The sequence below is a fragment of the Thermanaerothrix sp. genome, from assembly GCF_056331585.1.
In genome coordinates this window covers 1-57671 of record NZ_JBWGPQ010000014.1, presented here as the reverse complement: position 1 = coordinate 57671, position 57671 = coordinate 1, and the positions used below count along the sequence as shown (strand labels likewise).

The following is a 57671-nucleotide window of genomic DNA, read 5'->3' as shown; positions in this document are numbered from 1 at the left end:
GAATTAAACCCATTGATCATGTAATTCTTTATTTAGCCGAGGTAGTTCGAGACACAGAAGGGAACGAACGAGTGGTCTCGATGGATCGGCTAAATTCACCACGTGCTTATACGGACACAAATGGCTATTTTGAGTTTTTCAATGTCCCCCCGAGTAAGTATGGATTGGTGCTAGATACGATTACAAATTCTTATTTACTTGGTCATCCTGTTACTGGGGAAGACATGCTTTTTGAAGTCAAGGCGGGAGAAGTGTTAGATATAGGGGTGTTGGTTTATGACCTGTTGCCTATTAGCAGATGAGTCTCCCCTCACTTCCCCGCGAGTAGGCCGAAGGCGTGGGGGGCGGGGGTGAGGCGTTGGAAGCCGGCCTGGCGCAGGCGCTGGCGGACCCGTGCCGTCACCGCCGCACCGCTCTTGCTCGCCGGGTCGCCAATGTAGTGAAACATCCGCCCACGTGGACGCAAGACGCGATACACCTCCATATAAAATTCCACCCGGTATAACTCACCCGCCAGGGCAAACGTGGGTGGGTCGTGAATTACGCACGAGAACACCCCGCTCGCCAACGCCGGCAGGATCTCACCGCTGTCTCCGATCAAAATTTGGATGTGGGGGTGCTCAAACAACGGTTGCGACCAGGGGTTCTGGCGCGCAATCGCCACCACCGCGGGATCCAGTTCAATGGTGAGCACCCATTCTGCCGTGCGCGCCGCGGCGATGGCCGTGTAACCCAGCCCCATGCAGGTATCCAGCACCCATCCGCGCGGGTTGGCCACCCGCACTTTGCTCAGCGTATCTTGCCAGGGGTCGGTGCCTTTGATGCGGTGCATCGGGATGCCCGAAATGAGCAGGGTCGGTGCGGCCGGGGTGGGGTAGAGGCTGTATGCGCGCCCGCTGCGAGCCGAAAAGGTCTGGATGCGCACCACCTCATCTCCGTCCAGGCGGTAGCATCCGCTGGGGTCTTCGGCCACGCGTTGCACCGCCGACCAGGGCAGTATCCTGCCATCGGGCAAGCGCACCCCCTCGGTTTCCAGGCGTACCTCGGCCTCACTGCGCCCCAAGTCCAGCGAGGTGCGCAGCGTCGTCGCTTGCCCCCGCGCAGCCAGCCAGCCGGCCACCTGGTAGTGCGAAAGGACGATCATGCTCACGGCTCCAGTGTGATCAGCCATGAGTTCAGCGCAACCGTGCCGGGGATGCGCGAATCGCTTTCCTGGCGCAGGGTCAGGCGTACTTCCGTTGGCCCGCTTACTGTATAAGGTACATACGCCTCAAACGGCACGTGGCTCAGATCACCATAGGGCATGCCCGGGGTCACTTCCGCCGAACCGACCACACTCCCATCCGGCGCAATCAGTTCGATCAGGATCGGGCGGCTGGTCAGCGGACGCACCACCCCGCGCACGACCAACACCCCGCCGCGCACCGTTTCCCCTTCACGCGGCGAACGTACCAGGAAGGGCTCCAAATCCACCCAAGGCGCTTCGAGCACGTTGCGCCCCAATTGCTGCAGCACGACATCGGTGCTGCAGAGGTAGATGGTGCGCCCAAAGCGGTCGCGGGTGGAGAGCACCAGCCGTGCGAGTTCTGCCGGCTTCTCGATTTCAAAGGGGATTTCAGGGGCAATGTAGAAACGCCGCTCGCGATAGACGCGAAAATCCAGCGCCTGTCGAACGAGGTAGCGCCCATCCGCGCCGATCAGGTCCACATACACAAAGCCGTCCTCGCCGGGACTGATCAAGGCTTCCACCTGGATGGGTGAGATCAATTTGGAATACGGCCCAGGCCGGTTGATACGCATGAAGGGCGGGGGCGGGGTTGGAGTGCGGGTGACGGTAGGCGTGCGGGTGAGGTAACGCCAGCGCGTAGGCGAAGGCTGCCATCCCGGCGGATACGTGGGGCTGGGCGTCAAACTGGGGGTGGATGTCTCGGTCGGGGGGAGGGGGGTCAAGGTGGCGCTGGGCGTCGGGCTGGGCAGCGCGGCAAAGGGCAGGGTCGCTTCCCCGTTCGCCGCGGCGATGGGGTTGGCCGGCGGTGGCGGAGGGGTTTCGGTCAGGAGGGGAGTGGCAATCGTCGGCCCAGGCAACCCGCTCTGGCAGGCCGCCAACCCGAGCAAGGTTCCCGCGACCAGTAATCCCCAGATCAAGGCAAGGCGTTTCATGCGCTGTCCTTCCCGGCAGCACGAGGGGCAAAAGCAGGTAAGATGTCGGTAGCGAAGCGGCGCAGGGCGCGTTCCCGCTCGGCTTGGGTCTCAGCCTGAAAGGTGATCACCACCCCGGTTGCGCCGGCCGCTTGCAGGGCGCGCAGTTGGTCAATGATGATGGCCGCATCCCCGCCCAGATAACCCTCGGCCGGCGGGGGCTGGTCGAACGTCAGTCGGGTACGCACGATGACGTCAAACGGCCGTCCGCCCAACAGTGGGCGCACGCGCTCCAGAGCCGCTGCCAGCGCCTGGGGGGCCAGCGCATTCGGGTGCCAGCCATCGCCCAACAACACCGCCCGCCGTAATGCCCGCGGGGAATCGCCCGCGACCCACAAGCGCGGCCCGCCGCTTTGCACCGGTGGCGGCGAAAACACCACCCGCTCAAAGCGGTAAAACGGCCCCTGATACGAGATCACCCGCCCGCCGCGCCACAGCGTACGTAAGACCTTGATCGCGTCGTCCATACGGGCGCCGCGATTGTGAAAGTCATAGCCCAGGTTAGCATACTCCCCCGCCGACCAGCCCACCGCCACGGCCAGGGTCACCCGTCCGCCCGAGAGCACATCCAGGGTCGCGATTTGTTTAGCCACCTCGAGCGGGTTGCGTTGGGGAAGCACCAACGCTGAAACCCCCAGCCCAATGCGGCGGGTACAGCCAGCAACATAGGCCAGGGTCGTAATGGCCTCAAAGATATGGCCAAAGCGCTCGGCATCCGCTTGGGGCAGTGCCAGGTGATCGGGCACCCAAACGTGATCAAATCCCAGGCTCTCGGCAGCCAGAGCGGTATCCAAGATGTTCAACCGTGTGGCTTGCGGGCCGTAAGAGGGGAGAGCCACCCCAAATTCCACGCCTTATCTCCTGTTGCCAAGGGTGTATCTGGCACGATTATAGCACGCTCCCGCATGATCCTTGAGCCACCCCTCACAATCTTGGGCAGCGGGATGATCATAAACGTCATAATGATATATAATCAAATCAACTCCACACCAACACACCCGAGCCCCGGTCGGTGATGGTGTGGCGAATTTAGGGTTGCGCTTCTTTGCCGACATAGAACTGAGGCTTCAGAGATTGCACCTGTGATCTCGTGGTATTTCTCTCCCCCTTCTATCTTGCTCCTATTGGCCGCAAGTGTGGCGCTGGTTTTGGGGGGACTGGCCTGGCAACGACATCCGGGGCGCGGGGCAGCGCCGTTGAGTTTCCTCTTTTTCGGCTTAGCCATCTGGTTCGGTCTATATGGTTTAGAATTGGCCAGCCAGCAGGAAGCGCTGGCCGTTGTGTTTTACCGCCTGGGCTACCTGGGCGTAACCCTGGTGCCGGCGGGATGGCTGCTTTTTGCCTTCACCTTCACCGAGCGCCTGCCGCGGCGCGTGGGACTGCTCCTGGCGGGACTGGCGCTAGAACCGCTTCTGGTTCAAGCGGCGCTGTGGACCAATTCATCCCATCGCTTGTTCTTCACCGCCCTTGAGCGCATCTCGTGGGGTGGGCTGGCGGTCCTGCATCCCACCTATGGGCCCTTGTTTTGGTTGCACGCGGTCTATTCCTATGCCCTGCTCCTGGCCGGCACGCTTTTGCTCTTGCTTACTCTGTGGCGGCATTCGGCGTACTACCGGGCTCAGATGCATTTGATCCTCGGGGCAATTGCCCTGCCTTGGCTGGTCAACTTGGTGCGTCTTTTAGGTCTGTTGCCATCCTTGCCGCTGGATCTCACCCCTTTGGGTCTGCTTCTTTCCGGTATCATCTTGCTCTTTGGGCTGTACCGCATCCAACCCGGAGCGCTGACGCCGCTGGCACGCACCAAAGTGGTCGAAGTGACCGATGAGGGCTTGCTGGTGCTGGATGTCACAGGGCGCATTCTGGATATTAACCCCGCCGCCTGCCGTATGCTCCAGGTGCAGGCCGAAGCGGTGGTGGGGCGCCCGGCGCAGGTTGCCCTGGCTGTTTGGCCGCAGTGGGTCGAATGGCTACAATCTCCGGATGCGGAATTGACCGGCCTGGAAATACAGCCCAGCCCCGGCTGTTGGGCCGAACTGCATTACACCCCTATCCACACCCCCGAAGGGCAACCGGTGGGCGCTTTACTCCGTTTGCATGATCTCACCCCCCGCAAACGCATTGAGCAAGCGTTGCGCGAGAGCGAAGCACGCTATCGCCGCCTGATTGAAGCCTCGCCGGAAGCCATTTTCTTGCTTGATGCCGAAGGGCGCTTCACCCTGGTCAATCCTCAAGCGGTACGCCTGTTCAAGGTGGAGAATGAAACTGCCTTGCTTGGGCGTTCCTGGTACGAATTTGCCACCTCGGAAGATGCGCCCCGCTTAACCGCGACCCTGCGGGCTGTCATTCAGGAAGAGGGTATGCTGACTCTGGACTATGTGGGTCAAACGGCCGCTGGCGAGCGCTTTTTTGCCCAGGCCACGTTGCTCGCCCTGCGCTTTCCGCAGGATCACAAAGAACATCTGGAGATCATGGGTCTGGTACGTGACATCACGGCCTTCAAGACCGCGCAGGAAGAACTGCACTATGTGGCGCAGGAAGAGCGCCGGCAGCGCGAGCTAGCACAAGCCCTGCGCCAGGCTGCACTCACCGTTACTGCCAGCCTGGATTTCAACCAGGTGCTGGAGCAATTGCTGGAGCAAGTGGCACAGGTGGTGCCGTACGATTCAGGAAGCGTGATCCTTTTCCGCGAGGATGGCAGGGCTTATGTTGCCCAAATGCGCGGTTATGAGCAATTTGGTCCGCATGTGGTCGAAGCCGTGCGCAACTTTGTTTTCAATCTGGAATGGGGGCAAAACTTCGTCTGGATGGCGGCCCACAAACAGCCCCTGATCATCGCCGATGTACCCCAAGACCCCAATTGGATTGTCCTAGACGAGACCAGTTACATCCGTTCCTGGGTTGGGGCGCCGATTGTAGCCCACGGTGAGACCATTGGTTTCTTTTCACTCGAAAGCACCCAACCCGACTTCTACCGCCCGGAACACGCCGAGATGCTGATGATCTTCGCCAGCCATGCCGGCATTGCGCTGGAAAACGCACGCCTGTTTGCCGAAGCCCAGCGCCGTGCGGTGGAAGCCGAGACGTTGCGCGAGGCCGCGGCTGCCGTGACCTCGGCGCTGAACCTGGAGCAAGTGCTGGATTTGATCATTGCCAACCTGCGCCGTGTGGTGCCGTATGATAGTTGCTCGGTGTTCCTATTGGAGAAGGGGTATGTGCGCCTGGTGCGCGGCGCCGGCTTTGAGTATCTGGAGGATATTCTCGGCCATCGCTTCCCTTCTGGTAACCCACTGGTGGAAGAAGCCTTTCGCACCGGACGCCCAGTGGTGCTCTACGATGCCCAGCAAGACCCGCGCTTTCAACGCTGGGGCGGCGCTGAACATATCCACGGCTGGATTGGGTTACCGCTGATTGCCCGCGGCCAACCGATTGGCTACCTGACCATTGATAGCCGCACCCCGGGTGCCTATACCGAGGAACATGCCCGCCTGGCCCAAGCCTTTGCCAATCAGGCGGCGATTGCGTTAGAGAACGCGCGTCTCTTTGAACAAGTACAGCAAGCGGCGATCACCGATGCGCTCACCGGTTTGGCCAACCGTCGCCATTTCTTCGATCTGGCACGGCGCGAGTTTGCCCGTGCCCGCCGCTACGGCTCGGCGCTCTCGCTCTTTATCTTGGACGTGGATAACCTCAAGATCGTGAACGACCAGGGCGGTCACCTACTGGGGGACCGTTTGTTGCAAACTGTGGGGCACGCGATCCAGCGTCAGTTACGTCAACCGGATATTGCGGCCCGCTACGGTGGGGATGAATTCATCGTCCTACTGCCCGAGACCACCCTGGAAAAAGCTGCCCACGTGGCCGAACGTATTCGTCGTCACCTGAATCGCGAAGTGCTTAAGGCGGATGAGAAGGCCTTCCCCATCTCGATCAGCGTCGGAGTGGCTGAGTTGGAGGCCACCTGCCTGGTCCTGGACGATTTAATTGAACGTGCCGACCGTGCGCTTTACTGGGCCAAAGCGCAGGGCAAGGGACGCGTGGGGCTGTGGTATAACGGCGCCCCTGCTCCCCCGCCTGCTGCGCTCAAACGTCAGGATGTTAATCCAGCGGAATCTCCGCCACCGAGTTGAAGACTTGGTGGGGACGGTAGGGAAATTTCTCAATATCCTCGCGCCGGGTGACACCACTCAGTACCAGGATGGTTTGTAATCCGGATTGGGTGCCGGCCAGGATGTCGGTATCCATGCGGTCACCTACCATAACCGTATCCTCAGAATGCACGCCGAGGTAATTCAATGCCGAACGCATCATGAAGGGATTGGGTTTACCGATAAAGAAGGGGGCGCGTCCGGTGGCCCGTTCAATGAGCGCGGCCATGGCACCGCAGGCGGGCACGATCCCGCCCTCGCCCGGCCCAGTGGGATCGGGATTGGTGGCAATGAAGCGCGCGCCCGCCAGAACCAGCCGCACCGCCTTGGTGATATGCTCCAGATGATAGGAAAACGTCTCTCCCAGGATGACGTAATCAGGATCAATATCGGTCTGGATATACCCCACTTCATGGAGTGCCACCTGCAGCCCGGACTCGCCGATCACAAAAGCCTTGCCTTGTGGCTTTTGGGTGTGCACGAAGCGCGCTGTGGCTAACGCTGAGGTAAAGATCTGTTCTTTGGAGATCTCTAGGCCCAGATGCTGCAAGCGGTGTGCCAGATCGGCAGGGGTGTACATCGAGTTGTTGGTCAAAACCAGAAACGGGATCCCCTTACGGCGCAAACGCGCGATAAATGCATCGGCTCCCGGGATAATGGTTTGACCGCTGATCAGGACCCCGTCCATATCAATTAAGAACGCCTTGGTTGTGGGCATACTTCCCTCCCATCCTGGATGATGTAGGCAGAAAATTATATTTCGATTATAGCCGAAGATGATGGCTTCTCAAGTTGGGTGGGCTTAGTTCTACAAGGCGAAAACTGAAAGCCAGGTGTAAACTCAGCAGTGGGAAAAACCGTCTATACTCCAATCAGCTGTGAAGGATTGGAGGGCCGATGCCAAGGCTGCGCCGCCGATCGTGGTCGCAGGAAAGATTCTGGTTTGCCCTGCTTGCGGTGCTGATGGCGCTGGGCCTGGCTGCGCTGTGGTTCTTCCCGCCCTGGCGGTTTGAGCCACAAGTGCGCGTGATTCCTCTGGCCCTCGACCCGGTCCGGCAGGCAGATTACCGCGCCGAGCCCCGCCTGGCGGCCATCCCGGCGGTCTCACTCGACCTGATTCGCCAAGCCCTCCAGGAACGCCAGCCTCAGGCCCAAGCCGAGGCCGTATTGCGCCAGCTGGGGACCCCTATCCCGACCGCTACGGCCAACCGTCCGTTGGTTTTGCCGGCCACGCCGACGGCATCGTCTTTGCCGGGGATAACCATGATGCCGGTAACGCTTACTCTAACCTCGATGCCCACGGTGACCCAGACGATGGCGATCCCAACCCCCACCCTCAGCCCTACGGCAGAGGTTAGCCCGACGGCCGACCCACGCCCAACACGTACCCCTCAACCGATCCAAACGCTACCGCCTATAGCGACGCCACTTCCCACTTCGACCCCACTGCCGCCGAGCCCCACGCCGCGTCCGCCTACTGCGACCGCTCCGGCCTACCCACCTCCGGCGACGCCTTTACCCCCGACGCCCCCTGCGCCTACTTTGGGGCCGTATCCCCCGCCATAAAAACGTTCGTTCATCCCTTGCGGCATAGCAATAGCCCACGATCCAACGGCAGCACCAGGGCATCCACCCGCGGGTCGGCCAAGGCGCGATCCACCAGGGATTGCAAGACCTTGCGGTGGCTGATCACATTATCGGCAATCAGCCAACCGCCTGGGCATAAGCGTGGTACCACCAGGTCGTAGCACGGCGCGTAGAGGTCTTTCTCAGCGTCCAAAAAACAGAAGGCAATCTGCTCCAACGCCGGCAGATGCGCCAATGCATCCCCTTCGATCAATATGACCACATCTTCCACCTGAGCACGGTGAAAGGTCTCGCGCGCCAGGTGGACTTTTTGAGGGTCAATCTCAAACGTGACCACCTTTCGCCCCTGGGAACGCGCGCCCAGGGCGATCCATAGGGTGGAGTAGCCACCGCTGGTGCCGATCTCGACGTAAGTTCCTGCCGGAGCGGTAGCGGCCATCAGTGCCAGGAAGCGCCCGGTATCCGGGGCTACTTGTCGTAAGCGCTGAGCGGTAGGTAGGCCCAAAGCGCGTTCCCGGGCATCGCGCGCTTCCAATTCCTGCATGCGGGCCTGCATGGCGGGTGGAATGGAATAAAACATGGTGTCCTCACCAAAAGAATTTAGGTCTATTTTATCCTTTTGTTCGAAAAGGTGAGGTCGGAGAACGAAAAGCATCCATGATCATCGTCCCAACGGGGTATAATCGGGGTGGTCATTGCGGCAAGGAACAATGGAGTTCAGACGGAAATTCTTTCCCTCACAGCGCATGGTATATCGAGGGTTTGTGTTTGGGCTCCTCAGCCTGGCTCTGCTGGTGGCGTGCCAGAACCCAGCCGGAGCTGGCCTGGCCAGAGTACCTCAAAACCCTCCCCCCACCGTAACCCCGTTCCAGCCACTGCCGACGACCTCTCCCGTTCCCACGACGACCTCACACCTGGTCCTGACGCTCTGGCTTGATCCGGCCTTGCCGCCCGACTTGCGTTCCCAGGTCAGGGTGCCACCGGGCTGGGATCTTGCCCCCACCGCCGAGACGGCGACCCTGCGTTTGGCCCTGAGCGCTCCCCAGGATGCCCAAGGTTATTGGGTCTATGGGTTGGTCGGGCGCTTTGCTACCCTGGAGGACGAGGTGAGCGCAGAATGGTTGCGCCAGGTCTGGCAGGGGGCACGGCCGATGTCCTTGTGGATGGATGAAGCGACCTTGGCGGCCTTGAGTGCGGCTTGGGGAGCACCGGCGCCCGGCGTCGTGCAAACAGTAGCCACCGATGAGTTGGTTGAGACTCTGTGGGCGCATCCGGAGGCGCTGGGCATTGTGCCTTTTGAACGCCTGGAGCCGCGGCTCAAGGTGGTTGCTGTGGAGGGTCAGTCACCCCTCCATAAGGATTTTGACCCGGCGCGCTACCCGCTGGCATTGCCCTTTGCCCTCCAGGGTGATGCGGCGGCGTTAGCGGCGTTTCAGTCGGCGGCGCAGGCAGCCGGGGTGACCGCTTTTCTCCCGACCGGTAACCGTAATCCCGCCAAATTGACCGTAGTAGCGGTGACCGGGGTAACCGCCATCGTGCGCGCAACCGCCTGGACGCTGGACGTGCGCGGCATAGATTACGCCATTCAAGAGATTGCACCGTGGTTGCGCGAGGCCGACATTACCCACATCAATAACGAGGTAGCCTTCCGTGAGAACTGCCCCCATGCCAACGATGGCCTCAACGCCCAGGGGGTGATCGTTTTCCCCTGCAGCGATAGCCGCTACCTGGCGGTGCTGGAAGCACTGGGCACCGACGTGGTCGAGATGACCGGCGATCACTTCATTGATGCGCGCCCCGAGGATGTGCTCTACACCTTAGACCAGTATCATCAACGGGGGTGGCAGACCTACGGGGGTGGGGCAACCCTAGATGAAGGCTATCGGCCGGCCTTATTTGAACGTAACGGCAACCGCATTGCCTTCATCGGCTGTAACGCTAAAGGGCCGGGTTATGCGCAGGCCTCGGCCACTCAGCCCGGCGCCGCCTTATGCGATTTTGACCGCCTGACGACGGCCATCGCCGATTTGCGTACCCAGGGCTATTTGCCCATTGTCACGTTCTCGCACATTGAATACGAGACCTTTGCCGCTAATCCCCTGGCGGTGCGCGATTTTGAGCGCGTGGCTCAGGCCGGTGCGGTGATCGTCTCGGGCAGTCAAGGGCACCTCCCCCAAGCCATGGAATTCCACGCCGGGGCGTTCCTCCATTATGGCCTGGGTAACCTCCTCTTTGATCAGTGGAGCCTAGGCGCGCCGTTTGATCAGGCTTTCATTGATCGCCATGTTTTCTATGCAGGCCGACATCTCAGCACCGAACTGCTTACGCTACGTTTTGAGGATTTTGCCCGTTCACGCCCGATGACCCCTGAAGAGCGCCGCGCTCTGCTCGAGACCGTCTTCAGCGCCAGCGGGTGGTGACTCATCCTTCACCCAGGTCTTTCTTAAGAATATCGGCGGTCAACGTCATGAGACGAACGACTTCACGCAGAAGAGCCTCCTTTTGAGCCACCTGGGCGCGCAAGGCGTTGGCCTCAGGTTCCAGATTGTGCAAACGCCGGGCCTGTTCACGGCTCTGCCGCCAATAGGTGAGGCTGACGTCTCGCAGTAGAGCGATTTCGTCCATCGCCGTGGGTAAGGCATCGAGGTTAAGCCGCCAGCCTTCGCGATGGCCCAATTCGGTTAAGGTGAGCCGAAGGTCTTCCCAATTGGCAGGCGCCACGAAACGAGCCTGGGGAAAATTTGCCGCTAGTCGTTCGACCAAATCGTCCATACTGGCATCTCGCCAGCCGCTATAGCGCGCCATCAGGCGGTACAAAAAGAGAAAAGTGCCCGTCACACCCAGCAAAGCCGTCTTCAGCATGGCTGAGGAGGTGAGGCTGAGATAAACGCGAGGCAAAGAGATACCCCCTGGATGTTGCATCTGGGCCCATAAGAGGAGGGCTTCCCAGGGACGGTCGGCGGCAGGAAAGTTGTTGCCCGCCCGCGTGACCCGGGGGTTGACCCAGGCCGGATGGTTTTTGATTGCCAGGCGCACCGGACTGAAGAGTGCGGTTACCCTATCATCGAGCCAGGCATCTATTTCTGGCGGTAGCACCTCAAGGAGAGGAAAATACTGCCGAAAATACAGCGCCTCAGCCTGTAACGGTTCAATATGTTCTAAATCAAACAGGTGTTCAAAACGGGTACGTAGGGTCGGATCGGCACGGCAGATGGATAAAAAGTCGGCTAAATTTATGGCGCGCAGGGGGCACCACGGTGTTTCGGCAAACAGTGTGGGCATGAGCAGCCAGATTTCACGGATCGCCTCGAAGGTGAAGCCTTGGGCCAGAACAGCCCCATCGTGCTTCTGGGCCAGCCAGTCGGCAAAGTGACGCTGCGGGCTATACGTAAGCAATCCCTCGTCGGTCAGAATGACCGGCACACCCGCTGCATGGCTCCGCGCCATCAACGCGTTGAAATAAGGAAAACCCCACGTGAAGGTATGCAGTGCAACAGCGCGCTGCAGTAAATCCGTAAAGAGGGTCTCATAGGCTGCAAGTGGTGCGTTGGGTTCAATCAGGAACACGTCATCCCAAATGCCCAGAGTACGTGCCCGCTCCAGGTAGGGCAGGGTGCGGTTTGTCGCATAGAGCAAAAGAATTTTGTGGCTTTCGGCATAGGTGGTTGTGGCCAGGATAAAGGCCATCAGCACATGGTATTCGGTGCCACACGCGAAGAGAACAGTGGACATCGGTATCTCCCGTTAATGAGGTCACTTAACTTTACCCCAAAGGTTGGGACTCGGCAACGCTTTCTGGCCGCAAGCGACCTCTGATAGAAGGAACTATTTGCAACCTGTTCCGCCTTGTTCTACAATTAGGGCAAATGCGATCTTATGCAGGTCACAATACAAGGCTTGTTTCTCCTCAACCCTGGCTGAGACTCCGCGAGTGGCTTGGTGGTGTCGGCCTTGGGTTAGGCCTGCATTTCGCTTGGGTGTTGTGGGGGCGAGATAGTACCTGGGAACGGCTTTGGTTGGGGTATTTGACCCTTGCGATTCCCCTCGTGATGGTACTCTGGCTGACCTGGCAAGCCGCCGACAAAGGGTGCGGCGCCTGGCGCTGGTTGGCGTTGGGCTTCACCGTGCGCGCGGGTGGGGATGGGTTACGATGGCTCATGACAACCCTACCCGTCGAGTCGGCCTCTTTTCTTGCTATACTCGGCCTGATCTACGGACTGGCAGCGCTGTTAACCGCATGGGGCTTGGGGCAATACGGACACCCTCTTCGCACTCCCGCCTCACGCATGCGGCTGATGATGGATACCATCCTTACGTCAACGACTTCGCTGGCCCTGCTCGGATTGCTGGTGTTCCGCCCGGTTTTGAATAGCACTATGGCTCGAGAGGGGGTGCTTATATGGTTAGGGCTGCAGATGGCTTGGTTACCGGTATTAGTAACACTCAACCGCTTTCTGCTGGCGGATGTTAGATCCTTTCCCTCTGCGTTGGGGTTGTGGGGATTGGGTTGGCTGATCCTCGCCCTCGGTGATCAGGCTTATTGGGGGCTTTGGTTGCGCGACGCCTATGTCGTGGGTACCCCACTTGACACCGGAAGTACCCTGGGGATGATGGTGTTAGGTACAGGGGCATTATTGGCTGTTCCTGTGGCTCCCACATCACCGGGCTCAACCCGCTGGCAGCGCGGTTGGCGCTATGCGGGTCTTCGCCTTCAGAACCTGTTTCCTCTGCTTCTCACCCTAATTCTGGGATGGACGGTGCTGATTCGATATCAATTGCAAGGGCGGGTGGATTTGCTCGGTTTATGGATAACGCTATGGCTTACCTTAGGATTGATCGCTCGCCAGGGCTTGATCATCGGTGAGACAGAATTTCGCCAGTATGCTGGCTTGGTTTATAGCATTGCCGAACCAGCGTTTATCTGTGACCGCCGTGGGGTATTGCGTCTGGTCAACCCTGCGTTCTGCCGCGCGGTTGGGGTGGACCAAGACCAACCTGTGCTGGGAACGCCCTTGCTTGAATGGTTTGTGCCTTCCGATCGTCTGGCGGATTGGATTCACCTAACCCTTGAAGGCGAAAGTGAGGGTGACATTGCCTGGTCCGGGGAGACCGAATTGCTCACTCGGGATGGACGGCGCATCCCGGTTTTTCTTTCCTTGCGTCGCATTGTTTCGGTTGAACGTGAGCGCCTGGCACTGGCCGGCACGGCGCATGATCTGAGCCAGCAAAAAGCGCAACAAGCAGCCCTTCAGGCGGCGTTAGAACAAATTGAGGCCGATCGAGCTCAGTTAGAGCGCCTCAATGCCGATCTGGAACGACTGGTGGCAGAAAAGACAGCTGACCTCAGCGCTGCTTATGCGCGCTTGGAAGCCCAAAACCGCGCCTTGCGCGAGTTGGATCGCCTCAAATCAGATTTTGTCTCATTGGTATCCCACGAATTGCGGGCGCCCTTGACCAATATCAAAGGGGGGCTGGAATTGGTGCTCAGCAAAGCGGCGCGCCTTCCATCTGCCACCCGGGAACATTTAATCTTGGTGCAAGCCGAAATCGAGCGCTTAAGTCGTTTTGTTGAAACTATTTTGGATCTTTCTGCGCTTGAGGCTGGGCGCTTGCCGCTTTATCCGGCACCGTTAGACTTAGAGAGTGCGGTACAACGTCTGCAACGGCAATTTGCGCATCATCCCCAAATGGCACGCCTAGTTTGGGATATTTCTTCCGCCCTCCCCCCAGTGCTCGCCGATGAACAAGCGTTGAGCAGTATCCTTTTTCACTTGATTGATAACGCTTTGAAATATGCACCTCAGGGTGACGTGCGCGTCACCGCCCAGGTGCAGGCCAACTATCTGCTGTTACAAGTGCTGGATGAAGGTCCCGGCTTGCCCGAGGAGGCGCTTCCGTTGCTCTTTCAACCTTTTTACCGCGTTGCCGCCAGCGATGCCCAGGAAACTTACGGACATGGTCTGGGGCTTTACATCGTGCGCCGCCTGGCCGAGGCCATGGGAGGTCAGGTGTGGGCGGAGAATCGCCCTCAAGGTGGTGCTTGTTTCAGTTGCAGGCTACCCTTGACCGATATTGAATCTCTCGGGGGCGAACCCGGGGTGCTTGCGGCGGAGGGTGACCATGAAGCTTAAATTGCTGGTCGTGGATGATGATTCCACGCTATTGCGCTTCTTACGCGATTACCTGCAAGATGAGGGATATATTGTCCTCACCGCAACGGGGGGTGCGGAGGCGTTGCGTCTGGCTTATCGTGAGCATCCTCATTTGGTGCTCTTGGATGTGATGATGCCCGGCATGGATGGATGGCAGGTGACAACACGCCTGCGCGAAATGTCAGACGTGCCTATTATCTTACTCACAGCTAAAAATACCGAAGCCGATAAACTGCGCGGTTTTCGTCTGGGCGTGGATGACTACATCACCAAGCCGTTTAGTTTTGCCGAACTCAAGGCACGTATCCAAGCTGTGCTTAACCGTGCCCGGCGCGCTCAGGATGACAAGACCCATTCTCTGCACCTGGGTGATTTGGAGATTGATTTTGATCGTCGCGAGGTGCGTCGTCAGCGGCAGGTTATTCCCCTTACCCCCACCGAATTTCGCCTCTTAGAGGTATTGGCGCAGGCCCAAGGGCGCGTCGTTGCCGAGGAAGATTTGTTACGGATTGTTTGGGGTACCAACCGGACCGAAGATACGGCATTGATCCGACGTTATATCTGGTTGTTGCGCAAGAAGATCGAACCCAACCCGGAAAACCCCCGTTACATCCTCACTGTGCGTGGTTATGGTTACCGTCTGAACGAGGGAGAAACACCCTGAGCAGCTATGCTGACCTATTACTGTCCCCACTGCTGGCATACGCTGGAGGGTAAGGCCACGCTTTGCCCTTATTGTGGTTACGACTTGTCTGAGTTTGAGAGTTTGTCCTATCCTCAGAAACTGATTCAAGCCCTACACCACCCCATTCCCGAGCGGCGGGTTATTGCCGCCCAGGTGCTGGGGGAGTTGGGTGCGACGGAGGCTTTACCAGCCTTTGAGGCTCTGCTGGATGAATTACACGATGAGCAGTATGATTACTACCTGCTGCGGGCGGTGTTAGAAGCGGTTGCGCGTATCCCTGATCCGCGCCGGGTGGTCCTGCTCCGCCGGGCCACCCACCATCCTGCCGACCTGATTGCCCGCTTAGCGCAAGACTTGCTGGTGCGGGTGGAAGGCTCAGAAGGGTTCGATGCGCCGCACCAGCCGTTCGGGGGTGTAGCCGGTGAAGAAGACCAAAACGCGTAACCAGGCCACGCGTTCCTCTTCGGTCAGGGCTTCCTCGCGGTAAGCCCAGTTCTGCTTGCGGATGTATTCCCGCATGTGGGATGAGAGGCTTTCTAACCGTTGCACAGTTTCCGTGCGTAAAAAGCGGGCCGCTGCAGGGTAACGTTCGGTATGCTGCGCTAATGCCTGGCGCAGGTGTGGCAGGCAAAGCCCATCCGCCTGGCGGTAGAGCGTCTGCGCATGCTCGTCATGCACGGTTAGATCTTCCATGAGGGTAACCAAGGCATTGGCTTGCACCTCTTCCACCACGCGGCACAACGGGCAGGCCGGGCGCACGAGTTGAGGGATGGAAGGCCCAGAACGCCGCCAGAAGCGCGCCAGCCAGCCCCCTATACCTTTCCGGGGTGATTGCAGGGTGCCCCCTTTTTGCAGATCGCGTAGGGCCTGGCGCGCCAGCGACTCGTAGATCAAGTTAACGCCGAGTAGTACGCCGCTGGTTTCCATTTCGGTAGCCACCAGCAGGCGCGTATGCTCGGGGCAGAAGCCATATGCCTCTTGCAGTGGGCGGCGCGATTCGGGGTCGTTGACGTTTTCCCATAGGAAGCCGTCCACACTACGGCGCGCAGCCTCGTCTCCCAGACGGCAGATGGGACAACCGGGTTTTTGTAGCGCTTCTTCCAGGTGAACCAGGGTCAGGGCAAACGCCATTGCAGCCTCACTTTCTGCTGTTTTCCATCTGTGTGCGCAGTGCGTCAACGTCGCGGCGCAAGGCTTCATTCTCGGCCTTCAGTTTCTCCACGTACTCGCTCAGGATGGCGTTCTGGGTACGGATAGCGCCGCTGGTGAGATGCCAATGCTTGTTTTCGGTTTCTACTTCAAAGAGGCGAAAACGCGCGTTAACCAGTTTGCCCTCCACCAGGGTCAGGCGCTCCAGCAACTGACGTACCGCCTCCGGTTCGCTGAGTTGCCCTGCCTCGACCTGGCGTAGTAGATCTTGCCCCTGGGCATAGCCTAGACCGGCACCGAGCAGCAGACGATATCCTTCGGCGGGCTGCCAGCTTTCAGCGCGCAACGTGGCTTCAATCTCAGCTGCCGTCTGGGCATCTATCTCGATCGTCAGTTGCACCTTGTCATCCGCGGTTAACGTCATTCCCTCAAGCATGGGTGCCTCCCTCTGAGTCTATTGTCGCACGTCCATTATCGCCGGAGATGGTCGGCGCCGGGCTATCTGCGCCAAAGAGGCGGCTCAGCTGCAGGGCCAGATTCGCCAGGTGCTCAAAGGCCGCGCCGAAGGTTTCAACCAGGTGAGGATCAACCTCGCCGTAGCCCTTAAGCCGCTGGGGATGGGTATCTACTAATTCCGTCCAACACTGGCTGAAGCGCGCGGCTAACAAGCGATTGACGCTCTCCTCGTGGGGGGATAATCCCAGGCGTGCGCTCAGGGCGGCGATTTCAGCGCAAGCGGTGCGGAGCATCTGGCGCACCTCCGCCTCGCGCTCGGGCGTCAGGTACAGGTGATACCGATAAAGCGCACCCGTCTCGGTGCGGTGTGCCAGCCAGTGCTCGGCCTGAGCCAGGGTTTCTTCAAACGATTGCAGGCTGGCGTAAATGAAATTACGCTGGGAAGAATTGATCCGGCTCATACGTACACCTCTTATAACACAAAAGCCCCTGTCTGAAGAACCGACAGAGGCTATCAGCCCAATGGGCGGTTGAGGATGCGCGGCGAGCCTCACCGCCGCGAGGAAAGCCCTCCGGTAGATGGGGAAGGTCTTTTCCACTCTGATTATACCTGGTTTTAAGGTTGTTTGTGGGTTGCGCTATAATTGAATACATTCTGATCTTTTTACCATCCAATGGGGGCTGGCATGGCAGAGGTTATCGGTTATCTGCGCAACGAGGCGACTTATGGTGAGCAGGAAACGCTCAGGTATTTGCGCAGCCACTTGCCTAAGGAATTCGTAATTTATATTGAGCCACCCCTGCGCAAGAAGCGCGATATTCGCTATCCTGACTTTGTGGTGCTCACCAATTATGGCTATGTGGTGTTGGAAGTCAAGGATTGGGTGAACATCGTAAGTGCCACCCCTCATGAGGCGGTGATCCGTGGGGGCGATGGCAAAGAGCGCCATGAGCCAAACCCGGTGACCAAGACCCGGGAGTATGCTTTGATCCTGGATCAGATGATTCGCGCTGATTATAGGGAAGGCGAAGTGTCGTCTGTTCCCTTTTCCTATGCCGTCGTCCTCATCCATCAACCCCCGGCAGTCATCTCGCAACTGCGCCGGGCGTGGGGAGAGGAGTTTGTGTGGGGGCGCGATGACCTGAGGAACCCCGATTTACTTTTGAGCCGCTTGCGCCATCTCTTCCCGGCTGAACGCTTGCGTCCCCTCACCTGCGAAGAGATTGACCGCGTGCGGCGAGTGATCAACCCGGTGGTGGAATTTGAGACCCCTGACCATACCATTGTGGTGTTGGATCACGAGCAAGAGCGCATTGTCACTGAGGCGCCGCGCGAGCCTGAAGCCCCGCCTGAGCCGACTGAAACGGCGGTGCAGGGGGTGCTCTTTGAGCCGCAAGCCGCGGCAGATGACCTCCCGCCTGAGGGTCGCCGCCTCAGCCAGAGTTTTGCCATCCGCTTGGTGCGCGGCTTTGCGGGTAGCGGTAAGACGTTGGTGCTGATCCAACGGGCGCGTTACCTGCGCGCTGCCCACCCGGAGTGGATGATGGCAGTGCTGACTTACAATAAGCCCCTGCAAGAGCGATTGCAAGTCGAACTGCGCGGACTTAATATTGACGTGTACACCTTTCACGGCCTGTGTTTTCGTCTCTGCGGCTACCCCGCCGAGGACACCCTGCAGAGTGATTCCTTGGATGAGTGGCTCAAAGCGCGGGCGGCGGAAGGATGGGCGTCTGCGGAATTAACGCCTACGTTTCTCAAGACCGAAATTAACTGGCTGCGCGATATGGGTATCACGCGGCTGGAGGATTACCTAAAGATCGAACGGCGCGGTATAGGCGCCGTGCAACGTTTGAACCAAGACCAGCGCTGCCGCTTATTCGCCCTTTATGAGGATTACCGCCGCTTTCTACGTGATAAAGGATGGCTGGATTATGAAGAAATGGCGCTCCGAGTGCTGGAACAGTTGGAATATGGGCAACTGCCCACTGCGCCGCGCTTTGATGCCATACTGGTGGATGAAGCCCAGGATTGGGCGCCGGTATGGATCCGGGTGATCACTTATCTGCTCAAGCCGGAGGGGATGCTCTTCCTGACCGATGACCCTTCGCAGAGCATCTACCGCTATTTCTCGTGGAAGGAAAAGGGCATCCATGTCGTGGGGCGCTCGCGTTGGCTGCGGGTGCCTTACCGCAACACGTGGGAGATTTATCAGGCGGCGTATCAGATCATCGCCGATACACCGGAAATTCAACACCAGTTGTCGGAGCAGGGCGAACCGGTGCATCCGGAACTTTCGGAGGCACAGATGCGCCATGGCCCGCGCCCGCTGTTGCGCCGTTTTTCCACCTTCCAGGCCGAAGTGGATTTTCTGCGTGAGCAGATCGAGGTGCTGCGTCGTGAGGGCCTGCGCGATGAGCAGATTGCGGTGCTGGTGCGCAACCGCACGGATGTCAAGACGTTCAGCGAGGCCCTGCGCGGCTTCGGCGGCTTGGTGGATACGCTGCACCGGCTCAAAGGATTAGAAATGGAAGCCGTCTTCATCCCCAGCCTGCAGAAAACCTTTGCCAAAGGGGAAAATGACCCCGATGAACGCCGTCTGATCTACATGGGTATGACCCGGGCGCGATCAAGGTTGTATTTGAGTTGCAGTGGGCGTTTGCCGCGCTTTTATGAGCACCTGATTCAGGCCGGTTGGCTGGATGCTTTCTAACCCCATCCCTAGCCTTGGGGTGATGAGTAGCGCCGGGCACGCGCGGCCTCGCGCACGGCATTGAGGTTGAGGATTTCGGCCACTTCGTAGCGCGGCGGGACGGTGTTGAGCGGGCGGAGGCGGATAATGGGCGGGAAGTACCCCATCCGCCCGTGCAGTTCGGCCAGCAGCAGAGCGGTGATGAAATTGAGAGAAGGCGGATTGACCAGGATCGAGGCGGTTTGCCAGGTTTCCGCATCCAGTGGGATCTGGGCCATGAGGGCTTCTAGTTGCGGCAAAAACGGTGCGGCGTTATCGAAATGCACGGCCAGGTTGAGAATCTGTTCTATGGTCTCGCCGGTCAGGGTTTCGATTTGACTGCGTTGTTCGGCGGTGAGGGGATGGGCGAAATTCAGGATGATCATACGTCAATGATACCTCCATCGTTAAGATTGACCTAGTAAACGGGAAAATTCGTTCACCACCTGGTTCAGGTCTGCAGCGGGCACAAGGGCAATATCATCCAGGCGGGCACGGCGGCGGATGCCCGGACGTGGTTCGGTATCGCGGTAGATAAGGGCTTTGCGGGCGTAGATGCCGGCCACTTCGCGCCGTGAGAGCGCGCTGAGTTCGTAGAGGTGGGTAGAGAGGATTTTGCCGGTTTTACACGAACCCACGGCCAGCAGACCGTTGTAGGTGACCACAATGTCTAATTCGTTGTCAATATAGTGCCCGTTGCTCCCGTGCTTGCGGATATAGACGTTGCGTTGGACATCGTCAAAGCGCCCGCTTTGCACCAAGGCTTGATGAACGTCCTCCTCCAAGGTGTGGCCTGGGGTAGGGGGCGGCGTTTTGATGTTGTGCCAGGCGCCGATGGGTTTGCCCAGGCTCACCTCCAGCCCATGCGCGCGCAGGTAGGTCTCCACGCTTACCTGTACGCGGATTGGCTCGCGTTTCACCTCCTCGCCTGCGGGCGTGTAGTGGATGATCTGACCGATCTCGGTGCTGACGTAGAGCCAGGGTACGCCGAGGATGTGTGCGGCCTGCTGGGCGGCCAGGCTCATGATCTTGGTGCCACCGGTAGGGTTGAGATACAGCGGGGACGTTGCTTGCTCGAGGGCCCGGACGAGTGCTGTGCGTGCCTGGGCTAGGTTGTAGGCTTCGACCACCAGCGGCGAAGAGACCTGTACCTGGCGCAGTGCGGGATCATGGGCAATAGCGGCTTTGAGCACCTCCACCTGGGGCAGGGTGCGCAAGGTGACCACGAACGTGACCTGGGTATAGGCTTGCGGCGCCTGCCACAACGGGATCAGGTTAGGGATGGGTTGTTCGCCGAGGAGGGTGAAGAGGTGCATGGTGGAGATCTTAGAATATGTGGATTTCAAATAGGCAATTCTTGCAATAATTGCACAAATTTTTGAATATTTTTAATCAAACTCTCGGCATCAGCCGGGTTTTTGCGAAAACCAGCATGATCAATATCGTTGCGTGCATCAATAATGCTCATCCACAACTTAAGGGCGGAGCGAACTTCAGGCACACGGTTCAGAAATACAGGTTGATAGTCGCGTTGCTCGCGGGCGTTTTTGGCTTCAATGTTTATGACGTGCTCAACACTCTCGCGGTGATTCTTGGAGGTAAAATCATGAAAGCCTAAATGGAACATAAACCAATTAACCATCCATTCACGTGCCAGGGTAATGGCTTGCACCCATTGCTCGCGTTGGATGTAGAAGTCAATTAGCCGTCGTTGCTGGTGAAGAAATTCGCAAGGTTTCTCGTTGGGTGCTTCAAGGCCCAGAGGGGCATAATTTTCAACAATTTGATCTAATAGCATCGACAACGGCGAAACATTCACTGCCCATTGTAACGCGGGATTTGCATTTTTAATATCAATCCGCAAGCGTGCAATTTGTTCCGCGACATCTTGCGGACGGATTAATTGCAGGCTATGAGAAATGCTGGTCAAGGCTCCGGCCAAGTTACCCAAGCCCCCGACTTCGTCAAGCGGGAGGTTCGAATCTTTAGCCATTTGGGCCAGGCGGGGGCGAAATTCCTTGACAATTGAGGCTAAATAACGGCTGTCTCCGGTGCGGTTAAAGCGATCGGCAGCCACTGCCCATTCTAATAAGGTAAGCATCGGGGTGAGATCAAACATGGGGGTGCGATTTGTCGCTTTGTCCCGTACATCATATCCCCCATAGAGGACCGCTCTGACTTTAACATTGAATCCACTACGCAGGAAGGCTGTAACAAGCAACCCGATGAGGGGAAATGTCCGCAATCCGTGGGTGATATCGAAAGCCACTTCCTCTTTGGGGCTGACTTTACTGGCGACAACATTAAAGATATCCCATAATTGTTTCTCATCTTGCCCGGTTGGAATATCGCAGTCGCGGACTTTGACAGGCATCCCGGCTAGTTGTTCGATGAGTTTGGGTAAGGTGGTTCCCTTGGCATCTGAGGTGACAAAGATGATCAACTTATGGGGTTGCAAGAAGTGGCATGAGGCAACTGGTGCATAGTCTGTGGTGTATTCCTTGCCATCCCAGACGTAGGTGGTAGATTGATAGTTGCCGGTTCCTAGGAAGGTCAGGAGTTTCATGGCTGTCCTCCGAATTTATCACACGACCTCGCACCACACTTTAAAATAAGAAGTTCTTTCCTGGATGACTTTGACCACTTTTAGCTTCAAGGGCTTCGACTTGTGCCAAAACGAAGGAAGGGTTTCCTGGGCGACTACGGCATAAGCCTGGGTATCCACATCTAACCCGGGAATTTCAAAGAGGGCTTCTCCATTATCTATGTCTAGATAAGTACCCAGAAAAATGTCTCCAACCTTGGGGGTCTCAGAGAAGTGTTGAATAACTTTTTCTTCTTTGGTTTTGGGACGGGGTGTTGGTGTAGGAGCCTGTTCATGGATTGGCTTGATGGAAGCAGAGGGTGTCGTTTGCTTGGCATTCGACTCAACCCCCCTCAATGGCGGTAAATATTTCACCCTTTCATCATCGACAGCCGGCAAACTTGGTTTTTTATCAGAGAAACGTTTTTGTTGCTGCTCAAACCATTCTTGGGCTTTTGCGTCGAATTCTATCTCGACCTTGACCCACCCCAAAGGTTGGAGGGTGTTGTCCTGGGTCACGACGACCTTTCTTGATTTTGGGGAGTCCAGCGGGCCAAGCCATTTTGCGTCGGGATTCCGGCCTGGTTTACCCAGTCCTTGTGTGTTTCTAAAGGATTCAACGACTAATTTGAAGGTTTGCTCAGAGAGCAGATCGGTAATCGTTTTGGCGTCGTAGCCGCCTCCCCAGCCCAGAGGTAGAATAACTGCATGTGAGTCATTGGCCATTTCATTAATCCGAGCCTTATACCAATTTGCGAGATCGGTTTGACCATACCGACTATAAAATGCTTGTTCTTGCACCAATAGGTTTAAAGAGGCGATGCGTAAGTAGTCCGTCCAATAAGCAAAAAGTGCTTCAATGTTGCTATTTCGTAATTCGCTGGCAGTTTCACTCAATAGGTAGGCCTGCCAGGTCGCAGCCAGTTCTACCGTTAAATTCTTCCTAAGCGCCTCCACATAGAGGGTGGTGGGATTGTTTCCGTAATTGTCGTTTTTCCCTTTCCAACCCAAACGGTATTCCCGAATAGAGAGCAACTGAACCTTGTGTAACTCGAGGCTACGACTTATGTCCAGAGGATCTGAATCTCGGATCTGAAGCAGACGGTTAAGATCATAATTGGGCCGTTTATTCGACTTAATTCCATCTCTGACAAAAACCATTCCCTCGATTTCTTTACTTTTAGTTTCCGGTTCTTTTCTTCGACCCTCGGGGTTCTTTATTGGAGATCGAAAGTGTTCAATTTCTTGGGATAGCGTGGAATCTATTCTCCGCTGAAGAGAGATGTCCTCATGTACTTTTCCGCGTAGTAGCGCACTGCGTATGGCGCCTTTGAGCGAAGAGCCAGGGAGAATTGGGTGTGAGGTTAACGTCTTGATGAAACTAAAGATCTCTAGAGGATGATAACCATTAGATTTGATTTGATAGGCCGCTATTGTGGCCAGGTCTATCTGATAGTTAATTTGTCGCAAGAATTCTGCAATCCCGCCTTTTTTAGGATCGGCAAGCGCGGTGGTGAGAATGCTTACTAGGCGCTCATGATCTGGACGAGCACTGATCCATTGCAATAATTTGTCCAGGCTAATAACTACCAACGAGTCGCCATGCACTATATAGTCTACTCCGCTAATCAACCGATCACCGCTGCCGATGTGGACGGGGCTAAGTGTCGTAATTTTTAAGGTCAGAGGCATAAGAACCATGTTCTATTTCCTCCCTTTCTAAAGCCCAACCATAATAGCGGCGCCGCTTTGATAAACAGGAGGATGATCCAAGGGGGTGACCCGTGCCCAGCGTCCATAAATGGTCTTAGAAACCCCATCCGGTTGTGAGAAAACCGATCCTGGCTCAAAAACCCGTATCGGCTCTTTGTAAATTGCTGGACTCTGACCAGGGGTTGGACGCGGGACTCGCTGTTCGCGCTTGGGACGCAGCGATTTGAGAGTGTAAGCCACGGGTTGGCAAATGATGTTATCTTCATCTAGCGCTGGTAAATAACGTGAAAGTGTCATTAGAAATCTGGGCGAGGCAGCTTCTGGGAGTTCGGTGAATGGCTCAATGGTTATCTCAAAGAACCCTTTGCCCGTGCTCCGATTTGCCCCTAGCCCTGTATCTTGTAATAACCTCAAGGCGGGGGCAATAAGGTTTTCTATGTCTGAGGCTTCTGCTCGAAGCAATGCCCACAGTCCGCCGCCTTTGATGAAAAACCACTCCTCCTGATAGAAGAGCGCTCCTTCGATTGTCGCTCCGGCTACGCGGTCAATTTGATTATGTTGTATCAGTTCAAGATCCATCAATTTATTGGGTAATTGTTGCGCTTCTTCTTTGAGACAAAAAGCCCCTGCCTTAATGGTGAGAGGTTGTTGCGGATCGCTATTTTTTCTGAGCAAGTCGCCCGTTTGCAGCACTCCTGAGGTAATAGCACGTAATACCCCTTCAGTGACGTAAGACACTTTTTTTAGTTCTTTAGCGACCTTTGCCAGAGCAAGGCTCAAGGCTTTTTTGGGGGCATGTATTGCATTCGCTTTGATGGCTGCGTAGTCTTGTACGGTGGGTTGGAAGTGGGCGGGACGAGGGTAAAATCGAATGGGTTTCGTAGGGCCAAAGTAAACTGGGAAAGCCTGACTGAAGGCAAAACGGGGCTGGTCTCGTTGCGTTTCTAACCAGTGGCTCAAGGCATCATCATCCATGAGCCCCAAAAGGCGAATTCCCCAGCACACGGCACCGGCTAAGGTATCCGAGCCTAGTGGCCAGGAAGCAAGAGGGGTCAGAGGCTTAAAGTAGACGGCATACGTGTTCATGGCTTAACACTTGGCCACCGAATTTGATCAAAATTCTTGAGAATCTCATCCACCGATTTTGCAGGTAATTCTACTGGCGTAGGCGCTTGACCATTGTAATAATCCTTTGCTGAACGCCAGGAGATTTCTAGTGCCTCAAATTTTATCTCACCACTGCCACGAGAACCGCTACCACCCAGGGAACTTTGTTCCAACAAAGCCATGGACGTGAACAATGTCTTGAACAGTTCGAGATCCTGTGGGTCGTAGATATCGAGGATCATGGTGAGGTTAAATTCACTCCCGGCAGGAACACGTTCAACTGGACGAGGATTAGCCTCAGACGTGATACGATCTAACGCATTCTCGGTTTTAACTTCTGTGAACACCCCCTCGCCCAAAACTTGTTGAAGTAGTCTCTTTGAGTCCTCGGTTAGAAATGCATCTCGGATGGTAAGACGGCTAGGGCCAGTTACTTCCCTTACCTTTTTGTCGTCGTTGGCGGCTCCAAATAACCGACCAACGATGAAGGCGGACTGCCACTTTGTTCTTTGTTCAAGGGGGAGTCTGGCGGGATCGGAAGCCAATTCGCTGCAATCATAGGCTTGGTATGAGTTATGTTTAGGGTGCTTTTTGATTAATCCATAGTACCATTCGGCCAATGAGCGTAATTTGCCTTTCAGGGAAGAACCGGGGATATAAGGCTGGTCAGTTAAAGGATCTTTGATGACTGGATTATCTACCCCGCCGATTTCCATCCCAATGCTTGAACCACCAATATGTAGCCCTGTGACGCAGGTGATATTACACGAGAGGATGAATTTACCTAATAGATGACTGTAGTTAATCATCTTAACCTCCTTATGGCTTAGTCTTTCGGGTGATGATATTTATGGTAAGCCATGATGGCTTCAAGAAAGTTAGCAGCACTTTCAAAATCTTTGGCAGTCTGGCATCTTTCCCGTCCGAAACAGAGGGTTAGTAATTTATAAAACTCTTCTTTTATGTGACCTCGTCCTTTGGCATATGCAAACATCGGCATCAACATGGAAATGCTCGCACGCTTGAACTTGTCTGGATCGCGTTGATACTTCAATTTTAGATCTTTGACATAATGAAATATGCGCCGTAATTGTGTGGCTTTAATGCCGGCTTCCTTTGCAACGATGTCTGCCCATCCGTCCTCGACGGCGTATTCTTCAGGGTTTAGATCTTTCATCGAGCGAAGAGCGCTTATCCCTTGGATGACCTCTTCAATGTGTTTTACACTCATGGGTTACCTCCTTTCACGGATCTTTAAACTTGTGATGGATACTGGAACAAGCGTTTTACCACTTGCCATAACCTTAAGCAAATTATTCTGGTGTGTTTGCAGTGCTTGTTGACTAAGCCGACGCGCCAGTATGTAATATAGACGTGGCGTCCATAACGGCTTCAGTTTACCGTCCCTATCAACATGCTGGCGGAATAAGCCCCCCAGGTCATAAATCAAGCCGCGGTTAATCTCCTTGGCTGCGATAGCTTTAATCCAGTCCTCCGCCTGATGCCATAACCACTCAAAACTCACTTTATCCTCGGCTTGAATGTCTTGGTCGGTCCATGGCAGACTCTGGCCAAATAGGTGAATGCGATTGCGACCGTCGCGTTTGGCTTGACCCTCGGCTTCTCTGACCAGCATGGCAAAGCGATGCACCGGATAACGCGGTTTGACCTGAACATAGCCGGCAGAGAGCGTGAGATCCGGATTATTCCCGCAAAACTTTCGAAACTTTTCACGAATCTCTTTGGCTAATATCAGGGTCTGATCCCACGGGCCAATGATGAACAGATCATCACCTCCCGAGTATGTAATGTAAAAAAGCCCATCTGAGCTAGGATCATTATTGACCTCTTGTTCCCATTCTTCAGCAATCTCTTTGCACAAGGTGTTGAGGTAACCTGTGAAGAAAAGATCGAGGGTGCGACTAAGTGTCGCAACGCGAGAAAGTGTGGGACGTAGCAGTTGATCTGGAGGTTTAACAGGATTAATTTCGCGCAAACCTTCGCTCATAAGGACGCCTAGGTTGTCCACATCGGCCATTAGAATTCCAATACGGTCAGCTCCCTGGCTGAGATCGGCAATAGCTTCAAATGGCAGAACATCCCCCTGTGCAACCTCAAGATCTGAGATGGAAAGTGGACGGCGTGCTAACGGTGCCTCATTGGCTAGAAAGCGAAAGGTGCATGGCACTCCTGTAAACACAAAGTTTTGCGTTTGATTAATAGCACTTATCAGAACCTCTTTTGTTCTTGAAAGTAACTGTTGCACGTCTTTTTCATCACGAACGAAAGCAACTTGAACCTTAGGAAAATTGAAATCAATCACGTTTTGTTCGGATAATGTGATGTTTGGGTCATAAACATACACCAAATATTTGGTGTAAGGCAAATGCTTGCCGATTCTCTCGTGGTTTTCGCACAAATCGCAAATCTGACCACTATCCGGCATTGGAGTGAGTTGACATGCTGAACACACATGCCAGGTCTTTTTACTTTGTGGATTATGTTTTTCAGGCTCATAAAAGGATGGGTTGGAGAGGAAGCGTTTCCACTTTCGTTGCTTAATGGACTCAATATCTTCATTGAGTCGTTGCGAGATGTGACTAGTGTCTCTCAGATCTTCTCGACAGGCTTTTTCAACCGCTATCCAGATTCCAATCTCACCCATGAAGGCTTCAAGCAACCAGGTCTCCAATTTCTCTTTCAACTCTTCAAGCGCTTTCTCGGCGCTTAGTGGCAGGATTAAATCAAACCTTCCTCCGCCGACAAAGATGCTACATGTAAATGGCAAACCTAACTCCCGCAGGATCCAATCGACAATCAATTCTGTCTGAAGTTGTAAGTAAAACGAGCGCCCACGCAGGCGTTTAGCAATATGCTCAGTGGTGGCTTCAGGGCGTGATATGCGGTAAATAAAGTCTTGAATCCCAGATACATCCCCTCTTACGAGTAGTAATATGGCCTCATTCGGTTGGGGAAAAGAACTGCGATCATCATAAGCCAAGCATGCGGCAATGGCTGAGACAATACGAGCATGGTCATAAAGTGAAACGTCGGGATAAGCCCTTCGATATTGTTCGGATTTTCCTTTTTGCCAAGGAGTGGCTGAGGGCACACACCATGTATATTTGTAGAGCAGTGCAGTCAAAGTCGTATAGAAGGCCTCAAGACTTTGACGATTCCATTGAGGTTCCTTTTTCCACTGGTCTAATTCTTGGGTAAAGGCTTCCCATAATTCTCGGTAACTATCTGTATCTTCTCCTCTAAGGACGGGAAATATTGTTTCTTCATCCCGTGGATCTAATGGTTTCAAGCGATACCGATAATCGGATGGGGTGAACGTGTCCTTTAATGTTACAGTCGTCAGAATCGAGATTAGCCGGGCTTTCTCCGGATCTTCTATCTCCTCACTTCCTACACGCCTTTCAGCTGCGGCTAAGTGATCGGCAATTTGGATAATTTTTACATCCGGATCCTCTATATCCGAGCGATGATGGAGCAAAACGCCGCTCAGCGCAGAGAGTAAACTAGAGGGCACGTATTTTCGGGCAAAATCATAGCTCAAAAGAGCATGATACCCATGTTCTCCAACATCTTCCTTTGTAAAAGTTTGATCCTCAGGAGCTACTCCTGCTCGTTGAGCGAATTTCCCCACATCGTGGAGTAGGCCGGCCAGGGCCAGTTTCAGGGCACGCTCACGGCGATCCTCACTCATGCAACCTCCTTTCCTCATCCCAAAATGGTGAAAGGCCCGCCGGTAAGTCCTGCACCCCGTGTCGCTTTCCCCCTCGCAGCGACTCCCGTACGGGCGCTTTTAATGTAGCAAATCCTAACGGCTTTGTCATGCGGGTTTTCCCGTATTTTCGTCATGGCGATACTGATAATACAAACCCAGTAGGGCAACCAGTTGCGCGCGGTTCACATCGTCCAGCCCCCAGTGCGTGGTGGCTTTCTGGTAAGCCGAGCATAGATGCTGTTCTACTGTCCGTTCGGAAAGATGCAGGCGCTGGGCCAGTTCGCGGTCGCTCAACCCCTCGCGCACCAGCAGCTCCACCACCCGCCGCTCGGCCTTACTGAGTTGTCTTTCCACGAACGTCTGCGCCTCGCGCACCCGCTTTTCCAAATCCAGCCGCTGCAGGCGCTCCAGCGCCCTATAAGGATCGCTGATCGTGCGCAGGTGGGTGAGAGCCGGTGAGAGGGCGTCACGCAGCGGCACCGGGATGGGGATCAGGTGTACCTCGTCCCCCGGCTGGGGATGCAGACGGCGACTGGCAAGGAATTCTCCTGCCGAATAAAGATGCCACAGCGCGTCTTCCTTATCAAAGAGCAATTGCGCGGTGACCAGGGCAAACACACTGAGCGTTTTACGCCCACCGGCCAGCAATAGATGCAAACGCTCGCCGTTTTGCTTTGCCCGCCATACGCTATGATAAAGCACCCGAAACGCCCATTGAATGGCGCTGGGGGTCTCAACATCGCTTAAGATGCGTCCGTGTCCATCCTGAATGGGCGTCAGGTCCAGCGTAATACGATCACGATAGGGCGGCATGGCAAACGCCGTGCGTAAGGTTTGCACCGCCTGCTCAATGGTGGCGTTTCCGCCGGTATGAATGACCTCCACCCGGCTTACCGGCTCTTGACGATCTAACAACAGATCCAGTCCTGCGGTAATGACCTGTGGCTCCGTTCCTAGGGTGGCGATAAGAGCACACTTTGTGGGCAAGGGCGTCCCCCTGTGGATGATAGTCGTTGTAAATGCGGCGAAGATAATACAATTATAGCAATTTTTGGCCCATGGAAACTCTCAATCCCCTTTCAAACCGGTCTCTAACCAATCGAGATGAGGTCGAAATTCTTGCATGCCCAATTCTAGGGTAATGGTTGGTATTGTTTCCTCGTCGTCAAACACCGGCACCGAAAAGCGCCGCGCATGAGCCACTTTGGTCAGGCGCTGATTTTTCATCACCATCACCGGCGCGTAAACCAGGTCGGGGTAAGCAATGGCCGCAGTCGAACTCCCGATGATGATCACATCTCGCGCCTTCCACTGCCGTAACAGCAGCTCGGTTTCGGCATCCTTAAGCGGGCGGGTATAATCCACCTGAATTTCACCCACGCGGTGGCTGGTTAACACCTCAATTTCGACATTGACCACCCAACCACTGGGCGGTACGATGAACTCCCCGTAATCCAGATCAAACAAGTTTAGCGGATGGGCGGTAACGTTGAGATATTTTAGCCCATTTGGCCCGATGAAAGGTGTGATCTCAGGGTTGCTCATGATGGTTGATCTCTCCCCACAGAGTCGTGTGTTGCAGGCTGAGGTCGGTTCAACCCATCCCTAACCGAATTTTAATCCAAAACTGCGTTTTGAGCCTGCTCTGACCCTTGGAAAAAGCAAAAACAGGGTAAAATCATCCTGCCATGGATGAGAAATCCCTCCACATGCTGGAGTTTCCCAAGATCCTGGAACGTCTGGCGGGGTACGCCGCGTTCAGCGCCTCGGCGGAACTGGCGCATGCTCTACGCCCCAGTACCGATTTTGACGAAGTGGCACGGCGTCAGGCGTGCACACGCGAAGCGCGCCATCTGCTCAGCCGCCATGCCGAGATCAGCGTCGGCGGGGCGCGCGATGTTCGCCCATTGGTGACGCGCGCTGCCCGCGCCGGCGTGCTCTTGGGACATGAACTGCTGGAAATCAAGACCACGCTAGAATCCGCGCGCGACCTGGCGCGTTTCTTTGAACGCCATGGGCAGGATTTCCCTCACCTGGCGGCCATTGCCGCCCGCATGGCGCCGCCCCCTGGCTTGATTGAAGCCATCTCACGTGCCGTTTCAGAACGCGGTGACGTGCTGGATAGCGCATCGCCGCGCCTGGCCACCCTGCGCGCTGAAATTAAAATCGCTCACGAACGCCTGCTGGGGCGCTTGAACGCGATCATGAACGATCCCAAGGTAGCGCCTTGGCTGCAGGAGAGCCTGATCACCCTGCGCAATGACCGCTACGTCCTTCCGCTCAAGGCTGAGGGCAAGGGCCACCTGCGCGGCATCGTGCACGATCAATCGGCCTCGGGGGCGACCCTGTTTGTCGAACCATTGGCGGTTGTGGACCTCAACAACGCTTGGCACGAGTTGCAGTTGGCGGCACGGGATGAAGAACGCCGCATCTTGGCTGCCCTATCGGCCCAAGTGGGAGCACAGGCTGAAACCATCTCGGCACTGGTCGAAGCCCTGGCCGAGTTTGATCTGGCATTGATGTGCGCCAAATATGCCGATGACCTGCGGGCTGCTGAACCGGTGCTGCTGCCGTTCAAACCGGCGTCACCTTTGCATCCCGGAAGTACCCTTCGCCTTTACCAGACCCGCCACCCGCTGATTGATCCGGCGCGCGTGGTGCCGATTGACGTGGTGTTGGATGAGAAAACCTACGCCGTGGTGATCACCGGGCCTAACACCGGCGGAAAGACCGTCTCGCTTAAAACGGTAGGCCTGTTGGTGCTGATGGCACAGGCCGGCTTGCACATCCCGGCCCAACCGGGCTCCACCCTGAGCCTCTTTGCCGATGTCTTTGCGGATATCGGCGATGAACAATCCATTGAGCAATCGCTCTCGACGTTCTCGGCACACATCACCAACATTGTGCGGATTCTGAAGCAAACCACGCCCCAGGCGTTGGTGCTGTTGGACGAACTCGGTGCCGGCACGGACCCGCAGGAGGGATCTGCTTTGGCACGGGCTATCCTGGCGCACCTGGTGGCACTGCCGGTGACCTGCCTCGTGGCCACCCATTACCCGGAACTTAAGGCCTTCGCCCACGCCACACCGGGCGTTGTTAATGCCAGTGTTGAATTTGATCTTCAAACCCTACAACCTACCTACCATCTGACGATTGGGTTGCCCGGGCGCAGTAACGCCCTGGCTATCGCCGAGCGCCTGGGGTTGCCACCCTCCATTATTGCTGCAGCGCGGGAGATGCTCAATCCCACCGATCTGCGAGCCGAGGATCTGTTAGAAGAAATTCATCGTCAGCGCGACTTGGCTCAGCGGGCGCGTGCCGAGGCTGAACAAGCCCGGGCCAAAGCCGAAGCACTGCGCCAGGAACTGGCGCGCCAATTGGAACGCATTGAAGAGGAACGCCAGGCTATCCTGCGCCAGGCTGCCGAGCACGCCGAAGCCGAACTGGCGGCCCTGCGCGCAGAGATTGAGCGCTTACGCCGAGAACTGGCGCGTGCCCGCCTCCCACTTGAAGCGATAAAACGGGTGGCTGAAGCCGTAGAAGCCCTGGGCGAACAGGCCGAAAAGGTGCTCAGCCCCGCCGTTGCCCCGACCACTCCGCCTGAACGCCCGGCACTCGGCGAGCGGGTGCGCATCCGCTCGCTGGGGCTGGAAGGCACGGTGGTGGCCCAGGGTGATGAGGACGTGGAAGTGCAATTGGGCAATTTGCGCTTGCGCACGGGCCTCCACGATATCCAACGCGCCGGAGTTACGGAGACTCCACCGTCACCGGCTCCGGCTGTTCCGCGCCGGCGCAAGACCGCTCCCGCCTCGGCCGTTCCCAGCCCAACCTTGATCGCCCCTTCGCCGGGCCTCGAACTTGACCTGCGCGGACAGCGTGCCGATGACGCTTTAACCGCGCTGGAACGCCACCTGGAAGCGGCTTACTTGGCTGGCCTGCCCTTTGTACGCATCATTCACGGCAAGGGCACCGGTCGCCTGCGCCAGGCCATCCGCGAGGCGCTGGGGCAAAACCCCTATGTGGCGACCTGGGAACGCGGCGTGGAAGGTGAGGGTGGCGACGGTGTGACCATCGCCCGCTTGAAGACCGAGGGGGCCTAAAAACCAAAGGGCTGAAAGTGCTCCGCTTGTTTTCACTTTCAGCCCTTCTTGCAGAGGGTCCCTTGTACCTCTGCCCGAGTGGTAACGCGCTTGTTTGATTAGAGTATACAATCCGGGCGTTGCCAAAACGTGGACAAAAGAGCCTTAAGGAGCAGGATTTAGCCACTGCTGGAGGCGCTGTTCGAAACGCTCACGTAGATGATCGGCAGCCAGATTGTGAAGCAATTGTTGGCAGAGCGTTGTGAGACGGTGCTGGAAAGTGTTTTTGATCTCACTCCCCTCAATGGCTTGCAGTGCCAGTCCCAGCCCCAGGGCTTCAAATAACAGGGATTGGAACGCCTGAGCCTGTTCGATGAGCAAGCGCGCATGGCGGAACACCAGATCTCGCGCCTGTTGGCGATGGGCAATGTAGGCCTGTAACGTATGATAGCGGAGCAACAGATACCCCATTTTGCGCTGGGCGGCTTCGTCTGCGGCTTGGTGGGCGATGCGCTGGGCCTCTTCCAGGTTGCCCAGGGTATAGTGGGCTTCGGCCAGGGCCATCTCCGCCGCCAGGGCAACGTGGGTCACTTCGGTAGTGCGGGTCAGTTCAATGGCGCGGAGAAGGAAATTCAACCCACCCTGGGATTGACCGCTGAGTACCAGCGCCCAACCCAAGCGGTAAAGCGCCTCGGTGGAGGAATGCAGGTCCTGGGCAACTTCCAAGCTGGCGCGGAACTCAGCCAGGGCGGCAGCGTAATCCCCCAACGCCAGCCACAGGTCACCCTGGGTGACGTACATCTCGGCAAGCACCGGATTGCGCTTGTTGAGTGAGGCGACTTGAGTCCGGGCCTGTTCCAACGCGTCCCAAGCCGTCTGAATCAACCCCAACTTCAAACAGACCTGTGCGCGGCAGAGCCATAACCGCGCCGCCAGAGCCGCATTGTCCCACCGTGCGGCTTCTTGCAGACCTTGTTGGCAGGTTTCCAGCGCTGCTGTGAAGTCACCCATTTCTTGTTGCGCCAGCGCTAACGCCAGAAGGGCCCGACCACGATATCCCAGAGTGTAAAGGGCTCGGCTCTGTGCCAGCGCCTGTTCCGCGAACAGGCGGGTGCGCTCCGGCCAGCCCAGGATGTAATAGGTCTTGGCCAGTTGATACCGGGCATTCCCCAGTGCCCGTTGCCCGCTCAGAGTTTCTGCCGCCTGTCCCATTTCCAGCACGCGTTGGTAGAGCAACACAGCATCATAAAACCGCTGAAGCAAGAGCAACGATGCCGCTTTGCGATTGAGCGCTTCCATTTGCTCTTCGAGGTGGCCGCTCTTCTCGAGGTAGGGCAGCGCCTGTTCAAGGAAATTTAAGGCCTGACGGGCCTGCATACGCGCCGTGGCAACCTGTCCCAGGCCGCTCAGTCCACTCCCAATCATCAGCGCATTGTAACGTTGTTCACCGTGGCGCAATAAGGCGGTATAACAGCGCTCGCTGGTCTCCAGGTCATAACGGTTAAACGCCAATTCAGCCCAGCCGGTGTATAAACGGTGGATCAATTCAACGCTTAGCGGGCGTTCCAGGCGTAATAATAGTTCTTCTGCGCGCTGAAAGGCGCTCTCGGCCGCTTGCGGTTGGGCGTCAAGGGCGGCCTGATAAGCCGCTTCGACCCAGTAATGCGCAGCCAGAGATTCCTCGCCACCGGCTTCAAAGTGTGTGGCAATCTGTGCAGCTGCGCTTTGAGCTTCACCACAGGCTTCCAGCGCCCGCGCGGCCCGCAAGTGCAAGAACTGCAAGCGGGCTTCACTTGATTCCAGGAGCAGGACCTCGCGAATCAGGGGGTGTTGGAACGTATAACCCCCATGGACTGGGTCACAAGGGCGTACGAGGTAAGCCCGTTCCATCTCTTCCACCGCTTCCACCACCGCCTCAGCTGGCTCCTGTAACATAGCCTCGAGAATATCCAAACGGAAGGTTTCGCCCAGGACGGCTGCCGCCAGCAGGATTTGGCGCGTCTGGGGGCGGAGCAGGTGCAGCCGTTCGTTGGCCAACGCCCGTACGCTTTGGGCGACCGGGAAGGTTGTGGGCAGGTGTTCCGGACTAAGATCGGAGTGGGCTTCTAACAAAGCGCGCAAGGTTTCCAAGACAAAGAGAGGATTGCCGCCTGTGGCCCGTGCCAGGGCTTCTACCCAGGCTGGGGGAGCTGACTGACCCAAAGCGTAGCGAACAATCTGCGCAACAGCCGAAGCCGTCAGTGGATTAAGAGGGATGGCCTTCAGCAGCCAGGAAACCGGCGAGGTGGTCAGGAAAGTTTGCAGGGCGGGGTTAGGTTCCTCGGGTCGCGCGGCGATGACCAATAGATTACCGTGGGTGAAAAAGCGCTGCGTAACCAGGTGGGTTAGGGTGTGCAGTGTGGCTTCGTCGCACCATTGGGCATCATCCAGGAATAAAAGTAGCCGCCCATGTTGGGAAAGGCGGCGTAAAACATGTTCTATGGCTGCTGACAGATGCGTTTCACGGTTTTCGATGGGAGCGGGTGCACCCGCCGGAATATAGACGGCGAGTTCAGGCAAGAGGGGAAGCAAAATTTGCACCCAATGGGGCGGCAAGGTCTGCCACTCTTCGGTCAGCACCGCCTCACGTAGAGCCTGAACCAAAGGGTGATAGGGAGTATCTCGCTCATGGGCCAGGCCGTTCGCCAGCACCAGGCGCGGCGCGGGTTGGAGGGATTGATAAAGTTCGAACATCAGGCGGCTTTTCCCACTGCCGGCCTCACCCCATACGATCGCAATCCCACCCTGAGACGCCATGGTGCGCAGAGTTTCCAACGCCTCATCCCGGCCCACAAAGGGGACGTGTAGGGTGCGTAGGCTGAACCAGGGCACCGGCTCCGGTGGACGGGGTTGTAAAAGGACTTGGTGCAAGCGCTGACACAGCGCACGGTATTCCTCAGGCACCTCGGTGATGCCCTCCGCAGCGAGGTCGCGTTGTACCCGCTCACACTCTTCCTGCGCCGCTTGGTACTGGCCTAAATCGCACAACCAGCCAATCAGGTGGGCCCGTAGCCGCCAGTGTGACTCATCTACTTGTAATGCTCGGCGCGTCCAGTGGATGGCCTCATCCAAATCACCGCTCAGCGCCGCGTGCTCGGCTAATACTTCCAGGCTGGTCAGGAGGCCGTTTTCCAAGGTGGCTGAAGTATAGGTGAGCCAATCGTCGAAGGCCTCGGTCGAAGGTAACTCTACACCGGCTAAGAAACGCTGCCCGCGCCACAACCCCACCGCTTTGCATAGTTTTTGATACGCTGCCTCGGGTAATGGTGTGGTAAGGGGTAATTTGAGATAAATGCGCACCTGGTGCAACAGGGTCTGGAATTCGCGCGCATCTACGTAAACCTGGTTCTGATCCAGGGCGACCAGGTCTTGGGCAGTATGGAGCAATGTGGGTAGGGGTAACGCCGTGCGTAGTTTGCTCAAGGTCTCACGTAGGTGACGGCGCGCGCTCTCTTCATCTTCATCCGGCCAGAAGAGGTCTAAGAGCGTTTGGCGTCCTACCGGCTCGGATTGGGCGGCGAGGTAGTAGAGCAACGTGCGCAATAGGCGGCGCTGAATCCTCAGCGGCCGCCCGCCGTATTCAATTTGAGGGGGGCCAAGGAGCAAAATACGCAGAGGAGGAACACGCTCAGAATCCATCTGGCCCTGCTTTTCTCATGTTAACCATCCCTTACTTGCACCTGAGTTGTCAGTAAGGCCTGCTTTCGCTGTTGGGCCTGTTCTAAGATCTCCTGTGCCGCGCTCAGATGCGCTACGCTTTGCCCTCCCAGCATTTGCGCCAATTCGGTGACTCGCGCCTTGCCTTCCAACGGCTGCACCTGGGTGGTGGTGCGTCCACCTTGTACCTGCTTGCGCACGCCGTAGTGATGATCTCCGTAGGCAGCCAGCTGGGGCAGATGGGTCACACATAATACCTGATGATGACGCGCCAACAACCAGAGTTTTTCACCCACGACACTACCCACCCGTCCTCCAATGCCCTGATCAATCTCATCGAAGATCAGGGTGGGGATAGCATCTGCTTGAGTGAGAACGCGTTTTAGGGCCAACATCAGCCGCGAGGTCTCGCCACCCGAAGCAATCTTGACCATGGGCTTCAGTCCTTCGCCGGGGTTAGGGGCGATCAGAAACTCCACCTGGTCGAACCCACGCTCATCAACGTGCACGTTGCGGCCATCGTCGAGCGACAGACCATTGGGATCATCTAAAAGGGCAACGGCAACCTCAAACCGTGCCCCGCTCATGCTCAGGTCGGCCAGTTCGGCCTCGACCGCCCGTGCCAAACCGGTAGCGGCTTCGCGTCGGCGCGCCGAAAGCGCCAGGCCGTGCTCACGCAGTTGTTGTAAGAGCACCTCGCGCTGGACCTCTAATTCGGCAATTCGTTCGGTCGCGTGGGTAATGGTATCCAGATCCTGGCGGGCCTTTTCGGCATAGGCGAGGATGGCCTCAATGCTTCCACCATATTTGCGCTTGAGGCGCTGGATGAGATCCAAACGTTCTTCGATTTTTTCCAAACGGCGTGGGTTATATTCGATTTGTTCCTCATAACGGCGCAACTCACTTGCCAGGTCTTCGGCCATGGCGAGCAGGGTCTCGGCCTGCTCGCTCAGTCCGTGTTGGCTGGGGTCAAAGCGTGCGATGGTATGCAATGCCTGAGCCACCTGCCCCAATAAATCGGTTAACGGCGGTGTCTCGCCTTCCCCCTCATCCAGTAACAGCAAGGCTTGCCGTATCTGAGTGGCCAAGTGTTCGGCATTAGCCAGGCGATTGCGCTCCTGGCGCAGTTCGTCTTCTTCGCCGGGTTGCAGATTAGCAGCTTCGATTTCTCGAATTTGAAAGGTGAGCAGATCCATGCGTTGAGCGGCATCGCGCTCGGCCTCGTGCAGATTCTGAAGTTCGCGTTCCAGGTGCCGCCACTCGCGGTAGGTTTGGCGGTAGGCTTCCACCCAGGGCGCATTGCCGGCGTAGCGATCCAGCAGGTGCAGATGCTGGCGCACGTCCAACAGCGAGAGGTGTTCAGATTGGCCGTGAATGTCCACCAGTAACCGCCCAATCTCGCGCAACAAACCTAGGCTGACGCTGTGTCCATTAACGCGTGCCACGCTGCGCCCACCTTGGCGCAGTTCACGCGCCAGCAGAACATGCTCACGGTCCTCGTCGAGCAAGTTCTCGGCGTCCAGCATGGTCAACAGGGGTTCACGTACCGAGGGGGTGATCTCGAACACAGCTTCCACGATAGCGCGATCGGTGCCACTGCGGATGAAGGTGACATCGGTTGGGCTACCCAGCACCATCATCAGCGCATCCAGCAGGATAGATTTACCTGCCCCGGTCTCACCGGTGAACACGGTCAACCCCGGCTCAAAATTCAGTTCCAGGTGCTCAATGATGGCAAAATTCTCGATCCGCAGTTCCCGCAACATTCTGTGCCACAGCCTAAATCTTTATTCCGGTCAGACGATAGAAAACGGTGCTCCCAACCAGAGCGATATAAGCACCTTGCCACAGCAATGGCCAGAGGGAAATCCCATTCCGGCCCAAGAGAAATCCGGCCACCTGGGCCAGGATTAGCACGGCGCCACCGATCATGGCGGCCAGGGTTGCAGCGCGGTAAAGCCAGCGTGAGCGCCGCCGCTGGGTGATCCAGCGCACTGCCTCGGCCACAATCACCCCCGCAACCGGCGCCACAAAGAGGGTGAGGAACCCTAGCAGGCTGGCAATCAGGCTGCCCAGAAAACTCAATACACCGGCAACCACAATGGCCAGGGGGTAATCATACCATTGGGCGGTGTCAAAGACTTTCTGCTGGGATCGTACACAATCTTTGCAGCGGTAGCCGGTGGGGGTGAGCACGGCACATTCCGGGCAAATGGGGCGTTCACAGCGATTGCAACGCAGCAGAGTTTCACGTTCAGGATGGTTGACGCAATAAAGCGGGCTGGGGGCGTTCGTGCTCATCATTCATTGTCCATTGCAGCGGGGTTGAGTTCCATATAGGCATTAATGTTGCGATAGAAATAACCGCGATCTTGAAAGCGGATAAATTGAACCGTGTTGTGGTTGGCCTGCACCCGCACCACATCATCATTTTCCAGCGGAAGTGGCGGTTGCCCATCCACGCTCATGACCGCTTGATGGCTGGATTGCACGGTCACGGTGACTACAGACTCGGGTGGCAGGATGACCGCACGGTCCATGGAGAGATGGGGGGCTACGGCCACGATGAGGATGCTGCGCAGTTCCGGAGGCATGATCGGCCCACCCACAGCCAGGGCATACGCCGTGGAGCCAGTGGGGGTGGCGACGATCAACCCGTCGGCGATGTAGGTGCTCAACGGGTAGCCATCTACGGTGGCGGTCAGGCGCACCGGGCGGACAATCTGTCCCCGGCATACCACCACTTCGTTGAGCACGCTCCACTCGCCCAGGACCTGCTCCCCGCGCAGGTGAGATGCCTTCAACAACATGCGTTCTTCCAACCAGTACTGACCGCTCAAAAGCAGGGGCAAGCGGCGCGGCCAATCGTCCTGACGCACTTCCATCAGAAAGCCGAACCGCCCCAGATTGATCCCTAACACCGGGATGTGTAGCGGGGCACACACATGTCCTGCGCGCAACATGGTGCCATCCCCTCCCAATGCGATCAGCACATCGGCCTGTCCGGCTTGCAGATGTTGGCGCAGGCTCGGCAACGGCGCACAGATCACCACTGGGTAGCCCTGGCGCTCCAAAAATTGCTGCACGGCCTCAGCCACCAGCGGGGCTTCGGCCATGGTGGGATGATAACCAATCGCAAATCGCTGCGGGAGAGGGTGTGGGCTGGACATCTGTTCCTATTATACCAGCCTGACCTCCTTGGTCGGGCTTCAAAGGCGCTGGTCGCAATGGGCACGATAGCCACAGTGCGCGCAACGGATAACCTCGTTATGGGAACGCACGAGCGTGCGCGGGGTGGCATTTTGCATTTCGGTCAGCAGGTCGCGCAGGGTTTGCTCGGCCTGTGGCGTGTAATCAATGGCGAAAGTGCGATTGCGATAACGCAGCACACCGTAGGGTGGACGGTGGCCAGTATGACTTTCAATTAACAAGCAATAGGCCAAAACCTGGTAGATATGCCCTAGATGGGGTTGTAAAGGGGCTTCACGGGCTTTGACTTCGACCGGGATAAGCACATCCCCCTGTTGAACCACATAATCCGGCTTACCGCTCAGGCCGGTTTGGGGATCGAACAACACCCGCTCGGTGGGGCGCAACGGGTGTAGATCGGTGTAAAGCAGGCGTCCGAGAGGGAGGCCGGCGCGCTGTTGTTCACGCCGCCCTTGCCAGAGCAGGAACAACGCTACCAGGACTAGAAGGGAGACAAAAATCAGCCCAATGGTCATTGAAGCCAATATAAGGTTACTAGGGCTACCAATAAGAGCGTTGCAAGCAACAACAGCCCCCAACCGGCCAGTTGGAGCAAGCGGGCGCGAAAAACACGCCGCCCGTGGGCCGCATGGAAGATCTCACCGGCCTGCATCTGGGTGAGGTTGGCTGATTCCACCCCCTGTAAACGATACCACCAGGCACGGTGACAGTAGAGATACGTAACCAGATCAGAGGCGCGAATCGGGCGCGGACTCATCGCTGGTTTCAGGCAACTGCTGGGCCAGGCGGTTGAGGGCCAGCTGTAGCCGCTCTTCACGCAGGCTCAGGGTCAAATCACCGCGGGTGCGTTCCACGATACCGCGCACTAGGTCGGTCTGGCGACGTAGGTTGTTGGTTAACGCGTCCGGATAATCCAGGGTTACCAGCAGGTTGTAAATTTCGTCCATCCAGGTCAGCAGGCGCTCGGCCTCTTCGGAATAGCCCTGGCGTAGGATATCCAAGCAGCGGCGGCGCAGCTCGCCCACCACCTCGGCTAAGCCGTTGAGATAGATGGCATAATCCAAATTCAGCGCTTCGGGCGTGGGAAGCGGGCGGTTCTCAATGATGGCACAGGTGAGGGTGGCCTCAGCGTATTCTTTGAGCGCATCCTGGGTGTACCCGGCATAGAAAATCTGGGGGTAGGTTTGTGCCAGGCCCTGCAACTGCTCCGCCAGGGCACGCGCCTGAGCCAAAAAGGCATCGGCTTGGTCGCTCGCGCTACGATGAATAGCGCGGATGGCGTACGCCGAGGCGCGTGTCAGTTGGCGCGCCTGGGTGAGGGCGGCCTCGCGGGTCTGATTCAGCGCATCCAGCGTGGCGTGCACCTGGCGGGCAAAGGCTTCAAAATCATCTATCTTCATCTTAGCGGCCATTTAGAAAGGGAGATTATCCCCCCCCTCGACATCTTCTAGGGGCTCGGTTTCGGGAATGACCCCCTCCGCGGTTTCTCCCCGGGCGCTGAGGAATTTCACGGTTTGAGCCCGCACCTCGAAGGAAGCGCCGGCTGTGCCATCTCGGCGCTGGAAGATGCGCGGGCTACCCGTAGAAGTATCGGGGATGAGGGTGCCCTCGACCAGGACGCGGCTACCTTGGCGCAGGTATTGGCTGCACGATTCGGCTTGTTTTCCCCATACCGTCACTCTGAACCAAATCGTTTCGGTTACCGTTTGACCATCCGCATCGGTATAGCGGCGATTAGATGCAACCGAAAAACTGGTGACAGGTTGTCCATTAAGCGTAAAGCGCATTTCAGGATCGCGCCCCAAGTTGCCCACAATAATGATCTTATGATACATCCCTGGCCTCCTCTAGAGCCTCGCAGAAGATTCCTTACACGTCACAGAGCTGCCCAATGTTTTAATGCTCTATGAGATGAAGGATGTATTTATTATACTGCATGCCCAGGGGTAAACCGAAAAAGAAAGAGCGCTTTATGCACATCCGCTCGTTTTGTCTTGTGGCGCAGCCGGTGTCACCGGTCGTATTTTGGGACTGCGCCGCTGCTTGATGAAGTAATCCAATGTCACTGCTAAGATGAACACCAAACCTTTGATCACTTGCTGGTTGTATGAGGGTACCTCCAGCAGGTTAAGCCCGTTCGAAAGCACACCGATGATGAATGCGCCGGCCAGGGTGCCCGGGATACTCCCTACGCCGCCGGCCAGGCTGCTCCCACCTAATACTGCCGCTGCGATGGCATCCAGTTCCAGCCCCACCCCAATGTTGGGCTGGGCCGACCACAATCGCGCGGTGAGGATCAAGCCGCTCAGCGCGGCGGTGGCACCGCTAATCATGTACACACACAACTTGACCATACCCACGCTTACGCCCGCCAGGCGGGTGGTCTCTTCACCCCCACCAACGGCGTAGATGTGCAATCCCAGCGCTGTTTGCGAGAGCAGCAGATGAATCAACACCGCTACCACCAGCAGAACCCATACCGGCAGTGGTACCCCGAGCAGGCTATCACTACCCCAGAAAGTAAAGGCGCGGTCCAACCCGGCAATTGGGCGTCCCTGAGTATAGACCAGAGTAAGTCCGCGCGCAATGGCCATGGTGGCCAAGGTGGCGACAAAAGGCGGGATGCGGCCCCACACAATCATCGCTCCATTAAGCAGGCCGATCCCCGCGCCCGCTAGCAGGCCGATCAGCAAACCCGGATAGGTCCCCAGTCCACCCCGCGTCGCGAGCCCTGCTGCTAGTGCCCCGCTCAGTGCAGCTACTGACCCCACCGAAAGATCAATGCCGCCCGTTATGATGGTCAATGTCATCCCCATCGCGGCCAATGCCACCAGGGTAGATTGCAGCGCCACCGTGAGCAGGTTATTTAGGGTTAGAAAATCCGGTGAAAGGATGGCGAATCCCACTCCAATCGCCACAAGGATCGCGTAGGTACTGTTACGGCGCAGAAACTCACCCAGGCCAGGGGCAGGGTTCAGTGGCTGGCTCATGCTGCTACCCTCCGTTCCAGTTGTCCGGTTGCTGCCTGCATGATCAAGTCTTGGGTGGCCTCCTCACGGCTAAATTCAGCCACGATGCGCCCCTCGTGCATGACCAAAATGCGGTCACTGACGCCCAAAATTTCCGGCAATTCCGAGGAAATCATCAGAATTGCCATGCCTTGAGCGGCCAATTCGCTCATCAAAGCGTGAATCTCAGCCTTGGCCCCCACATCTACGCCGCGGGTGGGTTCATCCAGAATCAGCACTTTCGGGTTGAGGGTCAACCAACGCGAAATGACCACTTTTTGCTGGTTGCCACCCGAAAGATGACGCACGCGCTGATTCAAGCTTGGGGTACGCACGCGAAGACGTTCGATGATGGTTTTAACCATCTGGTTGATGCGCCGATAATCAATAAAACCCAGCCGCGAGAGGCGTTCCAACAGACTGGCTCCAGCGTTAAAGCGCACGCTCTGCCCCAGGAATAGCCCCTGTGATTTGCGATCCTCCGGTACCAACCCAATGCCCAGGCGAATAGCGTCGCGGGGGGAACGAATATCCACCTTTCGTCCATCTATCCAAATTTCACCGGCCTCAGCGCGGTCGGCGCCAAAGAGCAGGCGTGCCAAGTTCGTGCGCCCCGCTCCGACCAACCCTGCCAAGCCGACAATCTCGCCCTGATACAGTTCCAGGCTGACCCCACGTACTTCGCGCCCGGCGTGCAGGTTTACCGCGCGCAAGACTGGCTCACCGCGCCGGGTGGGCACCTTGGGGAAGAACTCGGTCAGTTCGCGCCCAACCATCAAGCGTACTACGTCTGCCGGGGTGAAGTCGCGTGCCGGTCCTACCGCCACCAATTGCCCATCTCGCATCACGGCAATTCGGTCTGCCAGTTTAAAAACCTCTTCCAGACGATGGGAGATGTAAATCAAAGCCACGCCTTGATCGCGCAATGCTCGTACCAAGCGGAAGAGCGTCTCTGTCTCGCGCTCGGTGAGGGCACTGGTTGGTTCATCCAGGGCAATCAGGCGTGCATTGTAAGAAAGGGCTTTGGCAATCTCCACCAGTTGCCGCTGGGCGATGCTCAAATCGGCTACCCGCGCCTGCACCGGCACATCAATCCCCAAGCGATCCAATTCGGCCTGAGCCTGGTCATAAAGGCGCTTCCAATCCACCCAAAAGCGCCAACGCCGCGGCTCGCGCCCCAAGAAGATGTTCTGTCCTACCGTCAGTTGGGGGATCAGCGCCAGTTCCTGGTGAATCATGGTGATGCCCAATTCCAGCGCCTGGCGTGGTGAAGTGATGGAGACCGGTTGGCCTTCGAGGTAAATCTTGCCGGAATCCAGCGGCACCACGCCATTGATGATGTTCATCAGGGTGGATTTACCGGCCCCGTTTTCCCCAACCAGGGCAAGGATCTCACCACCATAGACGTCCAAACTAACATCATTAACCGCCTGGACACCAGGAAAGGCTTTTGAAACATGTTCTAGTCGTAAGCGTGGGATGGTTTCGTGCATATCACCTCGGCGGGAATGTAGGGGGCGAGACAACTCGCCCCCCACAGCGCAATGCCCCGGGTTACTTAACGGTGTCCTTGGTGACCAGCGAGAGCGGTACCGGGATGTACGACTCGACCTTCTCGCCCTTGAGGTACTTGACGGCGGTTTCGACGGCGAGTTGGCCCATGAGGGCGGGTTGCTGGGCGACGGTGGCGGCCAGTTTGCCGTCCTTCACAGCCTGGACAGCGTCGTCAATGGCATCGAAGCCGACGAAGACGATGCCGGTGCGGCCGGCGGCCTCAGCGGCCTGGATGGCGCCGAGCACCATCTCATCGTTGTGGGCGAAGACGCCGGCGATGTCGGGCTGGGCCTGGAGGATGTTCTCGAAGACCTTGAGGCCCTTATCGCGGTTGAAGTCGGCGGTCTGTTGGGCGACGATCTTGGCGTCCTTGCAGTTCTGGCTCATGTACTCGTTGAAGCCCTTGCCGCGATCACGGGCGGCGGAGGTGCCGGCGATCCCCTGGAGTTCGACCACGTTGCCCTTGCCACCGATGGCCTTGCAGAGGAACTCTGCGGCCATGCGCCCGCCGGCGACGTTGTCGGAGGCGATGTGGCTGACGACCTGGCCGCCGTTGGCGCCGCGGTCAACGGTGAAGACGGGGATGCCGGCAGCGTTAGCCTTCTGGATGGCGGGGACGACGGCATCGGAGTCGGTGGGGTTGATGAGGAGGGCAGAGACCTTCTTGTTGATGAGGTCTTCGATGCCGGCGGTCATCTTAGCCGAATCGTCCTGGGCATCCACGACGATCAGTTTGACGCCTGCGGCATCGGCAGCTTTCTGCGCACCATCGCGCAGGGTGACGAAGAAGGGGTTGTTGAGGGTCGAGAGCACCAACCCCAGCGTGATCTCACCGGCAGGCTTGGGCGGGGTCACACCCAGCGATTCGGCCGTCACCAGGTTGAGCGGGACGGGGACGTACGACTCGACCTTCTCGCCCTTGAGGTACTTGACGGCGGTTTCGACGGCGAGTTGGCCCATGAGGGCGGGTTGCTGGGCGACGGTGGCGGCCAGTTTGCCGTCCTTCACAGCCTGGACAGCGTCGTCAATGGCATCGAAGCCGACGAAGACGATGCCGGTGCGGCCGGCGGCCTCAGCGGCCTGGATGGCGCCGAGCACCATCTCATCGTTGTGGGCGAAGACGCCGGCGATGTCGGGCTGGGCCTGGAGGATGTTCTCGAAGACCTTGAGGCCCTTATCGCGGTTGAAGTCGGCGGTCTGTTGGGCGACGATCTTGGCGTCCTTGCAGTTCTGGCTCATGTACTCGTTGAAGCCCTTGCCGCGATCACGGGCGGCGGAGGTGCCGGCGATCCCCTGGAGTTCGACCACGTTGCCCTTGCCACCGATGGCCTTGCAGAGGAACTCTGCGGCCATGCGCCCGCCGGCGACGTTGTCGGAGGCGATGTGGCTGACGACCTGGCCGCCGTTGGCGCCGCGGTCAACGGTGAAGACGGGGATGCCGGCAGCGTTAGCCTTCTGGATGGCGGGGACGACGGCATCGGAGTCGGTGGGGTTGATGAGGAGGGCAGAGACCTTCTTGTTGATGAGGTCTTCGATGCCGGCGGTCATCTTAGCCGAATCGTCCTGGGCATCCACGACGATCAGTTTGACGCCTGCGGCATCGGCAGCTTTCTGCGCACCATCGCGCAGGGTGACGAAGAAGGGGTTGTTGAGGGTCGAGAGCACCAACCCCAGCGTGATCTCACCGCTAGGGGCGGCGGTTGGGGTCGCGGCGGGTTGGGCCGGCGCGCAGGCCGCCAGAACCATGGCCGCTAGGACCAACAGATGGAATAACCAGGTTACACGTTTCATCTTTCTCCTCCTTTCTTACCGAGGTTTAGATAAGTTGATTAGACGACTAAATGTTAACTGAACCAATCTTTGGATCACAATTTTTTTCGCTTCCAACCTCCTTTCCAGGCCCGCTTAGCGTGAGGGCGGGCTGAATGCTTTGTACAGCAAAAGTGCCAGGGCAATCACCACCCCCTTGACGACCTGCTCCCACAGCGGGGACACATTGAGCAGGTTGAGGCCGTTGTTGAGGGTTTCGATCAACAACGCCCCCAACAGAGTTCCGCCCAAACCGCCTTCACCGCCGGCAAAACTGGTGCCACCGACAACCACGGCGGCAATAGCGTTGAACTCATATCCTTGGCCGATGATAGGTTGTGCGGAGTCCAGGCGCGCTACCAGTACTAGCCCGGCCAGTGCAGCACAGAACCCCGAGATCGCATAAACCAACACGGTGATGCGCTCGGTAGGTATGCCGGCCAGGCGCGCAGCGGTCGGATTATCCCCCAGCAGGTAGATATAGGCGCCATAGCGGGTGCGGGTGAGGAAGATCCACCCCAGCAAGAAGACCAGCGCTGTCAACACGATGGGCACGGGGAGGCCGCTCACCACACCGGTGCCGATCCAGCGGAAGGTCGCCGGTAGCCCGGTGATTGGTTGCCCCTGGGTGTACATCAGGGTCAATCCACGCGCCACGGTGAGCATGCCCAACGTGGCAATAAAGGGCGGGATGCGCGCCTTGGTAATCATCAACCCGTTAATGACGCCCAACAGTGTGCCGATGCCCAACGCCGCCAGCACCGCCAGCCCAACCGGCTGCCCTTGTTTCATGAGCGAGGCGCCGATGGTCACAGCCAGAGCCAGCACCGAACCCACCGAGAGGTCAATCCCTCCGGTGAGAATGACCAGAGTCATGCCCACGCTGACGATGCCATTGATGGTGGCCTGGCGCAGGATGTTGATAAGGTTTGAGGCCGTGAGAAAACGATCCGAAAGCAGCGTCAGCGCCAGCATCAACAGCATGAATGAGAAGAGCAGTCCGAAGCGCTGAATGAAGGCGCGGCGATCAAAGTGAAGCGCAGCCGGTTGAGTTACCGTCATCATCCACTCCATTCAACGGGGTTAAAATACCACCCCAGCCACCAAGATGATGTTGGCGTAAGGGGTGAACTCACCCGTGCGCACCACGGCGCGGGCGCGGTGGCACAAATCTTTCAATTCCTCATGACTGACCTGTTCAAAAGGCACGCCGGGCAGCAGAGCTTGCAAATTCTGCATCACCTGAGGACTGACGCGCACGGTCTCGTTAGCGATGATGGCCCGTTCGACCTGCATCTCGCTGAGTACCGTGCGCACCGTCTCAATGAAACCGGGCACACCACGGGTCAGCGCCAGGTCAATCCGGTAGGTCTCGGCAGGGATGGGCAACCCGGCATCGGCGATGACAACCATATCGCCGTGCCCCAGGCTGGCAATGAGTTCGGAAAGGGCGGTGTTGAGCAAGGGGGTCTTCTTCATGGCTGACCTCTCTCTTTCAGGAATTGAAGCAATTCATCCCGGCGCGGCATAGAGGGCTGGGCGCCGGGGCGGGTAACGGCAATGGCGCCGGCGGCATTGCCCCAGATGGCCGCCTCGCGCACGGATTTACCCTCGCTCAGCGCCAGGGCAAACGCACCGGCAAAGGCATCACCAGCAGCCACGGTATCCACGACGGTCACTTTATACGCCGGTAGATGTTCACGTTGGTCTCTTATGGCCAACAGTGCACCTTCCTCACCCAGGGTGACCACCAGGTTGCGCGCGCCCATGGTCTGCACCGCCCGGATGGCGGCTTCGCGGTCGCTTTCACCTCCCGCCAGCAGGGATAACTCGGGTTGGTTGGGGAGCAGGTAATCCACCCGCGCCAGCAAATGGGGCGGCAGGGGGCGGGCCGGAGCGGGATTGAGCACGACCTGTAACCCATAGCGATGCGCCAAGTCGGTGGCGGCTTCCACGGCCTCCAGGGGGCATTCCAGTTGCATCAGCAATACCTCGGCGCCCTTAAAGGCCGCTTCGGCGCCGTAAACATCCTGTGCCGAGACGCGCCAGTTGGCCCCCGAGGCGACAACAATGGTGTTCTGTCCTGCCGCGTCCAGGGTAATCAGGGCGACACCGGTGGGGGCATCCGGATCGCGGCGGATGTAGGTAGTATCTACGCCGTCTTGGGCGACGGTGGCTAGCAAAGCCTCTCCGAAGGCATCTTGCCCGACACGCCCGATCATACGCACCTTGCCCCCCAAGCGCGCCACGGCCACGGCTTGATTGGCACCCTTGCCGCCGGGGAAGGTTTGAAAATCACTGCCGATGATGGTTTCACCGGGCTGGGGGTGGCGCGGCGCCCGCACCACCAGGTCCATGTTTAAACTACCTACGATGACAACCGTTCCACTCATAAGACCCTCCGTGTGGTTTCACGCTCGATCAGGGTGGTGGGGATGACCACGCGCCGCGCCGGTAGATTGCGGTTGGCGATGCGTTCCAGCAACAGGTGCACCGCAGCCTGTCCCAAGGCCACTTTGTCCTGGCGAACGGTGGTCAAGGGGGGGGAGGTGTAAGATGCCAGTTCAATATCATCAAAGCCGATGATGGCGACCACATCCGGCACGGCCAGCTCCAGTTCGGCCAGGGCGCGCAAGGCGCCGATGGCCATCATGTCGTTGCAGGCAAAGATGGCGGTAGGAGGATGGGGAAGTGTGAAGAGGCGCCGTGTTGCCAGGTAACCTGAGCGAGGTGAGAAATCACCCCGCACGATCAAATCTTCCTCCACCTCTAACCCGGCTTCATCGAGCGCCTGTCGGTAACCGATCACGCGCTGGGCGCTGGGGGTGAGGTGGGAAGGCCCGGTGATGCAACCGATGCGCCGATGCCCCAGGCGGATAAGATGACGCGTAGCAAGCAGGCCGCCTTGGAGGTTGTCGGCAAGCACGGTATCCACGTCCAGATGGCTGAGTTGGCGGTCTACCACCACGACTGGGACCTCTTGTCGCACCAGCTCTTCTAATGACTGACTGCGGTCACCCGCGGCAACGAAGATCAATCCGTCCACCTGTTTGGTCGTCAGCACCTCCACATAGAGGCGCTCTTTTTCCAGTTCGTTTTCACTGTTGCCGAGGATAACGTTGTAACCCTCACGGAAGGCGGCATCCTCAATGGCGCGGGCGACCTCGGCAAAGAAAGGGTTGGCGCTATCGGGTAGGATCAGGCCAAGCGTGCGCGTTTCACCGCGGCGCAGAGAGCGCGCCAGGACGTTGGGGCGGTAGCCCAATTCCTCCATGGCTTGCAGCACGCGCTCGCGCGCTTCGGGTGAGACGAAGCGGGTGTTGTTGATGACATGAGAGACAGTGGTGGGGGAGACGCCGGCACGCGCGGCAACTTCACGAATCGTGGGCATGGGACAGGGCTCCGCAAAGGATTGCGCAAAGGTTTGCGCAAACGATTGCATTACCAGTATAGCGATCTTAAAGCTAAAAGTCAATAGGCAATTTTCACCGCTATTCTTGCTTCTGGCTGTAGAGATTGGCCTGTCCTCGATCCTGATGATCTGAGTCGATCTTCAGGCGCACGGCAGTGTCTTAGCAACCATGCTTTTTCACGCCACCGTGTATTGGTCTATCTGGGTTTCTTGTCGTCTATCACGATAATCCTGCCCATCCTCACCCTGACGATGGCTCGGTGGCGAAGATTAGCGGTTGGCGCGGGTCGGTGCCGTCGGCCTCGGGCACAATAAGAGCCCACAATAACCGCATGGCCGCGCCCTCACCCCTGGTGAAATCACGCACCCATTCCGATGGACCGGGCCGGCTGTGAACTTCTCCCTTTGACAAATCTACCCAAAACATTTCTTGTTCCACACGCACACCCCCTTGAGAGAAGAATTCAATCTTCTTAAATGGCTGTAGATAAACAAAAATGTAATTTCTCAACGTCCGATGCGGCTGAATTTTGAATTGCGTCAGAAAGTGATAAACTTTATCATCGAATTGTAAGGGTGATTTCATTTCTGGCGTTCTCGGAGGTTAGGGTGTCCAATCCCCACGTTTCCCGCCCCCGTTTTCCCGAAGGTTATTTACACAATCCCACCCGCTGGTTGGCCTGGGCAGACGTGGAAGCACGACTGCAAGCTGCGCTTCACTACTGGCTGGTGACCGTCTCTTCCCAAGGACGGCCACATGCTGTGCCACTGTGGGGGGTGTGGGTGGGGGACTGTTTCTACTTTGATGGCAGTCCGCGGACCCGTCATGCGCGTAACCTGCACGATAACCCGCAGGTCATCGTGCATCTAGAGAGCGGGGCTCAAGTGGTAATTGTGGAGGGTGAGGGCATGAGCGTGCCACGCCCTGAGCCCGCATTGGCCAAGGCGCTGGCGGTAGCCTATGGCAACAAGTATGCCACACTCGGTTATACGCCAGCGCCCACGCAGTGGGATGAAGGTGGACTGTACCGGGTTGTTCCGCGTAAAGTGCTGGCTTGGAATGATTTCACTCAGGATCCAACGCGTTTCATCTTTCCCTCAGGATAACCCAAATCGGGGAATATAATGGACACGCGTTTCTTCGAGGTCCTTCGCCTGATTCATTCCCGCCTGCGCCATCTCCCTCAGCCCTGGGTGCTTACCGGGAGTCTGGGTATGGCTCTACAAGGGATGCCGGTGGCGGTGCATGATATTGACCTGCAAACCGACCGCATCGGCGCGTATGCCATTGCTGACCGCCTGGTGGAGTTCATCACCCAGCCGGTGCATGAGTGGGTTTCGGAACGCATGCGCTCTCACTTTGGTCGGTTGAACATTCACGGGATCCAGGTTGAAATTATGGGCGATATTCAGAAGTGGGTTGACGGCGCTTGGGAGCCGCCGGTGGATATTGCCCGTTACCGCCATTGGGTGGACTATGAAGGAATACGCATCCCGGTCTTGGATCTGGCATATGAGTATCAGGCCTATCTCAAATTGGGACGGTGGGCCAAGGCGGCACAGATTCGGGCCTGGTTGGAAGCACAAGGGCGTCCCCTTGACCCGCCGTAAGAGGCCTATTCTCACCGTTACAGGGCAGCCTTTTCCCATTCATTTCTTTGACTAGTTCCGGCTCAGTGACGAGGCGGGGATGTTTAAGCGCTGTATTTACGCCGGCGTTCTTCGCGTTCTCGCGCCGCCTGCTCAATGAGATCGTCCAGGTCCAGAGTCTCAATCTCGGGATCAAAAGGCTGGCTGAGCGGCCCTTGTGCCCGCCGATACGCCTGGCCCGCGCTATCCCGTTGCAGGTAGCCGGCATCAATCAAGTAGCGGCGCAGGGTGACGTGATCAATGGGCAGGTTTTGGCCAAAGCGCAGGCACCAGCGCTGTAGATGCTGGTTGATTTCACCCTCCGAGTAGGTGCGATCGGGGGCTAACCCCACGACCGCACTGATCAAGAGCACATGATGATCCTGGGGTTTGCGCGGCCAATCCCGCGCGCTCAATACCAGGGCGGTAAACCGTTGCTTAAATTGGGGGGTCGAGAGGGTTTCCATGGTTATTTTCCTTTGGCTTAAAAAGGGTGTCACACCACTGGACCATCGGCGCCCCACCCATCAGATAGGTCTCGGATTTCAGACCGACCCCGCGGCGCTAAATATGAATGGCGTGCCCCTCGGCGGCGTGGGCAGCTTCCATGATCACCTCGCTCAGGGTGGGGTGCGCATGGACGTTGCGCGCGATTTCAGCGGGAGTCAGTTCCATGCGTTGCGCGAGGGTCAGTTCGGGTAGTAGTTCGGTGACCTCCGGGCCGATCATGTGGGCGCCTAGGATCTCGCCGTATTTGGCATCGGTAATGATCTTGACGAAGCCGCCCGATTCGCCCAATCCCAGCGCCTTACCATTGGCCTGGAAGGGAAAGCGCCCCACCTTGACCTCGTAGCCCTCAGCCCGCGCCTGGGCTTCGGTGAGACCAAATGAGGCGACCTGCGGCTGGCAGTAGGTGGCGCGAGGCATCATACGGTAATCCAGAGTGGTTGTCTCCACCCCGGCGATGTTCTCGGCGCAAACAATACCCTGGGCAGATGCCACATGGGCCAGCATCAGTTTGCCGGTAACATCCCCAATCGCCCAAATGCCGGGGACGTTGGTCGCCATGCGTTCATCAATCGCGATGAAGCCACGCTGATCCAGGTGCACGCCGAGTTCCTCCAACCCTAAGCCCTTGGCGTTGGGGCGAAAGCCAATGGCGACCAGCGCCTGCTCGGCTTCCAGCACCTGGGTTTGTCCTTCGGCGGAGACGGTTACCCGCGCGCCGTTCGGCGTAGCCTCAACCGCTTCGACTTTATGGCCGGTCAGGCAGCGAATACCGCGCTTCTCAAAGACTTTCTTGAGTTCGGCGCTGATTTCTTCGTCTTCCAGCGGCAACAGGCGTGGGAGCATTTCCACGATCGTGACCTGACTACCGTAGGCGCTCCAGATGGTGGCGAATTCCACCCCGATGGCACCGGCGCCAATGATGATCGCCGACGCCGGGCGCTTCTCTTGCAGGATGGCTTCGAGATAGGTCACCACTTTCTCGCCATCTACGGGCCAACCGGCAGGCACGGCCACGCTGGCGCCGGTGGCGATGACGATATTCTTCGCCTTCAGGTCGGTGGTTTTACCGTCTTTATCGGTTATCCGTACGGTGTCGCGGGCAGTGAGTTGGGCGGTTCCCATGTAAACCGTAATGTTGTTCTTCTTCATCAGGAAAGCCACACCGCGGGTGAGGCGGTCGGACACCTGGCGCGAGCGCTTGACCGCAACGCTGTAATCCAGTTGCAGATTTTCAAATGAGAAGCCAAACTCTTTACCGCGTTCGCGCAGGGTGTGGGCGACCTCCGCGTTTTTGAGGAGGGCTTTGGAAGGGATGCAGCCCACATTCAGGCAGACCCCACCGAGCCATTGTTTATCCACAATCGCCGTCTTCAGCCCCAGTTGGGCGGCGCGAATCGCACACACATAACCGCCTGGGCCGGCGCCAAGAACCAGAACGTCATAATCGCTCATAGCAACTCCCTCTTGTGCCTTGATGAGCCTCCCTGCGCGGTAGGGGGGCAGGGAAGCAGGACATTACCCTGGATATTATACCTGGAAGCCGCTCAGGCCTCGGGCCAGGTCTGTAAGGTTTGCACAATCTTGCCTAAAAAGGCATCCGCCACAGCACCATCCAGAATGCGGTGATCAAACGTGAGGGAGAGATAGACCATAGGGCGAATGGCAATGGCGTCCTCGACCACCACCGGGCGAGGGGTGATCTTGCCCACACCCAGGATGGCGCACTGTGGGGGCAGAATAATGGGAGTTGCAAAGAGCGAGCCACCCACGCCGTGATTGGTGATTGTGAAGGTGCCACCTTGAAGATCCTCCGGTGTCAGGCGGCGTCCTCGTGCCCGCGTTGCCAGATCATTGATCGCCCGCGCCATGCCCAGCAGTGAAAGCCCATCCGCCTGGCGAATGACGGGCACGACCAGCCCTTCTTCGCCCAGTGAGACGGCGATGCCTAAGTTGATCGTCTCATAGACGCGGATGCCTTCATCCGTCCATGAGGCGTTGAGCAAGGGGTAAGCCCGCAACGCGGCGACGGTGGCGAGGGCAAAGTAGGCGGTATAGGTCAGGTTAACGCCATCGCGGGCAAAGAGCGGTTTATGGGCGATGTAGTGCGTCACAACGCGCTTGAGGTCGGCTTCCATCACGGTGGTCACATGGGGGATGGTGCGCGCGCTGTACGAAAGGCGCTCGGCGATCTTCTGGCGCATGGGGGTTAGGGGGATGAATCGCCCTTCCGCTGCTTTCGGCGATAGCGCAGGGGGCGCCACCGATGTTTCTTCAGTGGGACGGAAGAGATCGCCCTCACCGGGGGTTTCCCAGACCGCAGGTGCTTCTGGCGTGGTGGTTGGGTGGGTTTCGAGATAACGCAGGACGTCTTTTTTGGTGATCCTTCTCCCCTCGCCTGTGCCTTGAATTTGGCGCAAATCGAGGTTGTGCTCGCGTGCCAGGCGGGCAACCACGGGGGAGATGAAGCCGAGGTCGCGATCGCGCCCCGGCGTTGGGGGTGGCGCACCGGGGGTGGCCGGCGTTTCAGTGGGGGCGGGGCTGACGGTCGCCGCTTCCTCGCCGCTGAGGGTTTCGCCGGCGGCGCCGATCCAGGCTAGCACGGTGCCGGCGCGTACGGTCTGCCCGGCTGGCACCACAATTTGCAGCACGACTCCGCCGGCCGGGCTGGGTATCTCTGAGTCCACTTTATCGGTGCTCACTTCCAGCAGGGGTTCAAATTCGGCCACGGCTTCACCGGGTTGTTTGAGCCAGCGTAAGACCGTACCTTCTACCACCGATTCACCTAACTGAGGCATGATTACAGGGGTTGCCATTGGAGTATCTCCCTAATACCTAATAAGCGGCCAGAGCGCGCAATGCCGCGGCAATTTTTTGCGCGTTGGGCATGAACCAGTCTTGCATGGGAAGGCTGAAGGGCACGCCGGGCACATCCGGCCCGCACAGGCGGCGCACCGGGGCATCTAGTGCCTCAAACGCTTCTTCAGCGATGAGGGCGGCAATCTCGGCGCCGTAACCCCCGGTCAGGTTGTCTTCGTGAACGATGAGAACTTTGCCGGTCTTTTGCACCGATTCCAGAATGGTGGTGCGATCCACCGGGGCCAGGGTGCGTAAATCCACCACTTCGACCTCGATGCCCTCAGCGGCGACCATCTCCGCTGCTTGCAGGGCGTAATAGTGCATCATCCCATAGGTGAAAAGGCTGATGTCGCGGCCGGGACGGGTGATACGCGCCGGGCCAATGGGTACCGTGTAGTCTTCGGCGGGTACCTCGCCCCGCAGCAGGCGATAGCCTTTCTTGGGCTCCAGGAAGAGCACGGGGTTGGGGTCACGCACAGCCGCTTTGAGCAAGCCCTTGGCATCGTAAGGGTTCGAGGGGATCACCACTTTTAGCCCCGGCACGTGAGCAAAGAACGCTTCCACGCTTTGGGAGTGGTACAAACCGCCCCCGATCCCACCTCCGTAGGGTGCGCGGATGACCAGCGGCACGCACCACTCGCCATTCGAACGGTAGCACATGCGGGCGGCCTCATTCACGATTTGATTGAAGGCGGGGAAGATAAAATCGGCGAACTGGATTTCGCAGATGGGGCGCATACCATAGAGCGCCGCGCCGATACCTACCCCCACAATCGAAGCCTCCGCCAGGGGGGAGTCTATGACGCGTTCTGGGCCGTATTTATCATATAAGCCCAGGGTGGCGCGGAAGACCCCGCCCCGTTGGCCCACGTCCTCACCCACGATGAACACTCGCTCGTCGCGGGCCATCTCTTCATCCATGGCCTGTCGAATGGCTTCGACCAGCGTCATCTCAGGCATGAGGCACCTCCGCGCAGAACACAGGACCGGCAGCCTCTTCGGGAGCGGGGTAAGGGGCCTGGGTGGCTTCGTTGACGGCGGTGTCCACCAGTGCCTTGATCTCGGCTTCCATGGCTTGCAAGCGTTCAGCGCTGAGCCAACCTTGCGCTTCCAGGTGCTGGCGCATACGGAGCAGAGGGTCAAGGCGCTTGTGCGCTTCGACCTCTTCGCGTGAGCGATAGGAACGGTCGTCGTCGTCCGAGGAGTGAGGTGTCAGACGGTACATGCGGGCTTCAATCAACGTGGGGCCTTCGCCGCCGCGCGCTTTTTCTACGGCCTGGGCGACGGCGTCATACACAGCCAGCGCATCCGTACCATCCACGGCGATCCCCTCCAACCCCAGGCCGCAGGCTTTGGCCGCTGCTCCCTCCACGGCCATTTGCTTCTCGACCGGTTCGGAGATAGCGTAACGATTGTTTTCGACCATAAAGATCACCGGTAAGCGATGGATGGCCGCCCAGTTAACGGCTTCATACCACTCGCCCTGCGAGGTCGCGCCTTCGCCGATGGTGGTGAGCACCACCTTGTCCTCGCGGCGCATTTTGATTGCCAGGGCGATTCCTACCGCGTGCGAGGTCTGCGTGGCGACCGGTGCAGAATGACTGACGACATTGGCACGGCGCAGACTCCAGTGGCTGGGCATTTGCCGTCCGCCCGAACTGGGTTCGTCGCGTTTTCCCATCAAGCTGAGCATGAACTCGCGCGGGGTGTAACCCAGATAAAGCATCAATGCCAGGTCACGGTAGTAGGGCACCACCCAATCTTCGCCCTTACGCAGGGCAAATGCTGCTCCAATCTGGGCGGCCTCCTGCCCAATCCCGGAGATGTGAAAGGCAATTTTGCCCTGACGATGCAGTACCCACGCCCGTTCGTCCAGGCGGCGTGCCAACAGCATGTACCAGAACATGTCCATCTGCTGTGATTCGATTAGGGTCATGTTAAAGGGCCTCCTTTGATCTGGAAAACCTGTAACAATTGGATTAACATCCTGCAAATAGTGTACTTTACAACCGGGTGCAGGGCAATGAGAGCGTTCCCCTAGCCTAAAACCCCATCGCCGATCCAAAGTAACGGGCAAAACCGTCATAAAGAGGTTGGGGCAAGGTTAAGATATAATCATAGCAACGCATTATCCTCAAGTTTTTCCCCAACCCTATACCTCGGCTTCAGGGAAACCCTCATGCGATCAAAACGCACCTGGATCGGCGTAAGCCTGCTCGGATTCATTGGCGCCCTGGCGTGGGCAGTGGAAAACCAGTTTTTCAACACCTTTGTCTATGATACGATCACCCCTGATCCTCGTCCGATTTCCTGGATGGTGGCTGCCAGTGCCATCACCGCTACTCTGACCAGCATTTTGATGGGTGCGCTTAGCGACCGTACCCGTACCCGTTGGGGCCGGCGGCGTCCTTTTATCCTGCTGGGTTATTTGCTGTGGGGTGTGGCAACCGCGGCTTTCCCTTCCGCGGCGTTGTTTCATCCGATCGGTCTGGCGGTGGGTATGGCCATCCTTTTCGACTGTGTGATGACCTTCTTCGGTTCCACGGCCAACGATGCCGCGCTCAACGCCTATGTGACCGACGTGACCACGCCCAGCAACCGCGGGCGCCTGGTCAGCGTGCTGTATATCACTTCGGCTGTGGCAAACCTGATCATCTACGCCGGCGCGGGAATGATCATCGAACGTTGGGGATATTTCCCGCTTTTCTACCTCATCGGCGGTGGCGTGATCCTGATCGGACTCATCGGCGGGCTACTGATCCAGGAGCCACCTCTGCCCTCTACGCCTGTGGGCAGTTACTGGGGGCAAATTGCTGATACCTTCTGCTGGCGGAGCCTGCGTCAGCACCAGGATTTTTTCCTGCTTTTGTTGGCTATGGGGTTATGGGGGGTGGCGCAACAGATTTTCTTCCCCTATCTGCTCATTTATCTCAACCACTATCTGGATTTACCCCCCAGCACCGCAACATTGCTCATCTTTATCGCCATCTTGTTCGGTAGCATCCTCAGCGCTTACCCGCTGGGGTTGCTCACGGACCGTTGGGGCCGTAAGCGCATGGCAGCGCTGGCAGTCCTGATCGAGATCATCGGCCTGAGTGCGTTTTCTCTGGCGCGATCAGACGCTACCCTGGTATTGACTGGTATCCTCTGGCTTAGTGCCGGTACGGCCTGGGGCATTGCCACGAATGCCTGGAGTAAAGACCTCTTCCCGGAGGATAAGCGCGGTCAATTCGCTGGTTATGTCATCCTCTTTACCGTGGCGTTTACCATGATCCCTGGGCCACTGGTGGGGGGATGGCTGGCAACGCACTATGGCATCCCAACTGTGCTGAACGGCAAGCCGGGCTTCATCCCCACACCGTTGATCTTCCAGGCCGCCGCCGCTGCGACCATCTTGGCTGCCTTGCCCTTGGTGGGGGTGCGCGTTCAGCCCCGCCAAAACACGCCCAACCAGACCTAGGGCAGGATCCATAAGACGTCATGCGGTTCTAGGGGAGCCAACCCCTTTGGGTCAAAGGGACTATCTTGCATTTTGGATTTGCTCTTGAATGTTTTCAATATTGATAATATAATCAATTTTGTTATCAGTGGAGGCGTTATGAATCCATCCTTTGATCGTCGACGGGTCTTTATTTTCATCCTCTTTGCCTTTGGGTTGGCCTGGGCCGT

Annotated in this window: 51 protein-coding genes, 2 pseudogenes and 1 riboswitch (1 of these 54 running past the window's edge); of the genes and pseudogenes, 12 read left to right on the top strand and 41 right to left on the bottom strand. The window is 57.6% G+C overall.

The window, feature by feature from the left end; genetic code table 11:
* Positions 1–302: the 3' portion of a hypothetical protein gene (locus AC01YT_RS07010; RefSeq protein WP_476673991.1), read on the top strand. It extends 259 nt beyond the left edge of the window; only the last 302 of its 561 coding nucleotides appear in the window; the start codon falls outside the window, past its left edge; the stop codon is at positions 300–302.
* 8 nt (positions 303–310) lie between these two features.
* Here the strand turns inward: AC01YT_RS07010 and AC01YT_RS07005 are convergent, their stop codons facing one another.
* From AC01YT_RS07005 to AC01YT_RS06995, 3 genes are read right to left on the bottom strand one after another with little or no spacing between them, the layout of a single operon-like run.
* Positions 311–1144: a class I SAM-dependent methyltransferase gene (locus tag AC01YT_RS07005; RefSeq protein WP_476673989.1), complete on the bottom strand. Its 834-nt coding sequence runs from the start codon at positions 1142–1144 to the stop codon at positions 311–313.
* A 2-nt stretch (positions 1145–1146) separates the two neighbouring features.
* The gene (locus AC01YT_RS07000) at positions 1147–2160 is read right to left on the bottom strand and encodes a hypothetical protein (RefSeq protein WP_476673987.1); all 1014 of its coding nucleotides are present in this window, start codon (positions 2158–2160) and stop codon (positions 1147–1149) included.
* Positions 2157–3050, bottom strand: a complete 894-nt coding sequence (locus AC01YT_RS06995; protein WP_476673985.1) for a TIGR03619 family F420-dependent LLM class oxidoreductase — start codon at positions 3048–3050, stop codon at positions 2157–2159. Before AC01YT_RS06995 ends, AC01YT_RS07000 begins: the two co-directional genes overlap by 4 nt.
* Before the next feature lie 231 nt (positions 3051–3281).
* On the opposite strand from AC01YT_RS06995, the gene AC01YT_RS06990 reads away from it, so the two are divergent.
* Complete coding sequence (locus AC01YT_RS06990) at positions 3282–6326, top strand: histidine kinase N-terminal 7TM domain-containing protein (protein WP_476673983.1); 3045 nt, start codon at positions 3282–3284, stop codon at positions 6324–6326.
* Here the strand turns inward: AC01YT_RS06990 and AC01YT_RS06985 are convergent.
* Positions 6295–7062: an HAD-IIA family hydrolase gene (locus tag AC01YT_RS06985; RefSeq protein WP_424913065.1), complete on the bottom strand. Its 768-nt coding sequence runs from the start codon at positions 7060–7062 to the stop codon at positions 6295–6297. The genes AC01YT_RS06990 and AC01YT_RS06985 overlap by 32 nt on opposite strands.
* 179 nt (positions 7063–7241) lie before the next feature.
* Here AC01YT_RS06985 and AC01YT_RS06980 point away from each other — a divergent pair, with 179 nt between their 5' ends.
* Entirely contained in the window at positions 7242–7910 is a 669-nt protein-coding gene (locus AC01YT_RS06980; RefSeq protein WP_476673981.1) for a hypothetical protein, read from the top strand.
* A 10-nt stretch (positions 7911–7920) separates the two neighbouring features.
* On the opposite strand, the gene AC01YT_RS06975 is transcribed toward AC01YT_RS06980, so the two are convergent.
* Positions 7921–8511: an O-methyltransferase gene (locus tag AC01YT_RS06975; RefSeq protein ID WP_476673979.1), complete on the bottom strand. Its 591-nt coding sequence runs from the start codon at positions 8509–8511 to the stop codon at positions 7921–7923.
* Between the two features lie 184 nt (positions 8512–8695).
* Here AC01YT_RS06975 and AC01YT_RS06970 point away from each other — a divergent pair, with 184 nt between their 5' ends.
* Positions 8696–10351, top strand: a complete 1656-nt coding sequence (locus AC01YT_RS06970) for a CapA family protein (RefSeq protein WP_476673977.1) — start codon at positions 8696–8698, stop codon at positions 10349–10351.
* Between the two features lies 1 nt (position 10352).
* On the opposite strand, the gene AC01YT_RS06965 is transcribed toward AC01YT_RS06970, so the two are convergent.
* Complete coding sequence (locus AC01YT_RS06965) at positions 10353–11663, bottom strand: hypothetical protein (RefSeq protein WP_476673975.1); 1311 nt, start codon at positions 11661–11663, stop codon at positions 10353–10355.
* A 134-nt stretch (positions 11664–11797) separates the two neighbouring features.
* Between AC01YT_RS06965 and AC01YT_RS06960 the strand changes: the two genes are divergently transcribed.
* The 3 genes from AC01YT_RS06960 to AC01YT_RS06950 are packed head-to-tail and all read left to right on the top strand — an operon-like array spanning position 11798 to position 15212.
* A complete protein-coding gene (locus AC01YT_RS06960; RefSeq protein ID WP_476673973.1) occupies positions 11798–14062 on the top strand; it encodes a sensor histidine kinase in 2265 nt (754 codons plus the stop codon).
* Positions 14052–14747 carry a response regulator gene (locus AC01YT_RS06955; RefSeq protein WP_476673971.1) on the top strand — a complete coding sequence of 232 codons (696 nt, stop codon included), beginning with the start codon at positions 14052–14054 and terminating at the stop codon, positions 14745–14747. Before AC01YT_RS06960 ends, AC01YT_RS06955 begins: the two co-directional genes overlap by 11 nt.
* A 6-nt stretch (positions 14748–14753) precedes the next feature.
* Positions 14754–15212 (top strand): HEAT repeat domain-containing protein, encoded by a 459-nt coding sequence (locus tag AC01YT_RS06950; protein WP_476673969.1) that lies wholly within the window; start codon positions 14754–14756, stop codon positions 15210–15212.
* Here AC01YT_RS06950 and AC01YT_RS06945 read toward each other — a convergent pair.
* Genes AC01YT_RS06945 through AC01YT_RS06935 form a run of 3 tightly spaced genes read right to left on the bottom strand, consistent with a single transcriptional unit; the run spans position 15144 to position 16834 of the window.
* A complete protein-coding gene (locus AC01YT_RS06945; RefSeq protein ID WP_476673967.1) occupies positions 15144–15899 on the bottom strand; it encodes a DUF6062 family protein in 756 nt (251 codons plus the stop codon). The genes AC01YT_RS06950 and AC01YT_RS06945 overlap by 69 nt on opposite strands.
* Positions 15900–15906: 7 nt before the next feature.
* On the bottom strand, positions 15907–16353 hold the full coding sequence (locus tag AC01YT_RS06940; protein WP_476673965.1) for a hypothetical protein: 447 nt from the start codon (positions 16351–16353) through the stop codon (positions 15907–15909).
* Entirely contained in the window at positions 16346–16834 is a 489-nt protein-coding gene (locus AC01YT_RS06935; protein ID WP_476673963.1) for a hypothetical protein, read from the bottom strand. The genes AC01YT_RS06940 and AC01YT_RS06935 overlap by 8 nt, the downstream gene beginning before the upstream one ends.
* A gap of 37 nt (positions 16835–16871) precedes the next feature.
* Positions 16872–16940: riboswitch (Fluoride riboswitch) on the bottom strand.
* A 119-nt stretch (positions 16941–17059) separates the two neighbouring features.
* On the opposite strand from AC01YT_RS06935, the gene AC01YT_RS06930 reads away from it, so the two are divergent.
* The gene (locus AC01YT_RS06930) at positions 17060–19084 is read left to right on the top strand and encodes a UvrD-helicase domain-containing protein (RefSeq protein WP_476673961.1); all 2025 of its coding nucleotides are present in this window, start codon (positions 17060–17062) and stop codon (positions 19082–19084) included.
* An 8-nt stretch (positions 19085–19092) separates the two neighbouring features.
* On the opposite strand, the gene csx15 is transcribed toward AC01YT_RS06930, so the two are convergent.
* The 10 genes from csx15 to AC01YT_RS06880 form a co-directional block, all read right to left on the bottom strand.
* Positions 19093–19488: a CRISPR-associated protein Csx15 gene (gene csx15 / locus AC01YT_RS06925; RefSeq protein ID WP_476673959.1), complete on the bottom strand. Its 396-nt coding sequence runs from the start codon at positions 19486–19488 to the stop codon at positions 19093–19095.
* A gap of 21 nt (positions 19489–19509) precedes the next feature.
* Entirely contained in the window at positions 19510–20418 is a 909-nt protein-coding gene (locus tag AC01YT_RS06920; protein ID WP_476673957.1) for a Card1-like endonuclease domain-containing protein, read from the bottom strand.
* 26 nt (positions 20419–20444) lie between these two features.
* Positions 20445–21668 (bottom strand): TIGR02221 family CRISPR-associated protein, encoded by a 1224-nt coding sequence (gene csx2 / locus AC01YT_RS06915; protein WP_476673955.1) that lies wholly within the window; start codon positions 21666–21668, stop codon positions 20445–20447.
* 18 nt (positions 21669–21686) lie between these two features.
* Positions 21687–23387, bottom strand: a complete 1701-nt coding sequence (csm5, locus tag AC01YT_RS06910; RefSeq protein WP_476673953.1) for a type III-A CRISPR-associated RAMP protein Csm5 — start codon at positions 23385–23387, stop codon at positions 21687–21689.
* A gap of 18 nt (positions 23388–23405) precedes the next feature.
* A complete protein-coding gene (gene csm4, locus AC01YT_RS06905) occupies positions 23406–24485 on the bottom strand; it encodes a type III-A CRISPR-associated RAMP protein Csm4 (protein WP_476673951.1) in 1080 nt (359 codons plus the stop codon).
* Complete coding sequence (gene csm3, locus AC01YT_RS06900; RefSeq protein ID WP_476673949.1) at positions 24482–25315, bottom strand: type III-A CRISPR-associated RAMP protein Csm3; 834 nt, start codon at positions 25313–25315, stop codon at positions 24482–24484. Before csm3 ends, csm4 begins: the two co-directional genes overlap by 4 nt.
* A gap of 17 nt (positions 25316–25332) precedes the next feature.
* A complete protein-coding gene (gene csm2, locus AC01YT_RS06895) occupies positions 25333–25737 on the bottom strand; it encodes a type III-A CRISPR-associated protein Csm2 (protein ID WP_476673947.1) in 405 nt (134 codons plus the stop codon).
* 3 nt (positions 25738–25740) lie between these two features.
* Positions 25741–28218, bottom strand: coding sequence for a type III-A CRISPR-associated protein Cas10/Csm1 (cas10, locus tag AC01YT_RS06890; protein ID WP_476673945.1), 2478 nt, complete (start codon positions 28216–28218; stop codon positions 25741–25743).
* A 126-nt stretch (positions 28219–28344) separates the two neighbouring features.
* Entirely contained in the window at positions 28345–29226 is an 882-nt protein-coding gene (locus AC01YT_RS06885; protein ID WP_476673943.1) for a CRISPR-associated ring nuclease, read from the bottom strand.
* An 81-nt stretch (positions 29227–29307) separates the two neighbouring features.
* Positions 29308–29784, bottom strand: a complete 477-nt coding sequence (locus AC01YT_RS06880; protein ID WP_476673941.1) for a hypothetical protein — start codon at positions 29782–29784, stop codon at positions 29308–29310.
* 143 nt (positions 29785–29927) lie between these two features.
* Between AC01YT_RS06880 and AC01YT_RS06875 the strand changes: the two genes are divergently transcribed.
* A complete protein-coding gene (locus tag AC01YT_RS06875; protein ID WP_476673939.1) occupies positions 29928–32339 on the top strand; it encodes an endonuclease MutS2 in 2412 nt (803 codons plus the stop codon).
* A 144-nt stretch (positions 32340–32483) separates the two neighbouring features.
* On the opposite strand, the gene AC01YT_RS06870 is transcribed toward AC01YT_RS06875, so the two are convergent.
* The 17 genes and pseudogenes from AC01YT_RS06870 to AC01YT_RS06790 all read right to left on the bottom strand — a co-directional run bounded on the left by AC01YT_RS06870 (position 32484) and on the right by AC01YT_RS06790 (position 49593).
* Positions 32484–35996 carry an AAA family ATPase gene (locus AC01YT_RS06870; protein WP_476673937.1) on the bottom strand — a complete coding sequence of 1171 codons (3513 nt, stop codon included), beginning with the start codon at positions 35994–35996 and terminating at the stop codon, positions 32484–32486.
* A 20-nt stretch (positions 35997–36016) separates the two neighbouring features.
* Entirely contained in the window at positions 36017–37780 is a 1764-nt protein-coding gene (gene recN / locus AC01YT_RS06865; RefSeq protein WP_476673935.1) for a DNA repair protein RecN, read from the bottom strand.
* Between the two features lie 13 nt (positions 37781–37793).
* Positions 37794–38318 (bottom strand): B-box zinc finger protein, encoded by a 525-nt coding sequence (locus tag AC01YT_RS06860; RefSeq protein WP_476673933.1) that lies wholly within the window; start codon positions 38316–38318, stop codon positions 37794–37796.
* On the bottom strand, positions 38315–39184 hold the full coding sequence (locus tag AC01YT_RS06855; protein WP_476673931.1) for an NAD(+)/NADH kinase: 870 nt from the start codon (positions 39182–39184) through the stop codon (positions 38315–38317). Before AC01YT_RS06855 ends, AC01YT_RS06860 begins: the two co-directional genes overlap by 4 nt.
* 39 nt (positions 39185–39223) lie before the next feature.
* On the bottom strand, positions 39224–39739 hold the full coding sequence (locus AC01YT_RS06850) for a CRISPR-associated protein Cas4 (protein WP_476673929.1): 516 nt from the start codon (positions 39737–39739) through the stop codon (positions 39224–39226).
* Positions 39736–39981, bottom strand: a complete 246-nt coding sequence (locus AC01YT_RS06845; protein WP_476673927.1) for a hypothetical protein — start codon at positions 39979–39981, stop codon at positions 39736–39738. Before AC01YT_RS06845 ends, AC01YT_RS06850 begins: the two co-directional genes overlap by 4 nt.
* Positions 39953–40636, bottom strand: coding sequence for a haloacid dehalogenase (locus AC01YT_RS06840; protein WP_476673925.1), 684 nt, complete (start codon positions 40634–40636; stop codon positions 39953–39955). The genes AC01YT_RS06845 and AC01YT_RS06840 overlap by 29 nt, the downstream gene beginning before the upstream one ends.
* Entirely contained in the window at positions 40637–41059 is a 423-nt protein-coding gene (locus AC01YT_RS06835) for a single-stranded DNA-binding protein (RefSeq protein WP_476673923.1), read from the bottom strand.
* A 135-nt stretch (positions 41060–41194) separates the two neighbouring features.
* Positions 41195–42214, bottom strand: a complete 1020-nt coding sequence (locus AC01YT_RS06830; RefSeq protein WP_476673921.1) for an ABC transporter permease — start codon at positions 42212–42214, stop codon at positions 41195–41197.
* The gene (locus AC01YT_RS06825) at positions 42211–43725 is read right to left on the bottom strand and encodes a sugar ABC transporter ATP-binding protein (protein WP_476673919.1); all 1515 of its coding nucleotides are present in this window, start codon (positions 43723–43725) and stop codon (positions 42211–42213) included. Before AC01YT_RS06825 ends, AC01YT_RS06830 begins: the two co-directional genes overlap by 4 nt.
* Before the next feature lie 61 nt (positions 43726–43786).
* Positions 43787–44626: pseudogene (gene rbsB / locus AC01YT_RS06820) on the bottom strand (ribose ABC transporter substrate-binding protein RbsB); the annotation flags it as partial.
* A gap of 27 nt (positions 44627–44653) precedes the next feature.
* Positions 44654–45577 (bottom strand): annotated as a pseudogene (rbsB, locus tag AC01YT_RS06815) (ribose ABC transporter substrate-binding protein RbsB); the annotation flags it as partial.
* Positions 45578–45691: 114 nt separating this feature from the next.
* On the bottom strand, positions 45692–46657 hold the full coding sequence (locus tag AC01YT_RS06810) for an ABC transporter permease (RefSeq protein WP_476674003.1): 966 nt from the start codon (positions 46655–46657) through the stop codon (positions 45692–45694).
* Between the two features lie 21 nt (positions 46658–46678).
* A complete protein-coding gene (rbsD, locus tag AC01YT_RS06805) occupies positions 46679–47074 on the bottom strand; it encodes a D-ribose pyranase (RefSeq protein WP_476673917.1) in 396 nt (131 codons plus the stop codon).
* Positions 47071–47988 carry a ribokinase gene (gene rbsK / locus AC01YT_RS06800; RefSeq protein ID WP_476673915.1) on the bottom strand — a complete coding sequence of 306 codons (918 nt, stop codon included), beginning with the start codon at positions 47986–47988 and terminating at the stop codon, positions 47071–47073. Before rbsK ends, rbsD begins: the two co-directional genes overlap by 4 nt.
* On the bottom strand, positions 47985–48986 hold the full coding sequence (locus tag AC01YT_RS06795) for a LacI family DNA-binding transcriptional regulator (RefSeq protein WP_476673913.1): 1002 nt from the start codon (positions 48984–48986) through the stop codon (positions 47985–47987). Before AC01YT_RS06795 ends, rbsK begins: the two co-directional genes overlap by 4 nt.
* A 262-nt stretch (positions 48987–49248) precedes the next feature.
* On the bottom strand, positions 49249–49593 hold the full coding sequence (locus tag AC01YT_RS06790) for an aldehyde ferredoxin oxidoreductase N-terminal domain-containing protein (RefSeq protein WP_476673911.1): 345 nt from the start codon (positions 49591–49593) through the stop codon (positions 49249–49251).
* 23 nt (positions 49594–49616) lie between these two features.
* Between AC01YT_RS06790 and AC01YT_RS06785 the strand changes: the two genes are divergently transcribed.
* Both AC01YT_RS06785 and AC01YT_RS06780 read left to right on the top strand, forming a co-directional pair.
* Positions 49617–50114, top strand: coding sequence for a pyridoxamine 5'-phosphate oxidase family protein (locus AC01YT_RS06785; protein WP_476673909.1), 498 nt, complete (start codon positions 49617–49619; stop codon positions 50112–50114).
* Between the two features lie 18 nt (positions 50115–50132).
* Entirely contained in the window at positions 50133–50618 is a 486-nt protein-coding gene (locus tag AC01YT_RS06780; protein ID WP_476673907.1) for a nucleotidyltransferase domain-containing protein, read from the top strand.
* A gap of 83 nt (positions 50619–50701) precedes the next feature.
* Here the strand turns inward: AC01YT_RS06780 and AC01YT_RS06775 are convergent, their stop codons facing one another.
* From AC01YT_RS06775 to AC01YT_RS06755, 5 genes are all read right to left on the bottom strand, one after another.
* A complete protein-coding gene (locus tag AC01YT_RS06775) occupies positions 50702–51103 on the bottom strand; it encodes a DUF2087 domain-containing protein (RefSeq protein WP_476673905.1) in 402 nt (133 codons plus the stop codon).
* A gap of 97 nt (positions 51104–51200) precedes the next feature.
* Entirely contained in the window at positions 51201–52598 is a 1398-nt protein-coding gene (gene lpdA / locus AC01YT_RS06770) for a dihydrolipoyl dehydrogenase (protein ID WP_476673903.1), read from the bottom strand.
* Positions 52599–52690: 92 nt separating this feature from the next.
* Entirely contained in the window at positions 52691–53959 is a 1269-nt protein-coding gene (locus AC01YT_RS06765) for a dihydrolipoamide acetyltransferase family protein (RefSeq protein ID WP_476673901.1), read from the bottom strand.
* A gap of 19 nt (positions 53960–53978) precedes the next feature.
* Positions 53979–54962 (bottom strand): alpha-ketoacid dehydrogenase subunit beta, encoded by a 984-nt coding sequence (locus AC01YT_RS06760; RefSeq protein ID WP_476673899.1) that lies wholly within the window; start codon positions 54960–54962, stop codon positions 53979–53981.
* Positions 54955–55938: a thiamine pyrophosphate-dependent dehydrogenase E1 component subunit alpha gene (locus tag AC01YT_RS06755; RefSeq protein WP_476673897.1), complete on the bottom strand. Its 984-nt coding sequence runs from the start codon at positions 55936–55938 to the stop codon at positions 54955–54957. Before AC01YT_RS06755 ends, AC01YT_RS06760 begins: the two co-directional genes overlap by 8 nt.
* Positions 55939–56181: 243 nt before the next feature.
* Between AC01YT_RS06755 and AC01YT_RS06750 the strand changes: the two genes are divergently transcribed.
* Complete coding sequence (locus AC01YT_RS06750; RefSeq protein ID WP_476673895.1) at positions 56182–57462, top strand: MFS transporter; 1281 nt, start codon at positions 56182–56184, stop codon at positions 57460–57462.
* Positions 57463–57671 lie beyond the last annotated feature (209 nt).

Bases quoted from the DNA above. Each gene is read 5' to 3' on its own strand.
- AC01YT_RS07005 (WP_476673989.1), bottom strand. From the start codon at position 1,144: ATGATCGTCCTTTCGCACTACCAGGTGGCCGGCTGGCTGGCTGCGCGG.
- AC01YT_RS07000 (WP_476673987.1), bottom strand. From the start codon at position 2,160: ATGAAACGCCTTGCCTTGATCTGGGGATTACTGGTCGCGGGAACCTTG.
- AC01YT_RS06985 (WP_424913065.1), bottom strand. From the start codon at position 7,062: ATGCCCACAACCAAGGCGTTCTTAATTGATATGGACGGGGTCCTGATC.
- AC01YT_RS06980 (WP_476673981.1), top strand. From the start codon at position 7,242: ATGCCAAGGCTGCGCCGCCGATCGTGGTCGCAGGAAAGATTCTGGTTT.
- AC01YT_RS06975 (WP_476673979.1), bottom strand. From the start codon at position 8,511: ATGTTTTATTCCATTCCACCCGCCATGCAGGCCCGCATGCAGGAATTG.
- AC01YT_RS06965 (WP_476673975.1), bottom strand. From the start codon at position 11,663: ATGTCCACTGTTCTCTTCGCGTGTGGCACCGAATACCATGTGCTGATG.
- AC01YT_RS06960 (WP_476673973.1), top strand. From the start codon at position 11,798: ATGCGATCTTATGCAGGTCACAATACAAGGCTTGTTTCTCCTCAACCC.
- AC01YT_RS06955 (WP_476673971.1), top strand. From the start codon at position 14,052: ATGAAGCTTAAATTGCTGGTCGTGGATGATGATTCCACGCTATTGCGC.
- AC01YT_RS06950 (WP_476673969.1), top strand. From the start codon at position 14,754: ATGCTGACCTATTACTGTCCCCACTGCTGGCATACGCTGGAGGGTAAG.
- AC01YT_RS06945 (WP_476673967.1), bottom strand. From the start codon at position 15,899: ATGGCGTTTGCCCTGACCCTGGTTCACCTGGAAGAAGCGCTACAAAAA.
- AC01YT_RS06940 (WP_476673965.1), bottom strand. From the start codon at position 16,353: ATGCTTGAGGGAATGACGTTAACCGCGGATGACAAGGTGCAACTGACG.
- AC01YT_RS06935 (WP_476673963.1), bottom strand. From the start codon at position 16,834: ATGAGCCGGATCAATTCTTCCCAGCGTAATTTCATTTACGCCAGCCTG.
- AC01YT_RS06930 (WP_476673961.1), top strand. From the start codon at position 17,060: ATGGCAGAGGTTATCGGTTATCTGCGCAACGAGGCGACTTATGGTGAG.
- csx15 (WP_476673959.1), bottom strand. From the start codon at position 19,488: ATGATCATCCTGAATTTCGCCCATCCCCTCACCGCCGAACAACGCAGT.
- AC01YT_RS06920 (WP_476673957.1), bottom strand. From the start codon at position 20,418: ATGCACCTCTTCACCCTCCTCGGCGAACAACCCATCCCTAACCTGATC.
- csx2 (WP_476673955.1), bottom strand. From the start codon at position 21,668: ATGAAACTCCTGACCTTCCTAGGAACCGGCAACTATCAATCTACCACC.
- csm5 (WP_476673953.1), bottom strand. From the start codon at position 23,387: ATGGTTCTTATGCCTCTGACCTTAAAAATTACGACACTTAGCCCCGTC.
- csm4 (WP_476673951.1), bottom strand. From the start codon at position 24,485: ATGAACACGTATGCCGTCTACTTTAAGCCTCTGACCCCTCTTGCTTCC.
- csm3 (WP_476673949.1), bottom strand. From the start codon at position 25,315: ATGATTAACTACAGTCATCTATTAGGTAAATTCATCCTCTCGTGTAAT.
- csm2 (WP_476673947.1), bottom strand. From the start codon at position 25,737: ATGAGTGTAAAACACATTGAAGAGGTCATCCAAGGGATAAGCGCTCTT.
- cas10 (WP_476673945.1), bottom strand. From the start codon at position 28,218: ATGAGTGAGGATCGCCGTGAGCGTGCCCTGAAACTGGCCCTGGCCGGC.
- AC01YT_RS06880 (WP_476673941.1), bottom strand. From the start codon at position 29,784: ATGAGCAACCCTGAGATCACACCTTTCATCGGGCCAAATGGGCTAAAA.
- AC01YT_RS06875 (WP_476673939.1), top strand. From the start codon at position 29,928: ATGGATGAGAAATCCCTCCACATGCTGGAGTTTCCCAAGATCCTGGAA.
- AC01YT_RS06870 (WP_476673937.1), bottom strand. From the start codon at position 35,996: ATGGATTCTGAGCGTGTTCCTCCTCTGCGTATTTTGCTCCTTGGCCCC.
- recN (WP_476673935.1), bottom strand. From the start codon at position 37,780: ATGTTGCGGGAACTGCGGATCGAGAATTTTGCCATCATTGAGCACCTG.
- AC01YT_RS06860 (WP_476673933.1), bottom strand. From the start codon at position 38,318: ATGATGAGCACGAACGCCCCCAGCCCGCTTTATTGCGTCAACCATCCT.
- AC01YT_RS06855 (WP_476673931.1), bottom strand. From the start codon at position 39,184: ATGTCCAGCCCACACCCTCTCCCGCAGCGATTTGCGATTGGTTATCAT.
- AC01YT_RS06850 (WP_476673929.1), bottom strand. From the start codon at position 39,739: ATGACCATTGGGCTGATTTTTGTCTCCCTTCTAGTCCTGGTAGCGTTG.
- AC01YT_RS06845 (WP_476673927.1), bottom strand. From the start codon at position 39,981: ATGAGTCCGCGCCCGATTCGCGCCTCTGATCTGGTTACGTATCTCTAC.
- AC01YT_RS06840 (WP_476673925.1), bottom strand. From the start codon at position 40,636: ATGGCCGCTAAGATGAAGATAGATGATTTTGAAGCCTTTGCCCGCCAG.
- AC01YT_RS06835 (WP_476673923.1), bottom strand. From the start codon at position 41,059: ATGTATCATAAGATCATTATTGTGGGCAACTTGGGGCGCGATCCTGAA.
- AC01YT_RS06830 (WP_476673921.1), bottom strand. From the start codon at position 42,214: ATGAGCCAGCCACTGAACCCTGCCCCTGGCCTGGGTGAGTTTCTGCGC.
- AC01YT_RS06825 (WP_476673919.1), bottom strand. From the start codon at position 43,725: ATGCACGAAACCATCCCACGCTTACGACTAGAACATGTTTCAAAAGCC.
- AC01YT_RS06810 (WP_476674003.1), bottom strand. From the start codon at position 46,657: ATGACGGTAACTCAACCGGCTGCGCTTCACTTTGATCGCCGCGCCTTC.
- rbsD (WP_476673917.1), bottom strand. From the start codon at position 47,074: ATGAAGAAGACCCCCTTGCTCAACACCGCCCTTTCCGAACTCATTGCC.
- rbsK (WP_476673915.1), bottom strand. From the start codon at position 47,988: ATGAGTGGAACGGTTGTCATCGTAGGTAGTTTAAACATGGACCTGGTG.
- AC01YT_RS06795 (WP_476673913.1), bottom strand. From the start codon at position 48,986: ATGCCCACGATTCGTGAAGTTGCCGCGCGTGCCGGCGTCTCCCCCACC.
- AC01YT_RS06790 (WP_476673911.1), bottom strand. From the start codon at position 49,593: ATGAAATCACCCTTACAATTCGATGATAAAGTTTATCACTTTCTGACG.
- AC01YT_RS06780 (WP_476673907.1), top strand. From the start codon at position 50,133: ATGGACACGCGTTTCTTCGAGGTCCTTCGCCTGATTCATTCCCGCCTG.
- AC01YT_RS06775 (WP_476673905.1), bottom strand. From the start codon at position 51,103: ATGGAAACCCTCTCGACCCCCCAATTTAAGCAACGGTTTACCGCCCTG.
- lpdA (WP_476673903.1), bottom strand. From the start codon at position 52,598: ATGAGCGATTATGACGTTCTGGTTCTTGGCGCCGGCCCAGGCGGTTAT.
- AC01YT_RS06765 (WP_476673901.1), bottom strand. From the start codon at position 53,959: ATGGCAACCCCTGTAATCATGCCTCAGTTAGGTGAATCGGTGGTAGAA.
- AC01YT_RS06760 (WP_476673899.1), bottom strand. From the start codon at position 54,962: ATGCCTGAGATGACGCTGGTCGAAGCCATTCGACAGGCCATGGATGAA.
- AC01YT_RS06755 (WP_476673897.1), bottom strand. From the start codon at position 55,938: ATGACCCTAATCGAATCACAGCAGATGGACATGTTCTGGTACATGCTG.
- AC01YT_RS06750 (WP_476673895.1), top strand. From the start codon at position 56,182: ATGCGATCAAAACGCACCTGGATCGGCGTAAGCCTGCTCGGATTCATT.